The organism is Pseudoflavonifractor sp. 524-17 (assembly GCF_009935845.1).
GTDB lineage: Bacteria > Bacillota > Clostridia > Oscillospirales > Oscillospiraceae > Pseudoflavonifractor_A.
Window position 1 is genome coordinate 1 of the sequence record NZ_QWEK01000022.1, and the last position, 56,621, is coordinate 56,621.

At 61.6% G+C, this 56,621-nt stretch carries 54 protein-coding genes, 1 tRNA gene, 2 pseudogenes and 4 riboswitches (1 of these 61 running past the window's edge); of the genes and pseudogenes, 16 read left to right on the forward strand and 41 right to left on the reverse strand.

Annotation, left to right across the window (positions count from 1 at the left end; all coding sequences use genetic code 11):
* Positions 1-527: 527 nt before the first annotated feature.
* The 6 genes and pseudogenes from D1159_RS20015 to D1159_RS09535 all read left to right on the forward strand — a co-directional run.
* Positions 528-653, forward strand: coding sequence for a hypothetical protein (locus tag D1159_RS20015; RefSeq protein WP_279280024.1), 126 nt, complete (start codon positions 528-530; stop codon positions 651-653).
* A 48-nt stretch (positions 654-701) separates the two neighbouring features.
* Positions 702-1,781, forward strand: coding sequence for a DUF4234 domain-containing protein (locus tag D1159_RS19615; RefSeq protein WP_243152212.1), 1,080 nt, complete (start codon positions 702-704; stop codon positions 1,779-1,781).
* Between the two features lie 353 nt (positions 1,782-2,134).
* The gene (locus D1159_RS09520) at positions 2,135-2,695 is read left to right on the forward strand and encodes a recombinase family protein (protein ID WP_161845441.1); all 561 of its coding nucleotides are present in this window, start codon (positions 2,135-2,137) and stop codon (positions 2,693-2,695) included.
* 136 nt (positions 2,696-2,831) lie between these two features.
* A tRNA-Pro gene (locus D1159_RS09525) sits at positions 2,832-2,908 on the forward strand.
* 889 nt (positions 2,909-3,797) lie between these two features.
* The gene (locus tag D1159_RS09530) at positions 3,798-5,825 is read left to right on the forward strand and encodes a methyl-accepting chemotaxis protein (RefSeq protein ID WP_161845442.1); all 2,028 of its coding nucleotides are present in this window, start codon (positions 3,798-3,800) and stop codon (positions 5,823-5,825) included.
* A 211-nt stretch (positions 5,826-6,036) separates the two neighbouring features.
* Positions 6,037-6,288 (forward strand): annotated as a pseudogene (locus tag D1159_RS09535) (transposase); the annotation flags it as partial.
* 211 nt (positions 6,289-6,499) lie between these two features.
* Here the strand turns inward: D1159_RS09535 and D1159_RS09540 are convergent.
* The 14 genes and pseudogenes from D1159_RS09540 to D1159_RS09600 form a co-directional block, all read right to left on the reverse strand.
* A complete protein-coding gene (locus tag D1159_RS09540; protein WP_161845443.1) occupies positions 6,500-6,853 on the reverse strand; it encodes a TIGR03792 family protein in 354 nt (117 codons plus the stop codon).
* Positions 6,854-6,993: 140 nt separating this feature from the next.
* Positions 6,994-7,197 (reverse strand): oxaloacetate decarboxylase, encoded by a 204-nt coding sequence (locus tag D1159_RS09545; protein WP_202621021.1) that lies wholly within the window; start codon positions 7,195-7,197, stop codon positions 6,994-6,996.
* 118 nt (positions 7,198-7,315) lie between these two features.
* Entirely contained in the window at positions 7,316-8,239 is a 924-nt protein-coding gene (locus D1159_RS09550; RefSeq protein ID WP_161845444.1) for a pseudouridine-5'-phosphate glycosidase, read from the reverse strand.
* Between the two features lie 66 nt (positions 8,240-8,305).
* Positions 8,306-9,388 (reverse strand): PfkB family carbohydrate kinase, encoded by a 1,083-nt coding sequence (locus D1159_RS09555; RefSeq protein ID WP_161845445.1) that lies wholly within the window; start codon positions 9,386-9,388, stop codon positions 8,306-8,308.
* A gap of 192 nt (positions 9,389-9,580) precedes the next feature.
* Positions 9,581-10,639 (reverse strand): ATP-binding cassette domain-containing protein, encoded by a 1,059-nt coding sequence (locus tag D1159_RS09560; protein ID WP_161845446.1) that lies wholly within the window; start codon positions 10,637-10,639, stop codon positions 9,581-9,583.
* Positions 10,636-11,325, reverse strand: a complete 690-nt coding sequence (gene modB / locus D1159_RS09565; RefSeq protein WP_161845447.1) for a molybdate ABC transporter permease subunit — start codon at positions 11,323-11,325, stop codon at positions 10,636-10,638. Before modB ends, D1159_RS09560 begins: the two co-directional genes overlap by 4 nt.
* A 61-nt stretch (positions 11,326-11,386) precedes the next feature.
* A complete protein-coding gene (gene modA, locus D1159_RS09570; RefSeq protein WP_161845448.1) occupies positions 11,387-12,280 on the reverse strand; it encodes a molybdate ABC transporter substrate-binding protein in 894 nt (297 codons plus the stop codon).
* Positions 12,273-12,391, reverse strand: a riboswitch (molybdenum cofactor riboswitch). (Overlaps the previous gene by 8 nt.)
* Before the next feature lie 70 nt (positions 12,392-12,461).
* On the reverse strand, positions 12,462-13,379 hold the full coding sequence (locus tag D1159_RS09575; RefSeq protein ID WP_161845449.1) for an MOSC domain-containing protein: 918 nt from the start codon (positions 13,377-13,379) through the stop codon (positions 12,462-12,464).
* 51 nt (positions 13,380-13,430) lie between these two features.
* Positions 13,431-14,408: a GTP 3',8-cyclase MoaA gene (gene moaA / locus D1159_RS09580; protein ID WP_161845450.1), complete on the reverse strand. Its 978-nt coding sequence runs from the start codon at positions 14,406-14,408 to the stop codon at positions 13,431-13,433.
* Positions 14,405-14,887, reverse strand: a complete 483-nt coding sequence (gene mobB, locus D1159_RS19620) for a molybdopterin-guanine dinucleotide biosynthesis protein B (protein ID WP_347563668.1) — start codon at positions 14,885-14,887, stop codon at positions 14,405-14,407. Before mobB ends, moaA begins: the two co-directional genes overlap by 4 nt.
* Positions 14,888-14,908: 21 nt before the next feature.
* Positions 14,909-15,382: pseudogene (gene moaC / locus D1159_RS19625) on the reverse strand (cyclic pyranopterin monophosphate synthase MoaC); the annotation flags it as partial.
* 84 nt (positions 15,383-15,466) lie between these two features.
* On the reverse strand, positions 15,467-16,669 hold the full coding sequence (glp, locus tag D1159_RS09590) for a gephyrin-like molybdotransferase Glp (RefSeq protein WP_161845452.1): 1,203 nt from the start codon (positions 16,667-16,669) through the stop codon (positions 15,467-15,469).
* 2 nt (positions 16,670-16,671) lie between these two features.
* Positions 16,672-17,697 carry a molybdopterin-binding protein gene (locus tag D1159_RS09595; RefSeq protein WP_161845453.1) on the reverse strand — a complete coding sequence of 342 codons (1,026 nt, stop codon included), beginning with the start codon at positions 17,695-17,697 and terminating at the stop codon, positions 16,672-16,674.
* A gap of 98 nt (positions 17,698-17,795) precedes the next feature.
* Positions 17,796-17,912, reverse strand: a riboswitch (molybdenum cofactor riboswitch).
* Between the two features lie 86 nt (positions 17,913-17,998).
* Positions 17,999-18,511 (reverse strand): GNAT family N-acetyltransferase, encoded by a 513-nt coding sequence (locus D1159_RS09600; RefSeq protein WP_161845454.1) that lies wholly within the window; start codon positions 18,509-18,511, stop codon positions 17,999-18,001.
* A gap of 572 nt (positions 18,512-19,083) precedes the next feature.
* Between D1159_RS09600 and D1159_RS09605 the strand changes: the two genes are divergently transcribed.
* Positions 19,084-20,412, forward strand: a complete 1,329-nt coding sequence (locus D1159_RS09605) for an MATE family efflux transporter (RefSeq protein WP_161845455.1) — start codon at positions 19,084-19,086, stop codon at positions 20,410-20,412.
* A 52-nt stretch (positions 20,413-20,464) separates the two neighbouring features.
* On the opposite strand, the gene D1159_RS09610 is transcribed toward D1159_RS09605, so the two are convergent.
* The 10 genes from D1159_RS09610 to mltG all read right to left on the reverse strand — a co-directional run bounded on the left by D1159_RS09610 (position 20,465) and on the right by mltG (position 31,740).
* The gene (locus D1159_RS09610) at positions 20,465-20,803 is read right to left on the reverse strand and encodes a histidine triad nucleotide-binding protein (protein WP_161845456.1); all 339 of its coding nucleotides are present in this window, start codon (positions 20,801-20,803) and stop codon (positions 20,465-20,467) included.
* Between the two features lie 9 nt (positions 20,804-20,812).
* Positions 20,813-21,442, reverse strand: coding sequence for a hypothetical protein (locus D1159_RS09615; protein WP_161845457.1), 630 nt, complete (start codon positions 21,440-21,442; stop codon positions 20,813-20,815).
* Positions 21,443-21,445: 3 nt separating this feature from the next.
* Positions 21,446-24,094, reverse strand: a complete 2,649-nt coding sequence (gene alaS, locus D1159_RS09620; RefSeq protein ID WP_161845458.1) for an alanine--tRNA ligase — start codon at positions 24,092-24,094, stop codon at positions 21,446-21,448.
* A gap of 25 nt (positions 24,095-24,119) precedes the next feature.
* Positions 24,120-24,557 (reverse strand): GNAT family N-acetyltransferase, encoded by a 438-nt coding sequence (locus tag D1159_RS09625; protein ID WP_161845459.1) that lies wholly within the window; start codon positions 24,555-24,557, stop codon positions 24,120-24,122.
* A gap of 361 nt (positions 24,558-24,918) precedes the next feature.
* Entirely contained in the window at positions 24,919-26,223 is a 1,305-nt protein-coding gene (grdB, locus tag D1159_RS09630) for a glycine reductase complex selenoprotein B (protein WP_161845460.1), read from the reverse strand.
* A gap of 14 nt (positions 26,224-26,237) precedes the next feature.
* A complete protein-coding gene (locus D1159_RS09635; protein WP_161845461.1) occupies positions 26,238-27,518 on the reverse strand; it encodes a glycine/sarcosine/betaine reductase component B subunit in 1,281 nt (426 codons plus the stop codon).
* A gap of 4 nt (positions 27,519-27,522) precedes the next feature.
* Positions 27,523-27,900, reverse strand: a complete 378-nt coding sequence (locus D1159_RS09640) for a GrdX family protein (protein ID WP_347563669.1) — start codon at positions 27,898-27,900, stop codon at positions 27,523-27,525.
* A 156-nt stretch (positions 27,901-28,056) separates the two neighbouring features.
* Positions 28,057-28,167: riboswitch (glycine riboswitch) on the reverse strand.
* A 138-nt stretch (positions 28,168-28,305) separates the two neighbouring features.
* Entirely contained in the window at positions 28,306-29,253 is a 948-nt protein-coding gene (gluQRS, locus tag D1159_RS09645) for a tRNA glutamyl-Q(34) synthetase GluQRS (protein ID WP_161845463.1), read from the reverse strand.
* Positions 29,253-30,455, reverse strand: coding sequence for a U32 family peptidase (locus D1159_RS09650; protein ID WP_347563664.1), 1,203 nt, complete (start codon positions 30,453-30,455; stop codon positions 29,253-29,255). The genes gluQRS and D1159_RS09650 overlap by 1 nt, the downstream gene beginning before the upstream one ends.
* A gap of 121 nt (positions 30,456-30,576) precedes the next feature.
* Positions 30,577-31,740 (reverse strand): endolytic transglycosylase MltG, encoded by a 1,164-nt coding sequence (gene mltG, locus D1159_RS09655; protein ID WP_161845465.1) that lies wholly within the window; start codon positions 31,738-31,740, stop codon positions 30,577-30,579.
* A 144-nt stretch (positions 31,741-31,884) separates the two neighbouring features.
* Between mltG and D1159_RS19175 the strand changes: the two genes are divergently transcribed.
* Entirely contained in the window at positions 31,885-32,043 is a 159-nt protein-coding gene (locus D1159_RS19175; RefSeq protein WP_202621015.1) for a hypothetical protein, read from the forward strand.
* 47 nt (positions 32,044-32,090) lie between these two features.
* On the opposite strand, the gene D1159_RS09660 is transcribed toward D1159_RS19175, so the two are convergent.
* From D1159_RS09660 to D1159_RS09675, 4 genes are all read right to left on the reverse strand, one after another.
* On the reverse strand, positions 32,091-32,681 hold the full coding sequence (locus D1159_RS09660) for a 5-formyltetrahydrofolate cyclo-ligase (RefSeq protein WP_161845466.1): 591 nt from the start codon (positions 32,679-32,681) through the stop codon (positions 32,091-32,093).
* On the reverse strand, positions 32,659-33,204 hold the full coding sequence (locus D1159_RS09665) for a DJ-1 family glyoxalase III (protein WP_161845467.1): 546 nt from the start codon (positions 33,202-33,204) through the stop codon (positions 32,659-32,661). The genes D1159_RS09660 and D1159_RS09665 overlap by 23 nt, the downstream gene beginning before the upstream one ends.
* A 65-nt stretch (positions 33,205-33,269) precedes the next feature.
* The gene (locus D1159_RS09670; RefSeq protein ID WP_161845468.1) at positions 33,270-33,938 is read right to left on the reverse strand and encodes a deoxynucleoside kinase; all 669 of its coding nucleotides are present in this window, start codon (positions 33,936-33,938) and stop codon (positions 33,270-33,272) included.
* Between the two features lie 11 nt (positions 33,939-33,949).
* Positions 33,950-34,678, reverse strand: coding sequence for a WecB/TagA/CpsF family glycosyltransferase (locus D1159_RS09675; protein ID WP_347563670.1), 729 nt, complete (start codon positions 34,676-34,678; stop codon positions 33,950-33,952).
* Between the two features lie 296 nt (positions 34,679-34,974).
* Here D1159_RS09675 and D1159_RS09680 point away from each other — a divergent pair, with 296 nt between their 5' ends.
* The 5 genes from D1159_RS09680 to D1159_RS09700 all read left to right on the forward strand — a co-directional run bounded on the left by D1159_RS09680 (position 34,975) and on the right by D1159_RS09700 (position 40,125).
* On the forward strand, positions 34,975-35,706 hold the full coding sequence (locus D1159_RS09680) for a carbon-nitrogen hydrolase family protein (RefSeq protein WP_161845470.1): 732 nt from the start codon (positions 34,975-34,977) through the stop codon (positions 35,704-35,706).
* Positions 35,707-35,982: 276 nt separating this feature from the next.
* On the forward strand, positions 35,983-37,224 hold the full coding sequence (locus tag D1159_RS09685) for a hypothetical protein (protein WP_161845471.1): 1,242 nt from the start codon (positions 35,983-35,985) through the stop codon (positions 37,222-37,224).
* A gap of 49 nt (positions 37,225-37,273) precedes the next feature.
* Entirely contained in the window at positions 37,274-38,434 is a 1,161-nt protein-coding gene (locus D1159_RS09690) for an aminotransferase class V-fold PLP-dependent enzyme (protein WP_161845472.1), read from the forward strand.
* 3 nt (positions 38,435-38,437) lie between these two features.
* Positions 38,438-39,115 (forward strand): response regulator transcription factor, encoded by a 678-nt coding sequence (locus tag D1159_RS09695; protein WP_161845473.1) that lies wholly within the window; start codon positions 38,438-38,440, stop codon positions 39,113-39,115.
* The gene (locus tag D1159_RS09700) at positions 39,106-40,125 is read left to right on the forward strand and encodes a sensor histidine kinase (protein ID WP_161845474.1); all 1,020 of its coding nucleotides are present in this window, start codon (positions 39,106-39,108) and stop codon (positions 40,123-40,125) included. The genes D1159_RS09695 and D1159_RS09700 overlap by 10 nt, the downstream gene beginning before the upstream one ends.
* A 105-nt stretch (positions 40,126-40,230) precedes the next feature.
* On the opposite strand, the gene D1159_RS09705 is transcribed toward D1159_RS09700, so the two are convergent.
* From D1159_RS09705 to D1159_RS09760, 13 genes are all read right to left on the reverse strand, one after another.
* Positions 40,231-41,094, reverse strand: a complete 864-nt coding sequence (locus D1159_RS09705; RefSeq protein WP_161845475.1) for a CbrC family protein — start codon at positions 41,092-41,094, stop codon at positions 40,231-40,233.
* Positions 41,095-41,177: 83 nt separating this feature from the next.
* A complete protein-coding gene (locus D1159_RS09710) occupies positions 41,178-41,948 on the reverse strand; it encodes an ATP-binding cassette domain-containing protein (RefSeq protein ID WP_161845476.1) in 771 nt (256 codons plus the stop codon).
* On the reverse strand, positions 41,941-42,870 hold the full coding sequence (locus D1159_RS09715) for an ABC transporter ATP-binding protein (RefSeq protein ID WP_161845477.1): 930 nt from the start codon (positions 42,868-42,870) through the stop codon (positions 41,941-41,943). The genes D1159_RS09710 and D1159_RS09715 overlap by 8 nt, the downstream gene beginning before the upstream one ends.
* 13 nt (positions 42,871-42,883) lie before the next feature.
* Positions 42,884-43,702, reverse strand: coding sequence for an ABC transporter permease (locus D1159_RS09720; protein ID WP_161845478.1), 819 nt, complete (start codon positions 43,700-43,702; stop codon positions 42,884-42,886).
* A gap of 1 nt (position 43,703) precedes the next feature.
* Positions 43,704-44,648, reverse strand: a complete 945-nt coding sequence (locus tag D1159_RS09725; RefSeq protein WP_161845479.1) for an ABC transporter permease — start codon at positions 44,646-44,648, stop codon at positions 43,704-43,706.
* Positions 44,649-44,722: 74 nt separating this feature from the next.
* Positions 44,723-46,339: an ABC transporter substrate-binding protein gene (locus tag D1159_RS09730; protein WP_161845480.1), complete on the reverse strand. Its 1,617-nt coding sequence runs from the start codon at positions 46,337-46,339 to the stop codon at positions 44,723-44,725.
* 193 nt (positions 46,340-46,532) lie between these two features.
* Positions 46,533-46,727, reverse strand: a riboswitch (cobalamin riboswitch).
* Positions 46,728-46,899: 172 nt separating this feature from the next.
* Positions 46,900-47,610: a flavodoxin family protein gene (locus tag D1159_RS09735; protein ID WP_161845481.1), complete on the reverse strand. Its 711-nt coding sequence runs from the start codon at positions 47,608-47,610 to the stop codon at positions 46,900-46,902.
* Between the two features lie 18 nt (positions 47,611-47,628).
* Positions 47,629-48,573: an ABC transporter permease gene (locus D1159_RS09740; RefSeq protein ID WP_161845482.1), complete on the reverse strand. Its 945-nt coding sequence runs from the start codon at positions 48,571-48,573 to the stop codon at positions 47,629-47,631.
* The gene (locus D1159_RS09745) at positions 48,566-49,648 is read right to left on the reverse strand and encodes an ABC transporter permease (protein WP_161845483.1); all 1,083 of its coding nucleotides are present in this window, start codon (positions 49,646-49,648) and stop codon (positions 48,566-48,568) included. Before D1159_RS09745 ends, D1159_RS09740 begins: the two co-directional genes overlap by 8 nt.
* The gene (locus D1159_RS20205) at positions 49,645-49,962 is read right to left on the reverse strand and encodes a hypothetical protein (protein ID WP_347563665.1); all 318 of its coding nucleotides are present in this window, start codon (positions 49,960-49,962) and stop codon (positions 49,645-49,647) included. Before D1159_RS20205 ends, D1159_RS09745 begins: the two co-directional genes overlap by 4 nt.
* Before the next feature lie 97 nt (positions 49,963-50,059).
* A complete protein-coding gene (locus D1159_RS09750) occupies positions 50,060-51,040 on the reverse strand; it encodes an ATP-binding cassette domain-containing protein (RefSeq protein WP_347563666.1) in 981 nt (326 codons plus the stop codon).
* Between the two features lie 75 nt (positions 51,041-51,115).
* Positions 51,116-52,147, reverse strand: a complete 1,032-nt coding sequence (locus D1159_RS09755) for a BMP family protein (RefSeq protein WP_161845484.1) — start codon at positions 52,145-52,147, stop codon at positions 51,116-51,118.
* Positions 52,148-52,351: 204 nt separating this feature from the next.
* On the reverse strand, positions 52,352-53,278 hold the full coding sequence (locus tag D1159_RS09760) for a MurR/RpiR family transcriptional regulator (protein WP_161845485.1): 927 nt from the start codon (positions 53,276-53,278) through the stop codon (positions 52,352-52,354).
* 297 nt (positions 53,279-53,575) lie between these two features.
* Between D1159_RS09760 and D1159_RS09765 the strand changes: the two genes are divergently transcribed.
* The 3 genes from D1159_RS09765 to D1159_RS09775 form a co-directional block, all read left to right on the forward strand.
* Positions 53,576-54,670 (forward strand): glycosyltransferase, encoded by a 1,095-nt coding sequence (locus tag D1159_RS09765; RefSeq protein WP_161845486.1) that lies wholly within the window; start codon positions 53,576-53,578, stop codon positions 54,668-54,670.
* 99 nt (positions 54,671-54,769) lie between these two features.
* Positions 54,770-55,840 carry a lysylphosphatidylglycerol synthase transmembrane domain-containing protein gene (locus D1159_RS09770; protein WP_161845487.1) on the forward strand — a complete coding sequence of 357 codons (1,071 nt, stop codon included), beginning with the start codon at positions 54,770-54,772 and terminating at the stop codon, positions 55,838-55,840.
* A 45-nt stretch (positions 55,841-55,885) separates the two neighbouring features.
* Positions 55,886-56,621, forward strand: the 5' portion of a protein-coding gene (locus tag D1159_RS09775; protein WP_161845488.1) for an ROK family protein. Its footprint extends 236 nt past the window's final position; only the first 736 of its 972 coding nucleotides appear in the window; the start codon lies at positions 55,886-55,888; the stop codon falls past the right edge of the window.

Consider the following 56,621-nt stretch of genomic DNA (forward strand, 5'->3'; position numbering starts at 1 on the left):
TTGTCCACTCCTTATTCTCTTGATTATATACCCAATCCTTGAGAATGGGGTGTCAACTTTTTTTATACCACATCATTTTCCGGGGAATTTCTCGACCGCTGATAAATCACGGGGAACGCGGACGTTTACGGCGGAAACGGGAGAAATCCACCCGAAAACGGCGGCGCACTTGCAAAATCCAGTGAATTTCACTTGAAATCAAGAGAACTCCGGGCGTTACGCGCTGAAATCCTGCAAAATCGAGCGGGAGCGCGGCGAAATCGAGTGAAATTCAGTCGTTTTCATCTGGCGCGGCTCTGTTTTCTCTGTGTATCACCTGATTTTCGGCGGGAAACAAAAAAATTTGAGAAATTTTGCAAAAACACTTGACAATATATATATATATAATAGATTGGACGAAATGCTGTGTAATTTGCACAACATCGTACATTTTTTATTTGTAGGAGGAAAAATCTATGCGTCTCATTCTCGACACAGAAAAGGGCCGTATCATTCTGCCCAAAAACTTCTTTCCCTAGCTTGACAGGATGAACAAAGTCCTTGCTGATGGCGGCTCTGGAAAGAAATGGACAGCGGAGGATTATGTCCGCGAGCAGTTTGACAAGGCCATGAAAGAGACAATGCTCCGGGCGGAGGACAAGGTGGTGAAGTGAAGTATACTTTTCAATTTCAGATCAACAGGAGGTAGCAGTCAACATAAAATGGAAACAACTGAAAAGAAGAAAAGCCCGCTGGGAGTTGCTGCAGCGGTTCCTTTCGCCATTCTCTGGGTACAGCAACTTAGTATTTATTATGAGGATGTTTTGTCCTTCGCTTTTTTTAGGGTACCCGCATTATTTCCAGCCTTATTGTCGTTTCTGATTCCTTTGGTCATATCCGTTTTATTGGCTTTGCGGGTTCACAACGTCGCTTTGCCGGTTGCGTTTGCGGGCTTTGCTCTATTGAAGTTGCGCAATTTAATTATGTTTGGAATGTCAGCCGGTAGAGTGGACTATATGACTTTGTTTTCGGTGCTGACTGCGGTCATTCTTTGCACCATTATGTTCCTTAACCTAACGGAAAAAGCAAAGAAACTCTGGTTTATCCCCGGAATTATCATCTCGCTTTATGCGGTGGTAACGGTGCTGCCTGAACTTCCGCATGTCGGGATTGTTATTAGTTATTATGACCCAGAGTATTGGCCCATTTGGTTGTGGTACGAAATTTGCCACCCAATAGTTTTTGCCCTTGGCGTATGGCTGGCAGGCAGATGGTTTGCGTACCCCAACTCCCCTGATACTGCTTACCGGAGTATGCTCCCCCATATTTTACTCCTGCTGTTTACGTTTGGTATCTATTACCTATATTGGATTTACAAGTCAACAGACTACTTGAACTGCGTAGAGGGAGAGGAACCCCGTAATCCCACCACCAAGTTGTTGCTATGTATATTCGTCCCCTTCTACTCATTTTACTGGATTTATAAAAGTGCTCAACGGATAGACCGCTTGGCCTCGGCAAAAGGGATTTCATCCAACCTGACTACACTCTGCTTAATTCTGGCTATTTTTGTGGGCGTTATACCGCCTATGTTGATGCAGGATAAAATTAATGCTATTATTACGGCAGAGAATGAATCGGGTCAATATCAACCTACAACTTCCCACCAATCTGCGTCTAGCCATCCGTCCGGTCGTCTGGGTGTAGCAAATGAGTTGAAAACCTTTAAAGAATTATTGGACAGCGGCGTTATCACGCAGGAAGAATTTGACGAGAAGAAAAAACAGTTGTTGGGGCTGTAATGCGTACATAGCAACGGGGCGGGAGCAATCCCGCCCCGATTATTTTACAGATTGAACGCCGCCGCTAATTTCTCCGTGGCCTCCTGCATTTGCCGCAGGTCAGTCCTGATATAGAAATTCAGTGTCGTGCTTGCGTTGACGTGGCCCAAAATCTCTTGGACGCCCTTAATGTCCGCCCCGCATTGTTTTTGTCAATAGGCTATACCCTAATGACACATTGAAGCGGGCCATGTTTCCGTGTCACACAAGTTTGCTTTTTTCTTTTGAAATATTTCAAAAATAAATAATACTCTATTGATATATTCCGCCCTTTGTGGTAGAATAATGACAGATAAAGCAAGGGGGCGCGGCTCATGCGGGTTGGCTATGTACGATGTTCCACCATCGAACAGAATGAAGCGCGGCAACTGAAAATGATGGAGGAACAACAGGCCGAAAAGCTGTTTATTGACAAGGCCAGCGGCAAGAACACAGACCGCGCCGCATTCAAAGAAATGATGGGCTTTGTCCGGGCGGGGGACATTGTGGTGGTGGAGAGCATTTCCCGTATTGCCTGGAATACCCGCGACCTCCTTTCCATCGTGTCAGACCTGACGGCGCGGCAAGTGGAGTTTGTCAGCTTGAAAGAGAACATCGACACCACTACCCCACAAGGGCGGTTCATGCTCACAGTGTTCGGCGCGTTGGCAGAATTGGAGCGGGAGAACATTTTGGAACGCCAGCGGGAGGGTATAGAGATAGCAAAAGGCGCGGGCAAGTACAAGGGCCGCAAGCCGTTGGACGTGGACGAAACGCAATTCAAGGAGGTTTGCGCCAGATGGAGGGCGGGAGAGATAACCGCCACCGCCGCCATGCAGGAGGTTGGGCTAAAGCCCAATACATTCTATCGGCGGGTCAAGGACATGAGCTTGTGAGGGCATAGAAAAGGGGCCGAAAAAGTTGACTTTTCCGCCCTCTGGTGATATACTGAAAAAGTAAAAATCAAGCGCGTTACACTTGAAAAAATCAAGAGTGAACCGCTTAAAAATCCAGTGTTTTCAATGGTTTTATCCGGGTGTGGCGAAGTTTGGTATCGCGCTTGAATGGGGTTCAAGAGGCCGCTGGTTCAAGTCCAGTCACTCGGACCAAGAATTTGGCTTGAAATCGAAAGATTTCAGGCCATTTTCTTTTACAACATTTTGGAGCGCTTCATGTTTTAGCTGTTTCGGATTCAGAACACTTTCCAGAACAAAATACAGACTCTCTGAGAATGGAGTCCATAACCCCGGACGTAGCTTTGCGGCCTTCATCCTGTACATGGGTGTAAACGTTAAGCGTTGTTATAATATCCTTATGCCCTAAAAATTCCTGCATCTGCTTTGGCGTGGCCTGCTTTGTTGCAGCTAAAAACGAAGCCGCCGTGTGCCCTTACGGTATAATAAGGACAAATCAGAAAACCCCTGCGGTGCAACGTGTTAACTGGTTTGTCCTTATTCTTTTTCCACCAATTCCCCCGCAAAAAGCAGGCATAACAAGGGTTGCCAAAAAGCGAGGTGTACTATTAAACAAAGAGAATGCATACTATCCGGCTGGGGCACCGGCGCCCCGGGTAGGATAGCTACAGAGGTCTAGGAGCGGCTTATTTGCTTTCCAGCTTCAGCAACAGCGCCAATTTGGGCACTGCCGAGGAAATAGCTTCTAGGGAGTTGCCATTCAGAACTGCTGCTGTGTTCATATCGTTGGCAGTTGCACTGCTGCGTTCACTTTCTCCCTGCTGGTCATGCGAAGCGTGCAGCCACCCGTCAGGTGTATTTGAGCAGGCGCAGAGCGGACGGTACGGGGCGTGGGGGAACCCCAACAAGACGCATCGGGAAATCCAAAAGGATATCCCGATGCCTTGCTTGCCTGCGAGATGAAAATCAGCCTCTGCAAGATTTTGCATAGCGCAAAAACTATTGATATCTTGGAAAGTATCGGATATACTTATGACCAGCGGGCTGCTGGCCCTGGAACTTTTTCCGATGGAGGGAAACTTTTATGCGATTTATAGAGAGCAAAAAACTTGCCACGCGGATCGGGGTCATTACATCTGTGATCACTCTGATCGGAATGACGTTGCTCTGGCTGGTGGTATCCACCAACGCCGCTTCCATGGTGAAAAACGATATTACCAACCAGATGACCGACGCTGTGGAATCCAGGGCCGCAATCATTAACGAATATGTGCTTTCCGCGGAGGAATATATGTCCGCCTTTGCCTTGGGCAGCGAGGTTCGGGATCTGCTTCTGAACCCGGATGACCCGGAACTGTTGGCCCAGGCTCAGAGCTATACAGAGGATTTTGCCGCCGTCAAGGGGGTGTTTGAAGGGCTATACATTGCCACCCCGGCCACCCATGTCCTGACGCATACCTCCCAGAGCGCTATCGGCATGACCACCCGGTCGGGGGACTCCCTGAAAACCTTCCAGGATACCATTCTCTCCCGGCGGGAGCTGACGAACCTAGGGATCATGAAGTCCCCCGGCACCGGCAGCATGATTTTGTCCATGTACTGCCCCATCTTTGAGGGCCAGCAGTGTATCGGCTATGTAGGGGCCGGCGTCTATGCCAGCCATCTGATGGACTCGCTGCTGAATCTGGACATCAAGGGCCTGCCCAACAGCGAATACGTGTTTCTGAATGTGGATACGGGCGTCTATCTCTACCATGAGGACGACGCGCTTTTGAATACCAAAACCACCGATGCGGCTTATCTGGAAATCATCCAGCGCATTGGGGCGGATGGCAGCACCCAGGCCAATACATATTCCTACCGGGATGAGAACGGAATCAGACAGCTGGTGGTCTACAAGTACCTGAAGGACCGCGGCTGGGTCTTTATGGTACGGGACAACGCTGCGGAGGTCTATGCCGCCGTAACGACTGTGCGTATTTTGGTGGGCGTACTGTGCGCGGCCATGGCTGCCGCCGTCATCCTGATTACGCTTTTGATTCTGCGCCGCGAGGGCAGGGATCTGATGGCGGTGGAGCGGGCCATAGACCGCTTGGGGGAGCTGAATCTCTCCGCGGACCAGGAGCTGGAGCCTTTCTATGGCCGGTCGGATGAGATCGGCATGATTGCACAGACCACTCACCGGGTCTGCAGCTGCCTGCGCAAGACTATCGACGATGTAGGCCGCATCTTGGGTGAGATGGCCAATGGAAATCTCACTGTCGACGTCACAGCGAACGAATCTTATTACATCGGCGATTTCAAAGCCCTGTCCGCAAGCCTGCAATCCATCCACGCCAATCTGGTGCGTGTCATCCGGGACATTTCCCAAGTGGCCGGCCAAGTGGACGCCAGCGCAGAGCGGGTATCCTCGGGCGCCCAGGCACTAGCCCAAGGCACGACGGAGCAGGCCGCCTCTGTTGAAGGACTTATGACGAATGTGACTGCCATTACCGAGCAAATCCAGACCAACACCGTGCGTTGCGGCAGCGCCAGCGAGTTGGTGGGTCGGGCCAACGGCTATGCTGTCGAGACGGACACAAAAATGGAACAGCTGACCGCCGCTACCAGGAACATCAATCAGTCCTCAGCCCAGATCAGTACCATTATCAAAACCATTGAAGATATCGCATTCCAGACCAACATTCTGGCCCTGAACGCCGCCGTGGAGGCTGCCCGGGCAGGAAGTGCGGGGAAGGGCTTCTCTGTAGTGGCGGACGAGGTTCGCAGCCTGGCCGCCAAATCCACCGAGGCCGCGCAGAATACCAACGCTCTTATCAGCCAGTCTGTTCAGAACGCCAAGAGCGGAACCGAGTCTACGGACCAAGCCGTCTCCGCCATGCGAGTCATCAACGACTGCATCCAATCCATTAAGTCGTTGATGGATGAGATTGCCTCCGCCAGTGTCCAGCAGTCAGAGATGATTTCTCTAGTTGAAAGCGGGATTAAGGGGATTTCAGCAGTGGTTCAGGACAATTCCATGGCTGCTGAAAAGAGCGCGTCGGTTTCCAAGGAGTTGTCCCAACAGGCGCGGACGCTGAACAGCCTTATCAGCCGCTTCCGCATCCGGTAATCTTCCTTGCCTCACAGAAAAGCCGCCAATCTCAGAACGAAATATGTAGTCGGGACGGACGCTCCCGGCCATCCAACCATACAACAACTTTATCCAAATCAAGCCTGTTTTGCTCCTGTGTTCGCTTCAGTTGCTTCAGATAGGGAACTGTGCTTTCTATCACAGGAATTGTCCGGCGGCTCTTTTGGGTCTTTGTTCGCTCTGCTTCAATCAGGAGACGTTGACTTACTGCGACTTTCCCAGCGAACACTGGACTCGTATCCGAACCAACAATGTCATTGAACGGCTCAACCGGGAGATCCGCCGCCGTACAAGGGTAGTGGGCTGCTTCCCGGACGGTAATTCTGCTCTGATGCTGGTCTGTGCCAGGCTCCGCCATGTAGCTGCTACCCAGTGGCGCAGCAAGAAGTACATGAATATGAAGCATTTAGAGGCGATCCAGGGTGACACCTCTATCGCTGGCCGATCTCTTTCAGCCAGCGTCTGCAAACTAATTTGCGCATTTTTTGACAGTACCCTTCTCACCCTCATCGGGCGCAGGCTTTCTGCTAGGGCCAAAAACCTGTATTTACAACCGTTAAACGCTGTCCGGCCGGAATTTTCCCCTCTGCGGCGGCAACATCCCATGGCAACCCAGCATTTTTCGGTAATGAATACAGGTTCTCAGTTATGGATTACAGCTCATAGCACTTAAACTTCTGGTTCTCCTTGAACTTAAACTCCATGCTCAGCAGATGACCCTCCATCCGCTGCTCCATCTGCTGGTCCAGCTCCAGGCACCAGCCGGATTTGTCGTGGGCCTGCCAGATGTCGTAGTCGGCCCAGTATATGACCACGTTGATCTCCCCAGGCACGTCCCGGCTCAGCCAGATCTCCTTGCCCAAAAAGCCCTCGGACACCTTCAGCCGTGTGGTCCACACCTCATCGTCCAGCTCAACCCAGCGGTCCACCCAGTCGGGTGAGACCAAAACGCGGATTTCCTCCACAGCGATGGGCTTTTCCAGTTTGCGGATGTTCTTCAGTTCCATAGAAGCACGACCCCTTTTTTAACGCGGATGGACCGCGTTTATTTGTAGTACTATCCTACTAACAGTATAGCAGGCCGCAGCCCGTCTGCCAAGAGCCTGTTTTAAAACCGGCAATATGCCCAACTGCGAGGGGTTCTTTGCTAACGTCTGTTCTTTCGCGCAATCATAAAAATACCGGCGGCAAGGAAGACAAGCCCTATAATCACCCCTATCATTGCAGAAAGGCCGCCAATTCTGCCGCCGGCGAATATGGCCGTGGGGCCGTCCGCCCCTCCGATGACGCCCACCGGCGGCATCAGAGAGACCGCCGCCGCAATTCCCGCCAGGATTAAAACAATTCCCACGATTTTCTTTATGCCCGTACCTCCAAAAAATTCCCGCTGGTTGGGTTCCCTATTATTATAAAAGCGCACCCGCTGAAAAGCAACTGCTTCCCAGCGGGTGTTCTCTTTTTCCTCTGTTTTACTGGAGGGCGGACAGGGCGCAGGCCGTCTGAGCGGCTACCTTGGCGTTGTTGAAGACCAGCTGGATGTTGGCGTCCAGGCTGGTGCCCTTGGTAATCTCCTTGATCTTGGCCAGCAGGAAGGGGGTGGTCTCCTTGCCGTGGATACCGGTATTCTTGGCCTCCTCCACCGCGTCGGCGATGGCCTTGTTGATCACACCGGCGTCCATGGAGTAGGCCTCGGGGATGGGATTGGCCACCAGCATTCCGGCGGGGAAGCCCAGCTCCAGGCTGGTGTGGAAGGCGGCGGCCAGCTCCTGGGGGGTGTCCAGGCGGTAGTCAATGGCAAAGCCGCTTTTGCGGGTGTAGAACGCAGGCAGCTCATCGGTGCCGTAGCCAATGACCGGCACGCCGTGGGTCTCCAGGTACTCCAGGGTAAGGCCCAGGTCCAAAATGGACTTGGCGCCGGCGCAGACCACCATCACCGGGGTGTGGGCCAGCTCCTCCAGGTCCGCGGAGATGTCCATGGTGGTCTCGGCCCCCCGGTGTACGCCGCCGATGCCGCCGGTAGCGAAGATCTTGATCCCCGCCATGTGGGCGATAATCATGGTAGTGGTCACAGTGGTGGCGCCGTCCGCCCCTTTGGACACCAGCACCGCCAGATCCCGGCGGCTGGCCTTGTTGACTTCATGGCCCTTCTTGCCCAAATACTCGATCTCCTCTTTGGTAAGGCCGGCCTTCAGCCGGCCGTTGATGACGGCAATGGTGGCGGGAATGGCACCGTTCTCCCGGATAATCTCCTCCACCTTCAGGGCAGTTTCCACATTCTGGGGATAGGGCATTCCGTGGGAGATAATGGTGGACTCCAAGGCGACCACGGGCTTGCCGGCGGCGACGGCCTGGGCGACTTCGGGCGCAACATCCAGATACTTGTTCAGATTCATGGTGATGACCTCCGTTATATCATAAATAAATTGAAAATGGACAGCGTTTTTCTTGGACCGCAGGGCCTATCGCCCCTCCATCCGGGCCTGCAGGGCGGAGACGCTCATCAGCGGGTTGATGGTCTCGGCGCTCTCCATGGCGATGGCACCGGCGGCCAGGGCGGCCTTTGTGGTATTGCGCAGATCCGTACCCTCCAGATAGGACCAGGCGGTGGCGGCCATGGAGGCGTCCCCGCAGCCGGTGGTGTTCACCATCCGGCCGGGATAGCAGGGCACATGGCAGCGCTCGTTGTGGTCTGCGGCGAAGATGCCCTCCCCCCCCAGGGAGATGAGTACCCGGCGCAGGCCAGTGTCCAGCAGAGCGTCCGCCGCCCGGTTCAGGCTGGCCTCGTCGGTGATGGCCACGCCGGACAGCAGCTCCGCCTCCATCCGGTTGGGCTTTAGGGTGTGGATCTTCCCCAGCACCGGCCGCAGCTTCTCCGCCTTGGCGGTGGACACCGGGTCAGAGAACACCGGCACCTTAGCGTGCTCCGCCAGCCACTGGATGGACTCGGCGGGGATATTGGTGTCCACCACAATGAGCTGGGCATCGTCCAGCAGGCCCTGCTGGGAGGCCAGATACCCCGGGGTTACATGGTCGTAAATCTCCATGTCGGACACCGCCAGCTCCATGTCCCCCCGCTCGTCGGCGATAAACAGGTAAGTGGAAGTGGCCGCGCCGGTGATTTGCAGCGCGTGGGAGATGTCAATGCCCAGCTCCCCGCAGGAGGCGGCCAGCTTCTGGGCGTACAGGTCGTCCCCGAAGGCGGTGAGCATCCGCACATCCGCCCCCAGCAGCACCAGATTGTGAGCGATGTTCCGCCCTACGCCCCCCAGGCTCAGACGCACCCGGCCGGGATTGGAGTCGTGCCCCACCAAGGCCCGGCTGGGCCGGCCGCCGATGTCCATGTTGACGCCGCCAATCACCACCGCGTAGGGAGCGGTGTGAATAATATAGCCCTTGCCCACGATATAACCCTTTTTCATCAGGTTGGAGATGTGGACCGCCACGGAGGACCGGGTGATCCCCGCTTTCTCCGCCAGCTCCTGCTGGGAGATGAGGGGATCTTCCTCAATCCACCGGAGCAGCTGCCGCTCCCGCTGGGTCATGGCGCTCACTCCTAAGCAAAAATTTATTATTTAATCTTATGTTTAAATAATAGCAGAGACGGACCCTGATGTCAAGGCCCGCCCCTCACAAAAAGCATAAAAATTTCTTCCAAATTTATCTATATTTCGTTTGCTAAATGGCATAATGCCCCACGGCGAGAGATTTTTTATCAGACAAGGCCGAAAGCCTGGTCAGCCATCTTGGAGGAGGAGGACATCCTTAGGCGCCACCTGGAGCCAGAGGGCGTCCCTGCCGGCCAGGGGGGCCCAGGCGTCCTTATCCAGCTCCACCCGCAGGCGGGAGAAGCCCCGCTCCCCCCCCGGGGTGGCCAGCATCACCACCGCAGAAAACACATTGTCAATCACCCGCAGCACCCGGCAGGGAATGGCATTAGACTCCCCCTCCGCCGCGGGGCGGAGAAAGTGGGCCCGTATGCCCACATGGGTGAGCCCGCCGGGCACCGCCCTTGCGCAGTCCAGGGTAATCCCCCAGTCCAGGCACTCTACCAGTGTACCTCCGGCGGGCCGGGCCCGGGAGACGTTTTTGCATCCGGACAGCAGGCAGGCAGACAGGGTGGCCGGCGCGTCAAAGAGAGCGTTTACCGGCTCCTTGGGCTGGGAGCGCCCCTGGTCCAGCACACAGACCGAGGCGCAGAAGTGGGACACCTCATCCCGGCTGTGGGTGACAAACACAGTGGGCCCCTGAAAGTGGTCCAGCAGCTCCATGAGCTCCAGCTCCACCTGCCACTTGAGGTAGCTGTCCAGGGCGGAGAAGGGTTCATCCAGCAGCAGCGCCTCCGGTTCACTGGCCAGAATGCGGGCCAGTGCCACCCGCTGCTGCTGCCCGCCGGACAGCTGCCGGGGATACTTATCCCCCATGCCATCCAGATAGAGGGCGCGCAGCAGCCGGTCCACCTGGGCCTTCCGGCTGGAGCGGTCCCGGCGGCGCAGGCCGGCGGCGATATTTTGAGCTACAGTAAAATTGGGAAAGAGGGCGTAGTGCTGAAAGAGGTACCCCACCCGCCGCCGCTGGGGGGGGAGGTTGATCCGCTTCCCGGCGTCAAAGAGCACCCGGCCATCCAGTTCAATATGCCCCGCATCGGGGGAAATCATACCGGCGATGCACTTTAAGGTCATGCTCTTGCCGCAGCCCGACGCCCCCAGCAGGCCCATTACCTCCCCCTCTGTCTCAAAGCTGGCCTGGAGGTGAAAGGGGCCTAGTTTTTTGGAGATATCCACAATCAAACTCACCGCAGCGCCGCCTCCCCTCGGGCCGGGCCGGCGCCGGCCCGCTTTTCCAATAGATTGATCGCCAGCAGCACCGCGAAAGAGATGGCCAGATTCACCGCCACCCAGCGGTAGGCCAGCCCGTCGTTATTCTCCCGCCACAGCTGGTACACCGTGGTGGAGATGGTGGCGGTCCGGCCGGGGGTATAGCCCGACACCATACTGGTGGCGCCGTATTCCCCCAGCCCCCGGGCGAAGGCCAATACAGTACCGGCCATCAGCCCCTGCCTGCACCCAGGCAGCAGCACCCGCCAGAAAATCCAGGTATTGGAGCGGCCCAAGGTCCGCCCGGCGTGGATGAGATCCGGGTCAAAGGCCTCAAAGGCCCCCCGCACCGTGCGGTACATCAGGGGGAACGTGACCACAATGACGGCGAATACCGAGGCATACCAGGTCATGGTCAGCCGGACGCTCCACACCGACAGTACCCACCGGCCAACCAGCCCCTTTGGTCCCATGAGTTTTAACAGAAAGAAGCCCACCACCGTGGGGGGGAGCACCAGAGGGAGGGTAAAGAACACATCCAGCACCCCTTTGACGGCCCGGGGCAGCTTGGCTGCGTAGTAAGCCGCCGCAATGCCCAGGAAAAAGGTGAAAAAGGTGGCAATCAGGGCAATACGCAGGGAATTATAGAGGGGAAACCAGTCCATGGAACACCTGCCTTTCATCAAACACAACAGGGCGGGGATTCCCCGCCCTGAGCGCGTCCTTTTATTGGGGAATGGAGAAGCCCACGGATTCAAAGACGGGGGTGCAGGCGCTGCTGCGCAGGTAATCCAAAAAGGCCTGGGCTTCGTCTGGGTACTTCGCGTCCTTGAGCACGGCGGCGGGATAGATCACCGGGGCGTGGGAGCCCTCCGGGGCCTGCGCTACCACCTCTATGGCGTCCCCGGCGGCGATGGCGGAGGCGGCGTCGGTGGCGTAGATGACGCCGCAGTCCACGCTGCCTGCGGCTACCTGGGAGGTGACCTCCTTCACATTGGTTCCGAAGGTGATCTTCTGCCCCTCATTGAGCTGCTCCCACAGGCCCAGATAGGTAAAGATTTCCTCAGAGTACTGTCCCACAGGGACGTCGGAGTTCCCCAGGGCCATGAGCTGGACTTTGCCAGTGGCCGCGTCCTCAAAGGAGGTCACCCCGGCGGGGTTGCCCTGGGGGGCCACCAGCACCACCTTGTTCTCCAACAAGTTCACCCGGCTGTCGGAGCGGATATAGTCCAGGCCCTCGGTATTGCCCCCTTCCGCGTCCTTGGCGGCGTCCAGCTGGTTCATCTGCTTCTGGGCGGCGGAGATAAAGAGGTCGCACTCCGCCCCCTCCTGAATTTGGGTCTTCAGCGTGCCGGAGGAATCGAAATTGAAGACCAGCGTCACATGGGGGGCCACGGTCTTGTAGTCCTGGGCGATCTCGTTCAGGGTCTCCGTCATAGACGCGGCAGCGAAAACGATGATCTCCACTTCCTCCTGGCCGGGCGCCTCAGAGGGCTGGGCAGAGGATGTCTGACTGGGCTGGGCGTCCGGGTCAGGGGTGGGAGCGGCGGCGCCGCTGGAACAGGCCGGCACAGCGGCGGCCAGGATAAGCGCCAGCAGACAGGACAGTACTTTTTTCATGGTAGTAACTCCTTTACAAAATGGTAGGCCAGCCTGTTTCCGGGATGACCCATTGGTCCGCCGCCTTAGCCAAAGGGCCGTAGGCGGCAGGACTCGAAGTGCGTACCTTTATAGAAGCGGCAGTCTGCGCCAAATTTTTGAGAAAATCCTCCTCTCTATTCCAAAATTCCTCTTTCATGAGTTATCGGGCGCAGTTGCCGTCGGTACCTTTTAGAATAGCCAGGCCGTGGGACAGGGCGGGGAGGATATATTCCAGGCACTCCTTCACCGCCTTGGGACTGCCGGGGAGATTGACCACCAGCGTCCCCTTGCGGATGCCGGCGGCGGCCCGGGAGAGCATGGCCCGGGGGGTAATGGACAGGGACAGGGCCCGCATGGCCTCAGGGATGCCGGGCACGTCCCGGTCAGAGATATCCCTGGTGGCCTCCGGGGTCCAGTCCCGAGGGGAGAAGCCGGTGCCCCCGGTGGTAAGGACCAGGTCGGCCTCATCTTCATCGGCCAGCCGGGCCAGCTCGCGGGCGATCTGATCCCGCTCGTCGGGGAGGAGGGCGGTATGCACCACAGGGTAGCCGTTTTTCTCCAGAATGTCCCGGATCACCGGGCCGCTCAGGTCAGCCCGCTTCCCCGCTGCGCCGGAGTCGCTGACGGTGATCACCGCCGCCCGGAAGGGGAGCTCCACCTGAAAGTCGTCCCCGGCCTGGATATCTCCGCCGCGGAGGACCCGGGTGAACACCCCCTGCTTGGGCATGATGCACTCCCCCATCTTTTTGAAAATCTCGCAGCCGTTGTGGCACTCCTTGCCGATCTGGGTCAGCTCCAGAACCACATCGTTGCAGTAAAACTTGGTACCCAGGGGAAGGGCGGCGAAGTCGATGCCCTCTACGATGATATTTTCCCCAAAGGCGCCGTCGGCCACCTCCGCCCCCCGGGCCCGGAAAGCCTCAATCTTGTCATGGGAGAGCAGAGAGACCTGCCGGTGCCATTTGCCGGCGTGGGCGTCGTTCTCAATGCCCCAGTCCTCCACCAGATGGACGCAGGCGACGGCTTTCTTCTGAGTTCCCTTCTTTTCACTGGTACACACAGCAATCACTTTGCTCATCAACTACACCTCGTATTCAAATTCAATGGGGACGCCTGTTGTTTCATCCGTTTACCCGCCAATCTGGTGCATATTGTGCCGCTCGTCCCCCTGCCGGCCGGTCTGGTCGTTGAAGTGGTGGCGGGAGGGCTTTTGGCGGATGGCAGTCCGGATGGTCTCCAGCAGCACCTCATCTTTGGAGCCGTCCCGGAGGAGGATCCGCAGGTCGGCCCCGGTCTCATACTGAAGGCAGGTTTTGAGAAAGCCGGTGGCGGTGAGGCGCACCCGGTTGCACCCGTCGCAGAACTGGTGGGTCATGGCGCTGATAAAGCCGATCTTTCCCTGGAAGCCGGGAAGGGTGAAATAGTGTCCCGGCCCCGCGCCGAAAACGCCGCCGCAGGGGGTCATGGGACCCAGGGCGGACTCCAGAATAGTCCGCACCTCCGCCTCGGTGCGGCGGGGCAGCTCTCCCCCCAGGCCGATGGGCATCAGCTCGATAAAGCGCACCGCCAGATTCTGTTCCCGGGCCAGCCCTGCCAGGGGGACCAGCTGGCCGTCGTTGTCCCCCATGGGGACGCAGTTCAGCTTCACCCGCAGGCCGGGGGCGTCCAGGGCGGCATACAATCCCTCCAGGGCCTGGGGCAGCACGTCTTGCCGGGTGATAGCGGCGTACTGCGCCCGGTCCAACGTGTCCAGGCTGAGGTTGACGGCGGTGAGCCCCGCCGCCAGCAGGCCGGGGAGCTGCTCCTTGAGGAGGACGCCGTTGGTGGTTAGCGCCACGCTGTCCATACCGGGGATGGCCCGGATGCCCGCCACCAGCCGGTGGAGATCCCGCCGGGCCAGGGGCTCTCCCCCGGTGAGACGCACCCGCCGGATGCCAACCTGGGCAAAGCAGCGGCACAGGCGGATGATCTCCTCATAGGAGAGCATATCCCCGTGTTCTATCCACTCTACCCCCTGGGGCGGCATACAGTAAACGCAGCGCAGATTGCACCGGTCGGTGACAGAAATGCGCAGATAGTCAATGGCGCGGCCGAATCCGTCTATCATAGGCGCCCCTCTTTTCTCAGGTAGTCCAGGATCACCTGGGCGGCGGCGGCGCCCTCCAGGGGGACGGAGGGCACGCCGGGAAGGCTCAGCTCCGTGTCCGTAACCAGGGCCAGCAGGGTGGCCGGGTCGCACACCGGCTGGGTGGAGTTGCCCGCCCGGACCAGCTCCAGCTTGGGCCAGGCGGAGTGCTTGAATCCCTCCAGCAGCACCAGATCCGCGTCGGAGAATTTTTCAATCAGCGCCCGCTCGTCCACCGGATCCTGCCGGACGATTTTATACTTCTCCCGGTCGAAGATGGCGGTACCCCAGGCCCCGGCGGCCATGTGCTTCCCCGTGTCGGTCCCCTCCGGGTCGGAGGTAAAGGAGTGGCCGTCATGCTTCACTGTGGCCGCCTTCAGCCCGGCGGCCTTCAGGTGGGGGAGCATGGCGGTGATGAGGCTGGTCTTGCCGGAGTTTTTCACCCCGCTGACCGCCACCACCGCGGGGCCCCTGCGGCCGGGGTTTGTAAAGGTTCCCGACTTGCCGCCCTCTTTGTATACCAAGTGGATGTCCCCGATCTCCATGGATTTGTCGATGGCCTTGCACATATCATAAATGGTGAGCAGGGCCACGGATACCCCAGTGAGGGCCTCCATTTCCACCCCGGTCTTGGCGTCCAGCTTGGCCGCGCACTCCGCCTGGATGGCGCACTCCTCAGGCAGAATAGTAAACTCAACGGTGCAGTTTGACAGCGCCAGGGGATGGCACAGGGGAATCAGCTCCGCGGTGCGCTTGGCGGCCAGAATCCCTGCCACCCGGGCCACCCCCAGCACATCGCCTTTGGCTGCGGTGTGGCCGGTAACGGCGTCCAGCACCGGACGGGAGACCTTGATCGTCCCTTGGGCCACGGCCAGGCGGCGGGTGGGGGTTTTGGCGGAGACATCCACCATGATGGCGTTCCCCTGGTCGTCGAAATGGTTGAATTTGGGTTCCATAGAGAACCTCCCATACGTCAGATTACAATGATGCCGCTATTATATACCTATTGTTTTCTACAAACCTGTATCATTCGCCCGATCCTACCGCCAGATCGCCGCTATCTGCCCGTCCTCCACCGGCGGGGAGCCGGCGGGGAGGTCCACCAGACAGTTGCAGCCGATGAGGGAGGACAGCAGGCCGGACTCATGTTTTCTGGGGAGCGTAACCACGCCCCCCTCGTACCGGCCCCGGAGGAACCGCCGGCCCTTGCTGGCCTTGGGGAAGGCGCCGGAGACTCTGGCGCGATCCGGCCGGAGACACAGGCCGGGCTCTCCGGCGCAGGCGGCCAAAAGGGGCCGGGCCAGCAGCTCAAAGGTGGCGGCGGCGGCAAAGGGGTTGCCGGACAGGCAGAGAAGGGGTTTCCCCTCATACAGGGCGTACATCACCGGGGTGCCGGGCTTCAGATTGACCCGCCAGAACAGGCGCTCCGCCCCCATCAAGGGGAGGACCTGGTGGAAAATGTCCTTGTCTCCCACCGAGACGCCCCCAGTGGTGATGACCGCGTCGCAGGTCTGGAAAAGCCGCTGAACGGCTTGGGCCACCGCCTCCGAGTCATCCCCCGCAAGCGGGGCATTCTCGCCCACCATCCCCAGCTCCTCCAGCCGGGCGGACAGCAGCACCTGGTTGGATCCGTAGATCTTCCCCGGCGGCAGGGGATGCACATCGGGACTGACCACCTCATCCCCGGTGGACAGCAGGCCCACCCGGGGCCGGCGGCGCACCGGGACCATGTGGCAGCCCATACTGGCCAGCACCCCTACAGCGGCGGCGTCCACCCGGGCGCCGGCGGAGATCAGCCGCTCCCCGGCCCGGTAGTCCTCCCCCCGGAGGCAGTAGTTGGCGCAGGGGGAAAGCGGCTGATAGACCTGAACCGTGTCCATCCCGTTGTCCGTATCCTCGTGGCGGATGACGCAGTCGCACCCCTGGGGGAGCTGGGCCCCGGTCATAATGCGGACGGCCTGTCCCGGGGCTAGCGCGCAGGCCGGCACATCCCCGGCGTAGACGGTCTCCACCACCTGGAGCACGGCGGGATGCTCCCGGTCCGCTCCAGCCAGATCGGCGGAGCGCAGGGCGTAGCCGTCCAGGGGGGAGCGATCAAACGGGGGCTGGTCGATGGCGGCGCGGATGTCCTGGGCCAGCGCGCGGCCCAGGGCCTTGTCCAGGGGGACCTCCTCCATACCCAGAGGGACAATGCTGTCCCGGATAAGAGAGAGGGCCTCCTCCAGTTCAATCCCCATACGCATGGTCAGCCCTCCTTGCCGAAGGGGCAGATGGGATAGTGGCAGGTCTTGCACCCCAGGCACAGCCCCCCATGGCCCAGCCTGGCCAGATCGGTCCGGCTGACGGGGAGATTGCACAGCACCCGGGGGAGGATCAGGTCAAAGATGGTGGCCTTGGCGTACATGACGCAGCCGGGCAGGCCCATCACCGGCGTACCGCCGGGGAAATACCCCAGCAGGAACATGGCGCCGGGGAGAACTGGGGCGCCGTAGGCTGTCACCTCCGCCCCGGCGGCTTTGATGGCCCCTGGGGTCTGGTCGTCTGGATCCACGCTCATGCCCCCGGTACACAGGATCAGCTCCGCGCCGCTGTCTCGGGCGGTCTGAATGGCGGAAACGATCTGTTCCCGGTCGTCCGGGACCTTCACATGGGACGCCACCTCCACCCCAAAGGCGGCCAGTTTGGCCAGGAGGACGGGGGTAAACTTGTCCTCAATGCGGCCCAGATAGACCTCGGTGCCGGTGGTGATGACGGCGGCGGTCTTCCGGGCGAAGGGGTGCAGGGTGAGCAGGGGGATCTTCCCTGCGGCCTCCTCCGCGGCCCGCACCCGCTCCTCGGAGACCACCAGGGGGATGACCCGCATCCCCGCCAGCTTGTCCCCAGGCTGGACCACGGTGTTGGTATGGCGGGTGGCAATCATCACCTCTTCCACGCAGTTGACGGCAAACAGGCGCTCCACATCCACCTGGAACAGGCCGTGGATGGCGGCGGTTAGCTCGATTTTGCCCTCTTTTACATCAGAGGCGTCCATATGCTGGTTTTTGGCCAGGGCACACAGCCGCTGGGCGGCCTCGTCCTCGTGGAGCATTCCCTCGGTCTTCTCCCAGACGTAGAGATGGTCCTTGCCCATGGACAGGAGCACGGGGATGTCCTCCTGAGTGACAATGTGGCCCTTGCGGAAGGCGGCGTCCTTCATCACCCCGGGGACAATGCGGGTCAGGTCGTGGCAGAGCACGTGGCCCACCGCCTGGGTGGTATCAATGAGCTTCATAGGATGGTTCCCCCTGATTCTAATTTGTAAAAACTGGGAGCGCCGCACAACAAGGCGGCGCTCCCAGTTTGAACCCGGAACAAAAAATAATACATTCCGTCCCATGGAAAGCGGCCCCTTTTCAAAAGGAAGGCTGAGCCGTTTCCACCCCAGCCCGGCGGCGCGGCGTCATAGGCACAGCCCTTAGACGCCTTTGCTCGGAGCACAATTCAGTTTTTGCTATTATACTATACCGTCTGATAAAATGCAAGCCGCCGGCGGACGGAAAAGCAGGTAGCCGCTGCCGGATTCTCCGCTGGCCTCAGCCCTGCTCCAGCTCTGGGATGAGGTTTTTCTCATAATAGGCCAAGGCGCCCACGGTACCTGCGTGCCGGTAGCCGGCGGACTGGAAGAAGGCCCGGGCGGCCTGGTTCTCCCCGCACACGGACAGGCGGACCACACTCCGGCCCTTTCCCGCCGCCAGTCCCTCGGCAAAGGCCATCATGCTCCGGCCAGTGCCCCGCCGCCACAGGACAGGGTGAACCGCCAGGTCCTGGACGGTGAGCACCTCTCCCCGCTTGGCGCTCTCAGACCAGTCCACCCCGGCAAAGCCCTCCGGCTGGCCGGGGATGAGCACCGCGGCGCAGGCCACGTCGCCCCCCTGGATACAGACATAGAGCGTACCGGCCTTCCCGGCGGCCCGGGCGGTGTCCCGGTTGGGACCGCCCTCCCCCTCCCAGCCGGTACGGACCCGGCCCTGGGACTCCCAGCGGAGCACAGCGTTATACAGCTCCGCAACACCATCCAGATCTTGGGGTGCCGCACGACGAATCATAGTACACAACTCCTCCCTGTGATAAATTGATCTCAGACGCTGTGCCAACCGCCAAGACCTGCCGATTTGCGAGACAGCCTTGCCGGCGGCAAGGCAAAAAATCGCAGGAATCCTGGGTGAATTTCAAAATTTTTAACCCAGCCAGGGGCAGTTTTGGCCGCAAAGATTTCCTTTTTTCGCTGCCTTTATTATAATGGCTGTGCGGCCGGTTGACAAGGGGGGAATCTGTTCTCTCATTCCTTTCCATGTCAAATAAGCGCAAAAAATGATTGACAATCCATATATTGCATGGTATCCTGTCAGATACGGTCTGAGATTGGAACGACGCCTGCGTGTGTATGCAGAGAATATGCAGGCAGGGTTGTACTTAGTTTCCCCGTCGAATGCAAGCGGTCTCCGCACCGCGGCAGGTACCTTTCTTTCCTTTATTGTCATGTAGGCGGCTGTCCTCTGGATAGGACAGCGCCTGCTTTTTATTAGATGGGTTTTCCCTGATGGACACGCCGCCGGAGAAAGCGGGGCTTTTTCCACAGACCGGAATGATATATGATCTAATTCAGGAGGAGAATTCCATGGAACAACAGCTTGCGCAGGAGTTCCGCTTTCCGGAGCTGCTGCGCTTCGCGCTGCCCTCTATCATTATGATGATGTTTACCTCTCTCTACACCGTGGTGGACGGGTATTTCGTGTCCAACTACGTGGGGGCGGAGGCCATGGCGGCGCTGAATCTGATCTATCCCGTCCAGAGCACGGCCATGGGGCTGAGCTTTATGTTTTCCACCGGCGGCGGCGCCATTGTGGCCATCCGCATGGGCCAGGGCCGTATGGAGGAGGCCAACCGGGCCTTTACGCTGGTGATGCTGGCGGCGGCGGTAGTGGCTGGGACAGTGACGGCCTTGACCCTGTGGCAGCTGGAGCCTCTGTGCCGCTGGCTGGGGGCGGAGGGCGCCACTTTACAGCCCAGCCGGGTCTATCTGGGAACCCTCATCTGCTTCAACGCCGCGGCCGCCCTGCAATACCAGTTTCAGAGCTTTCTCATCACCGCCGGCCGGCCAAAGCTGGGCCTGGGTATGAGCATGGCCGCGGGCGGCTTCAACATGGTCTTTGACTATCTGCTCATCGTGCCGGGAAAGCTTGGGGTGGCGGGGGCAGCCCTGGCCACCGGCGGCGGTTACTGCATCGCCGCCGCTGGCGGCCTGATCTTCTTTTTCTGGAACCGGAAGGGCCTGCACTTCGTCCGCCCCCGGTGGGAGGGGCGGATGCTGCTGCGCACCTGCGCCAACGGATCGTCGGAGATGGTGACCAATCTGTCCGCGGCTGTGACCACTCTGCTGTTTAACTTCTACACGCTGCGCTTCGCTGGAACAGACGGTGTAGCCGCCATTACCGCCATGTTCTACTGCCAGTTTCTCATGACCTCCCTTTTCTTCGGATTTACTATGGGGGCGGGGCCGGTGATTTCCTACCACTTCGGGGCGGAGCACCGGGACTACCTCCGCCGGGTGCTCCGGCAGTGCCTGTGGTTTGTGCTGGGGGCGTCTGTGCTGATTTTCGGCGTTTCCATTTTGGGGGCGGAACAGATTGTGGGGGCCTTTTTCCAGCCGGGCAGCAGCGTATACGCCATGGCGGTGGAGGGCTTCCGCCTGTTCGCCCTGTCCTTCCTCTTCTCGGGGCTGAACATCTCCGCCTCCGCACTCTTTACTGCCCTGGGAGACGGAACCACCTCCGCCCAGATTTCCTTCGCCCGGACGCTGGTGCTGGAGATCGCCGCTGTGGCGGCCATGGCCTATTTCTGGCAGCTTACCGGTGTCTGGCTGGCCATCCCCGTGTCCGAGCTGCTCACCGTGGCCCTGGTGCTCCCCCTCCTCCGCCGCCTGCACACCCGATTTCATATCTTTTAACGCAAAAAAGCGCCTCCGCCCCCACAGTAAGGGACGGAGGCACTTTTTGTGTTTAGCCCGGAGGCCAGGTCATATCCCGGCCGGCCAGGACATGGAAGTGCAGGTGGGCCACGCTCTGGCCCGCCTGGGCCCCGCAGTTGGACACCACCCGGAAGTCGGTGATCCCCAGCTCTTTGGTGACCTTGGAAATCACCTCGAAGATATGGGCCACCACGGCGGAGTTCTCCGCCGTCACCGCCCCGCAGGAGGGGATGTGGGTCTTTGGAATCACCAGAAAATGGGTGGGCGCCTGGGGGTCAATGTCGTGAAACGCCAGGCACTGATCGTCCTCGTAGACCTTGTTGGACGGGATCCCTCCCGCCGCGATGTTACAGAACAGACAGTCAGACATAGAAACCTCCTAATCACAGGATGAAATGGGACTCCACACCACCGTCCGCCGGGGCTGGAGATTTTGAATAAACAGGTCTGTATAGGTCTGTGCGTCCACCTCCCGGCCGTTGTAGGACCAGGACAGAGGGGTACCGGGCGGCTCGCTGCTGTAGCGGTGGGCCCAGGACTCCAGGGGCTGCTCCCCCCGGCCGGTTTCGTCCATGGTGTAGACGCTGTGGGAGAGGACGCCGCCGTAGTCATACATGACCAGAATTTTGCCGTCGGTGAGGGGCTCCACCACGTAATTCATCTCGTGGTCCTGCCAGTACCAGCACTGGACGGCGCCCTCCGCCTCGTGAAAGATCCGGGAGATAGCGGGGGTGTCCGCCAGGCGGAGGAAGAGCTCCGGCGCCCCGTCCCCGTCCAGGTCGGTAAGGGCGTATTCCCACGCCCAGTCCTCCCGGTCCAGGTCCGCGGCCAGCCGCGCCCCCCAATCCTCATCCGCCGGGGCAGAGATCTCTCCCGCCAGCAGGGCGGCGTAGGCCGGGGGCAGTTCCCCCGCCCCGGCGGGCGGGGCGGGCTGGGACAGGCCGGACAGCGCCAGGACAGAGGGCAGCGCCAGATCCAGAACGCAGCGCAGGATGGGAACAGAGAGCATACGCTACACCCCCAGCTTCTCCGCCACGAAGCCGTCCACCATGGCCAGGGCGTCATCCAGCTTGAGCACATCGGTACCGCCCCCCATGGCGGAGTCGGGCTTGCCGCCCCCCTTGCCGCCGCAGACCGGGGCGATGGTTTTGATGATATCCCCGGCTTTGACGCCCTTGCCCACGGCCTCCTTGCCGCAGACGGCCTGGAAGGTGATCTTGCCCTCGTTGACAGTGGCCAGCACCGCCACCACCCAGGGATCCTTGTCCCGCAGGAAATCACCCATTTTGCGCAGGCGGCTGGCGTCGGCATCGCTGAGGGCGGCGGTCAGCACCTTCAGGCCCCCCACATCCTTGGCGCCCATGAGGAAGCGGCCTGCCTCGCCCACGGCCTCCTTGGACTTGAAGTGCTCCACCAGACGGCGCAGCTCCTTGAGCTCCTCTGTGTTCTGAATGGCCTTCTCCCGCAGCTCGCCCGGGCGGGTCTTCAGCACCGCCGCCGCCTCAAAGAGCAGCTTCTGGTTGCGGTTCATAATCTCCAGGGACAGGGCGCCGGTGGTGGCCTCAATGCGGCGCACGCCGGAGGCCACGGAGAACTCGCTGTCGATGTGGAACACCCCGGCCTTGGCGGTGTTGTCCAGATGGGTGCCGCCGCAGAACTCCATGGAGAACTCCCCCATCTCCACCACACGGACGATGTCCCCGTACTTCTCGCCAAAAACGGCCACGGCCCCCTTCTGCTTGGCCTGCTCAATGGGCAGCTCCTCGGTCACCACGGGGATGCCCTCCAGAATTTTGCTGTTCACCAGCCCGTCCACCTGGGCCAGCTGCTCGGGGGTGACGGCCTCAAAGTGGGTGAAGTCGAAGCGCAGCCGGTCTGGCTCCACCAGCGAACCCGCCTGATGGACGTGATCCCCCAGCACCTGGCGCAGGGCGGCGTCCAGCATGTGGGTGGCGGAGTGGGCCCGCATGATGGCCTTACGGCGCTCGCTGTCGATGGATACGGTGGCCACATCCCCCACCTTCAGGGAGCCGGACTTCACCACGCCGTAGTGCATATACTTGCCGCCCTTGTTCTTCTGCACATCGGCGACCTCAAACACCCCGCCGGGGCCCTCAATTCGGCCGTGGTCCGCCACCTGGCCGCCCATCTCGGCGTACATGGTGGTCTGGTCCAGCACCAGAATGGCCTGGGTCCCCGCCACGATCTGGTCCCGCAGCTCCTCCTCGGCCACAATGGCCAGGATTTTGCCCTGGGTGACGTGGCTGTCATAGCCCATAAACCGGGTCTCCGGCAGCTCCTTGCCGAACTCCACCCCGGCCCAGCCCAGGTCGCCCAGGGCCTCTCTGGCCTTCCGGGCCCGGGTCTTCTGCTCCTGCATCAGGGCGCGGAACCCCTCCTCGTCCACGGTGAGGCCCTGCTCCCCGGCCATCTCCGTGGTCAGATCCACGGGGAAGCCGTAGGTGTCGTAGAGCTTAAAGGCGTCGGCCCCAGAGAACACCTTTTCCCCCTTGGCCTTGTGGCTGGAGAGCATATCGTCAAAGATGCGCATACCGCCGTCGATGGTCCGGGCGAAGTTCTCCTCCTCCACCCGGATAACTTTTGTAAGATAGGCCTGCCGCTCCCGCAGCTCGGGGTAATGGCCCTCGTTCTCCCCGATGACCGCGGCGCACACCTCGTACAGGAAGGGGTCGTTGACTCCCAGCAGCTTGCCGTGGCGGGCCGCCCGGCGAAGCAGCCGGCGCAGCACATAGCCCCGGCCCTCGTTGGATGGGAGCACTCCGTCGCAGATCATAAAAGCAGCGGAGCGGATGTGGTCGGTGATAATGCGCAGGGACACGTCGGTCTTGGCGCTTTCGCCATAGTGGGCGTGGGTGATCTCGGACACCTTGTTGGTGATGTTCATCACCGTATCCACGTCAAAGAGCGAGGGCACATCCTGACACACCACTGCCAGCCGCTCCAGGCCCATGCCAGTGTCAATATTCTTCTGGGCCAGGTCGGTGTAGTGCCCCTCCCCGTCGTTGTTGAACTGGGAGAAGACGTTGTTCCAGACCTCCATATACCGGTCGCAGTCGCAGCCCACGGTGCAGCCCCCTTTGCCGCAGCCGTACTGCTCTCCCCGGTCGTAGTAGACCTCGGAACAGGGGCCGCAGGGGCCGGAGCCGTGCTCCCAGAAGTTATCCTCCTTGCCGAAGCGGAAAATCCGCTCGGCGGGAATACCGATGTCCTTGTTCCAGATTGCGAAGGCCTCGTCATCGTCCTGATAGACGGAGGGATAGAGGCGCTCCGGGTCCAGGCCCACCCACTCTGGGGAGGTGAGGAACTCCCAGCACCAGGCAATGGCCTCCTTTTTGAAGTAGTCACCGAAGGAGAAGTTGCCCAGCATCTCAAAATAGGTGCCGTGGCGGGCGGTTTTGCCGATGTTGTCAATGTCACCGGTGCGGATGCACTTCTGGCAGGTACAGACGCGGTTGCGGGGGGGCTCTTTCTCGCCGGTAAAGTAGGGCTTCATAGGCGCCATGCCGGAGTTAATCAGCAGCAGAGACGCGTCGTTCTGGGGCACCAGGGAAAAGCTGGGGAGACGGAGATGGCCCTTGGTCTCAAAAAATTTCAGGAACATCTCCCGGAGCTCGTTCACTCCATAGGGTTTGTTTGGCATTGGTCGTTACCTCCATCTTGTTTCGTTAAATCCACTGGATAAAAGCGGTTTTGTCCTGGCTGTTATAGCCGGCGTTCCGGTAAAAGCGCAGGGTATTTTCCTCTCTGCTCCCAGTCAGCAGCATTATTTTATAGCAATGACATTCCTGCGCAATCTGCTTCGCAAAGGCGAGGCAGGCAGCTGCCAGTCCCTGCCTTCTGTGTCTGGCGTCTGTGATTACATTTTCAATCAGTGCGTAGGGCCGCTGTCCGTGGGTCAGATTTGGAATAACAGTGAGAACACAGGAGGAAACAATCTGTCCTCCCCTTTCCGCCACGATAATGTGGTGATTCCTATCTTGAAGGATATCCGCCCACAGTGCAGACAATGCCTGACTCTCCTCCGGCATGGGATTATTGTGGAGCTGTGTATACAGCGTGAGCAAGCCATATAGATCCTGCCTCCGGACCTCCCTGACTGTCATGTCTCCCCCCTGTCAATCCTTCCAAACGAAAAACCGCCCCCGGCGTCGGCCAGGGGCGGAAAAATCCACGGTACCACCCTGATTATCCCAAACAGGGACGTCTCAAACCGCCCAATAACGGGGGCGAAGCGGTCCGCTCGTCACGAACAGCTCAGGCGTGGCATACGGACCGCGGGCCGAGGGCTCTCACCAATTCCCTCTCGCTTGGGGCCTGGCCGGTTCCGCTTCGTTCCTTCAACGCCGGTCTCGGTATCAAAACTACGCAGTTATTGTATCACACTTTCCGCCGTTGTCAACGGCGAAATTACCCCAAAAACCGCCCCGCCGTCCATCTGGACAGCGGGGCGGAGGAAATCTTTGCTTAGTCGAAGACGGTCTGGTCGTCCACGGGGGTCTCCAGGGCCTTGAGGGCCTTCTCCACCATCTTGTAGCGCAGGTCGAACTCCTCCTCATGGGTGAGGGCGGGGTTGCCCAGGGGATGGGGGATGGCGATGGCGGGAACAATCCGGTTCGCGCCAACGGTCAGGGAGATGGGGGTGACGGTGCAGATATGCACCACGGGGATACCAGCGCGCTCAATCTCTTTTACCATCGTTGCACCGCAACGTGTGCAGGTGCCTCACGTAGAGGTGAGGATGGCGGCCTGTACGCCGGCATCCAGAAGATCCTGAGCAATCGCGGCGCCGTACTTCTTGGCGCTGGCCACGGCGGTGCCGTTGCCTACGGTGGTGTAGTAGAACTCGTGCAGAGAGCCGATCTTGCCCTCTTTCTCCATCTTGCGCAGGGCGTCCACAGGGAGCACGCGGTCGGAGTCCTCGTTGGCGTAGACCGGGTCGTAGCCGCCGTGGGCGGTCTCGGAGTTCTCAGCGGTCAGATCCTCCACGCCGGCGATGCTGTACTTGCCGAACTTGGAAGCGGAGGAGGACTCAATGTGATCCGGGTTGCCCTTGGGCACAGTACCGCCGGAGGTAACCAGCGCCACTTTCATCTTGGAGATGTCGGCCACAGCGGGATTGGGGGCCACACGGTCAAAGGAGGGCATGGGGAACTCCGTGGTGAAGGGCTTGTCCGCCAGCTTGGCCAGCAGCATCTTCACGGCGCGGGTGGAACCCCGCTCAGCCTCGAAGAAGTTGACGCGCAGGCCGTTGGGCATATAGCCCTCCTCGGCGGAGGCGCCGATCTTCTCGCCCTTGCCCAGCTTGATGGCCAGAGCGGCCATTTTGGGAGCGGCCTGGCGCATACCGGCGGCGTTGTTCTTGGTGGCGATGATATACACCTTGTTCTTGAACATGTCGGCGCCGGGGTTCTCCTCATACATGCCGGTGACCACAGGCAGCTTCAGCTCGTCCTTAACGGCGGCGGCCACGGTGCCGCAGGCCACGCCGTAACGGCCGGCGTTGAAGGCGGGACCGCAGATGACCACGTCGGGCTTGGCGTCGGAGATCATCTTGAGCACAGTGGCCTTGGCGGTGTCCAGGTTCTCGTTGAAATAGGAGTCGCCGCAGATCACGGTGCCCACGATTTCAGCCTCGCCCTTGAACGCGGTGTTGAGGGCCAGGCCGGGGCCCACGGCACCTTCACGGTACTCGGGGGGATAATCAGCCTTCTCCTCGCCGCCGATCTGAGCGAAGAACTGGTTGATATAGTGAACGACTTTCAAACTCATTACAGCTCTCCTCCTTATCTGGCGCTGAGCTTGTTGAAGCCCATCTCATTGGTGGCGCCGGTAATGACCTGGAGCTCGGCGGTGATGGAGCCGTCAGCCTCCAGGGAACCGTCAAAGCCGCCGGCGATGATGTTGGCAGCCTCGGGATGGCCGATCACCTTGTCCATCTTGGGCAGGTGGATGACCATGTTGGCGTTGCCGCCGGTAACCACCGCGTTGGCGGCGGGGTCGGCGTCCGCAAGGGACTGGGAAGCGCCGTCCTGGCCGGCGTACTCGTCGGTGATGATGACGGTCTTGATCCCCGCGGCCTCCAGCTTCTTGCAGTTCATGATCAGGTCGGTATCCGGGTTGCCGAAGCCCTCCTGGCTGACCAGGGCGCCGTCCAGCTCCAGGAAGGAGGCCAGCTTGGTGGACCAGTCAGAGGAACGCTCCTTGTCCATCAGGTAGACGTTCTCATTGGTGATGATGACGCCCACAAAGTTGATGGTCTTGCCGTGCTGCTCCAGCAGATCGTGAATCACCGGGTTGTTCAGGTGGTGATAGGTGGTGTTCTTGTCGCAGGCGGACACGCAGTTGCCGCTCAGAATCGCGCCGTCCATGGTCTCGGTGGGGTTGAGGATGGTGGGCATGGAGCGCTTCATGTCAACGCCGTAGACGTAAGTGTCGTGGAGCAGGCCCTGGCTCTGGAGCATCAGGACATAGCCCACGCGGGGCAGGTCGGGGTACTTCTCCTTGCCGCTCATGACGCCGGAGGTCTCGTACACCTTGGTCTCGTCGGGCGTCAGGGTGCGGGCCAGCTCGCCCAGGTAGGTGGCGGCCTTCAGGCCGGCCATCCGGATGGCGTGCTCGTGCTGGTGCTGCTTGATGCCCTCCTTGGGCTCGCAGATCATGACCAGGTTGTGGAGCTTGGAGAAGGGGGTGTAGTCGGCGCCGGGGCCGGTCATGTCGATGATGCCCTCCTGGAAGCCCACCACCTTGCCGGTGGTGACCACGGCGCAGCCCTTGAGAACATGGGTCTTGCCGCTGCCCACAGTGCCCACCTTGGAGATGACGCCGGGGAACACGCCGCCGGGGCCCTCTACCTTGACGCGGGGCTCGATAACATCCTTAACGGGGATGACGCGGACAGACTCGCCGGGATGAACCACGTCGAATTCGACGCTGGCAAGATCCTCGTCCTCCAGCAGCAGAGCACGCAGCTCCTCTACATTGACGTAGAGGGTGCCGCTGTCCACCTTGGAGCAGTCGCCGAGCTTAATGTCGCTGATGTGAATTTCGCCTAATTCCAGCCGCATAGTCTCACTCTCCTTTTTGTAAATGAGGGGCCAGCGCCCCGTGGATAAGCCGATAGTCGATTTCCGCAAAGTCTTCGCGCATACTCTCCGGCGCGTCCTCCCCCCGCTGGAAGCGGGGCTTGAACTGCCGGCAGACCGCGAGGGCGGACTCAATCAGGGTGAGAGAGTCCATGTCCAGCCCCCCGGTCTCCCTGGTCAGCGCCACGGAACGGAAGGGTGTCTCGTTGGGCTTGACGCTGCCTGCCAGGGGATGGGTGAGCAGCTTGTGGCCCTGGTGGATCAGGTCGCGCACGGCGCACAGCACGTCGGTGTGTCCACCCTCCACAAACTGAAGGGTACACAGCCCGCCGTAGGCCTGACGGACTTTCTCGTTGTTTGTCACCAGAATCAAAGCCTTCTCTCCTTTGTGAAAACGGGGCGCAGGGTAGACCGGTTACGTACTGCCCTGCACCCTGTTAAAAACCTGAGAGATTCCCCCCGTAAACGGGGGTTGCCCCTTCGGCGCCACAATACGGAGATTATGGTCTTTTCAGAGTCCTGTCCGGCTGCGGTACCGTTACCTGAGAAGTTCGCGGCCCACTCGGCCATGGCCCGCTTATACCTTCGGTGGCCGTCCCAGTCTGATCCGGCGCTCTCCCGCAGTCATCATCCAGCTATATTGATTTTGTCGATGACCGTATTATAACATATCGGCTTTTTTAATACAATACCATTTAAACAATAAACATTATTCACAAGGCCCTATCTTTCCACGAATTACACAGTTTATATACTGATAGGTTTAAATTCAGAACAGTCCAGTCTTTAAAATAATGTCGTTTTTTGTAATTTTCCCCCAGGAAAAGGCGGGGATCAGCATCTGGGGGACACAGGGCCGGGGGGCGGGCTGAAGTCCGGCCAAAAAGGCCAGCCGGCCCACGATCTCCGGGGCGGAAAACCGCCGGCCCAGAGCGGACAAGTCCAGATCTCCGTCCCGCTTGGACAGCCGCCGTCCGTCCTCCGCCAGGAGGAGGGGCACATGGAAAAACTTCGGCTCCGGCAGGCCCAGAAGCCGGTAAAGCCAGCATTGCCGCGGGGTGGAGTCCAACAAATCACGCCCCCGGACCACCTGGTTGATCTGCATCGCTCCGTCGTCCGCCACCACCGCCAGCTGGTAGGCGTATACTCCGTCGGACCGGCGGACAATGAAGTCTCCGCAGTCCTGGTCCAAGCGCTGCGCAAAGGGGCCCAGATGTCCGTCCACAACAGACACCCGCTCCTCCGGCACCATCACCCGCCAGGCCGGCCGCCGGGTGCGGGCCAGTGCTTCCCGCCCTTCGGGGGAGAGGCTTCTGCACCGGCCATTGTAGACGGTCTGTCCGTCGGATTGGTGGGGGGCGGCGGCGGCGAGCCGCTCCGCCCGGGTGCAGTAGCAGGGGTAGATCAGCCCCTTTTCCTCCAGGGCGGCGAAGGCGGCGGCGTAGCAGGACGTGCGCGCACTCTGGAGGTAAGGTCCGTAGGGCCCCCCCTTCTCGTAGCCCTCGTCCCAGTCCAGGCCCAGCCAGCGCAGATCCTCCGCCACCTGCCGGGCGTATGCGCTCCGGCACCGGTCCGGGTCCAGATCCTCCATCCGCAGCACCATTGTGCCCCCGGCGGCGCGGACGGACAGCCAGGCCAGCAGAGCGGTAAATACATTCCCCAGGTGCATCCGGCCGCTGGGACTGGGGGCGAAGCGGCCCCTCACCGGCCCGTCCACTATAACCCCTCCGCCCGGCGGCGCAGCACAGACAGGGGCGGCACCGCCCGAGGCAGGTGGAGGGTGAATTTCATCTGGGGGGTGCGGGGCTCCGCCAGAGGACAGCCCTCCTCGTCCTCCATCAATGGGATTTTCAGGGAGAAGGGCGCCACATCGGGTCCCACCAGCTCCAGCGTATCTCCCGCCCGGAACTTGTTGCGCAGCGAGCACCAGGCCTGTCCGTCAGGGGTGCAGGACTCCACCACGGCGCACACCTGATAATCCCGGATGTAGCGGGCGTCGGCTGTGTACTGGCCGGGCTGGCCGAACCAGAAGCCGGTGGAGTAGTGCCGGTGGCTCACCTTCTCCACCTCGTCCCGCCACAGGGGGGACAGGGGCTGGCCGGACAGCGCGGCGTCCACCCCGTGGCGGTAGGCCCCGGTAATCACCCCGGCGTAGTAGGCGCTCTTGGCCCTGCCCTCAATTTTCAGGGAGTCCACCCCCGCCTCCAGCAGGGCGGGGATGTGATCAATCATGCACATATCCCGGCTGTTGAGAATAAAGGTCTCCCCGTTTTCCTCAAAGACAGGGAAGTACTCCCCGGGGCGCTTCTCCTCCATCAGGGCGTACTGATACCGGCAGGGCTGGGCGCAGGCCCCCCGCTGGGCGTCCCGGCCGGTCATGTAGTTGGACAGCACGCACCGGCCGGAGTAGCTCACACACATGGCCCCATGGACAAAGGCCTCAATCTCCAGGGTCTTGGGGGTCTTGGCTCTCAGCTGGGCCACCTCGTCCAGAGAGAGCTCCCGTGCGAGAATTACCCGGTCCGCCCCCAGGTCGTGCCACGCCCGGGCGGCGGCGTAGTTGGTGATCCCCGCCTGGGTGGAGATGTGCCGCTTGAGCCTGGGGGCGTACTTCCCCGCCAGCTGAAAGGCCCCCAGGTCCGCCAGAATGACGCCGTCGGCCCCGGCGGCGTCTATCACCTCCAGCCAGGCGGGGAGGCGGTCCATCTCCCCGTTGCGGGGCATGGTGTTGCAGGTGACGTAGACCTTGACTCCATGGGCACGGCAGTGGGCCGCCGCGTCCGTCAGGGCGTCAGGGGAGAAATTCCCCGCGAAGGCCCGCATTCCGAAGCTGTTTCCCGCCAGATAGACCGCGTCCGCCCCATAGGCCACGGCCATGTTCAGCCGCTCTCTGTCCCCCGCCGGGGAAAGAAGTTCCATGCTCATCATCCTTCCTGACAATACGGCGGGCGCGGTCAGCCGCGCCCGCCGTATTGCTCAGCCCCTTTTTTCACAACCGTCCTGCCAGGGCCTCCCGGCTGTGACTACAGGCTTTTATTGTTTAATTCTGAGTTTGGGTTTGATACCGCTCCTGGGTGGCGATAAAGTCCTGCTGTCCCTTCAGCGTACGGAAGAAGGAGTGGGTGCCGTCGTCCCCCAGGGCGTAGTAATAGTACTCAGTATCCGCCGGGTACAAAGCGGCCCGGATGGCCACAAGGCCCGGGTTGGAGATGGCCGTGGGGGGCAGGCCGGGGTGTATGCGGGTGTTGTAGGGGGTGTCCGCGTTTACGTCCACCACCGTGCCGCCGGTGACGTAGAGGATGGTGGCATCGATGCCCAGAGTGCTGCCGGTCTCGCTGTTGGGCCGCTCCAGGCGGTTGTAGATCACCGAGGCGATGTTGGTCTGGTCGCTGCCGTCGGTCTCCTTCTCAATCATAGAGGCGATGTTGACGATCTGGGCCACGGTATAGCCCCGGTCTGCAGCCACTTGGCGCAGATCATCGGTAAACACCTCGTCAAAGCGGAGGATCATCTTGTTGAGGATCTGCAGGGGGTCCCCGCCCATATAGAAGTGATAGGTGTCGGGGAAGAGATAGCCCTCCAGCCGGTGGTAGTCCCCAGTGGGCAGATCCTTCAGGAAGGAGTACTTAAACTGGTGGTTTGCGGCCACATCCCGGAGCTTTTCCACCGTGGAAACCTCATTCTGCTCCAGCAGGGCGAAGATCTGATCCAGCGTCATGCCCTCGGTAATGGTGATCTCCACCTCCTTGCGGCTGGCGGAGCCCTTGCCCATGCTGTCAATCAGGGCCCGGTAGTCCATATCCGTGTCCAGATCATAGGTGCCGGCGGTGATCTTGCTGCGCTCCTCTACCTTGGTGAGGGCCGCGAAGAGCTTGAACACAAATTTGTACTCAATCAGGCCGTTCTCCTCCAAAATATCGGCCACCTCGTCTACCGTGGCCCCCTCCCGGATGGCAATTGTGGCGGTATGGGGCGCCTTGTTCAGGGCCAGCATATCGCTGGCGGCCATCCAGCCCACCTTGGCCAGAAGGGCGGAAATGCCGATGACAAACACCACATAGAGCAGGGCGAAGAGGGGCCCCAGCCTGCGCCGGCGGCGCTTGCGGGGCGGGCGCTGGGGCTCCTCCTCCTGGCGGGCACGCCGTCCGCTCTCCCGGCCCCCCTGGGCCCGGCGGCCGGAGGCGCGATCGTATTCCTGTGACATGGACTCAACTCCTAACTGTGGGCCCGGGACGCGGCCCGGGATAGATAAAAAAGGTGGTGCACCAATTCCGCCGCCGGCGCATAGCATAAGTCAGTTCGGGAGGGAGCGGCGCTCTCTTCCAGAAAGATATGAGGTGAACTGTTTATGTGCTTTGGTAACAACGGTTGGGGCAACGGCGGTCTTTGGATTGTGGTCATCATCATCCTGCTGGTATGCTGCGGCTGCGGCGGCAGCTGCGGAAACAACAGCTGTGGCTGCGGCGGCAACAACTGCGGCTGCGGCGGCGGTGAGGTATGCTGCTGAGGCAGTCAGACCGCTACATGACAAGGCGGGGCGCAAGCCCCGCCTTTTTACTGGGCTTTTGGGGCGGAGAACATCCCGCTCTGGGTGATCACCAGGTCCACCGGCCGGTCATGCCCCTCCCGGGGGACGGCGTCCAGCAGGAAGCAGTCCCGGCACAGGGCCGCGGTAACGGCGGCAGTGCGGGGGAGATAACGGTCATAGTATCCCCCGCCCTGGCCCAGCCGATAACAAAAACGGTCAAAGGCCAGCCCGGGGATCAAAATCAGATCAAAGGCTTCCGGGGCAATTACCGGGCTGTCCTCCGGCGGTTCCAGCATCCCATACCGATGGCGCACCAGGGGCACGGCCCCGTCATAAAGGCGGGCCTCCATCTCTCCCGGAACGCCGGTACACCGGGGCAGGGCCACGGTCTTGCCCATCCGGAGCAGGGGCTGGAAGAGCTGGGCGGTGTCCAGCTCCGCCCCCATGCCGCAGTAGAGCAGGATGGTTCCCGCATCGCGCAGGGCGTCCAGATCCAAAAAGCGGCGGAAGAGCTGCCTGTCCCCGTCCTGGCGCTCCTGCAGGGTAAGGGCCTTCATCCGGGCCCGGATCTCCCGGCGCAGGGCCGCCTTTTCCTCAGTGATGGAAGTGTATGGCATCTCTGACCTCCTGGGCGGCCTGGGCCCCCTGGAGGACCTCTACCAGCTTCAGGCCGAATTCAAACACGGATCCGGCGGCCTCGGCGGTGACGATATGGCCGCTGTGGACCACGGGCGTCCCCTTCTCCACCACAGCGGAGCCCATCTCCTCCTCCATGCCGGGGTAGCACACGGCGCCCTTCCGGTCCAGTATCCCCAGATTCGCCAGAATGGTGGGGGCGGCGCAGATGGCCGCCAGATAGATCCCCCGGTCGTAGGCCCCCTGGATGAGGGACTGGGCGGGCAGGCTGCTCTGGATGGCGTACACGCCCCCCAGCCCGCCGGGCAGCACCACCATATCGGCCTGATCCGCGGACACATCCCGCAGCAGGCAGTCCGCCAGGACGGTGATGCCGTGGCCCCCGGTGACCTGGAGGGAGTCCACCCCCACCAGAAGCACCTCCAGGCCGGCCCGGCGGAGCAGGTCCGCCGGAACCAGCGCCTCCGCCTCCTCAAATCCCTGACCGAGCAGGATAAAAATCATTGTGATTTCCTCCAATCGTGATAATCATCTCAAAGGGGAGTTTCCGAATGAGCGCGGGAAATAATCTATAGTTCCCGGGAAAGCTGGGCCCAGATTTCATCGTGAAGCGCTGAGATAGGGCGCACCCGGCCTTCTCCATCTGTGCAGGAAACCGTCCGCCACCCCAGGCGGGCGGCGGCGGAGTGGGCGGTCCGGCGGCACAGGGCCAGGTAGTCCAGATCGGTCTCGTGGATGTCGCCGCTGGTGTGGGTGTCCCGCTCTCTGGCCCGGAGGAGCTCCGCCGCCTGCCGGGTGGGCATGTCCAGATAGATCACAATGTCTGGCCGGGGCAGGCCCAGCCGGGCGTGCTCAAAGTCGTCCAGCCAGTCAAAGAAGGCATCCCACTCCTCCGGGGGCAGCTTGCAGGCCTGGTGGACGGCATTGGAGGTGGTATACCGGTCCGACAGCACCAGCCCGCCGGTCTGATACCACGCCCCCCACACCTTTTTCCACGCGGCGTACCGGTCCACCGCGTAGAAGGCGGAGGCGGCGTAGGCGTTCACATCCCCGGGGCAGGCGCCAAATTCCCCCCGGAGATACATCTGAATCAGCGCGGAGGACGGCTCTTGATACTGGGGGAAGACCAGCTTCTGAAAGGGGCGCCCCTCCGCCTCCAGCCTCTGGCAGAGCAGACGGAACTGGGTTGACTTCCCCGATCCATCCGTCCCCTCAAAGACAATCACTTTACCGGACAATAAAATCCCCCCTATTTGCCCCGGACGCGCTGGCCCGCAGCCTGAACCAGCACCAGGGGGAGCTTAGCCATGCGGCTGATCCGCTTGGGGTCGTGAATCAGGCGGTAGCACCACTCCATCCCCATCTTCTGCCACCGCTCCGGCGCCCGCTGGGTGACCCCGGCGAACACATCCAGGGCGCCCCCCAGGCCGATCATAAATTTCGCGCCGGTGGCCGGGCCGTTCTGCGCCATCCACAGCTCCTGCTTGGGCGCCCCCAGGCCCACCAGCACCACATCCGCCTGAGCCTCCTGAATGGCGGAGACGACGGGGGCGTCCTCCTTAAAATAACCGTCGTGGGTGCCGCACACGGTCAGGCCGGGGTACTGCCCCCGCAGGGAGGCCGCCGCCAGCTCCGCTATGCCGGGCTTTGACCCCAGGAGGAACAGCCGCCTGCCAGTCCGGGCCGCCCAGGCGATAAGGCCGCTGGCAAAGTCAATCCCCGGCACCCGGCCTTTCAGGGGCCGGCCCAGAATGCGGGAGGCGTAGATCACGCCGATCCCGTCCGGCATGGACAGGTCCGCCTGGTTGAGCACCTCGCGGAAGGCCTCATTATCCCGGGCGGAGAGAATAAATTCAGGGTTGGGCGTCACCGCATAGTGAAAGCCGCCCGCCTCAATGAGAGAGGCGGCGGTGTGGACCATCTCCTCCAAAGAGAGATCGTCAAAGCGCACGCCCAGTACTTCGGTTTTCAAATCCACAGACCTCCGGATCAGAATATCATGTCCCATAGATTTTCCCATTTTAACACAAGGCGGCGGAAAAGTAAACCTGCCGCGATCATTGTCAGCCTGTGGAAAATGTTTTCGCCGGACTGAGCGCAGTGTTCAGCACTTCAAATTGGGGGAACCCTGACGGATCCCTTCCTCCAAAACCCTCAGATTTTGCTTTTTGACAATCTGCATGGTATCCCTATTTCACGAAAACAGATTGAGCCGGATCAGATCCCATGCTATAATCAAAGCGATCAACTGTCTGCAGGAGGAGAGAGGCCGCCATGAAAATCGCTTTATTGCAGATAGCTGCGGGACATACGCTGGACAGCACCCTTGACAAGGGGATTTCCTTTTGCCGCAGGGCAAAGGAGCTGAATCTGGCGATTGGAATCACGCTGCTCGAAGCGTGGGAGACCGGACCGAAAAACACGCTGATCCTATTTGACCGCTTTGGAAGACGGGTCCTTCAATTCTCTAAGGTACATACCTGTGATTTCGATGTGGAGCGGAATCTGACCCCCGGTGACGGTTTTTATGTCTCAGATCTGGATACAGCGTCTGGAATCGTAAAGGTTGGCGCCATGATATGCTTTGACCGCGAATTTCCTGAAAGCGCAAGAATCCTGATGCTGAAAGGCGCCGAGATCATACTTGTGCCAAACGCCTGCCCAATGGAGATCAACCGTCTGTCCCAGCTTCGGGCCAGGGCATACGAAAACATGCTTGCAATCGCAACCTGCAACTACCCCGCAGGGGTTCCCAACTGCAACGGCCGCTCAAGCGCCTTCGACGGCGTGGCGTATCTGCCTGACTGCCCCGGCTCCAGAGATACCTGCATTGTGGAGGCGGACGAGTCAGAGGGAATATGGATCGCCGCTTTTGACATGGAGATGATCCGGAAATACTGCCGCGAAGAGATTCACGGGAACGCCTACAGGCGCCCGCGCAAATATAAGCTCCTCTGCACAGAAAAAATAGACGTTCCATTTGTGCGGGCGGACCATCGGGAATAGAGGAGTCGCGTTATGGACGGTATCATGGAATTTTCCAGCCGGGAGAAGCGCAGGTGGTCGGAGAAAAACAAGGCGCTGCATTTATGGTGCGCACAGGGAAGAACTGCCGGCGCGCACCCGCTAAAACAAATTGAACCCGGCAGATCCCTGTGGTATAATCAGTATTGCCTCCGATGTGGTGATTCCCCATGTCCTTCAGGACTTTGCCGGCCACTACCAGCGGCCGGAGATCTTCGCGCCCCTCTTCGCGCAATATGTTCAGGAGAAGTCTGAATCATGTCAGGAAAAAGAAAATGGACCGTACGCCCGCCGGGGATGAGGCCCAGGGCCGGTCTGCCGCTGCTGCTCGCGGCGCTGATCCTGCTGGCGGTCTTTCCGCTGGCCGCCGCCACCACAGACGTGCAGGTCTACCATCTGGCGGTAAACGACACCCTCATCGACGTGGACACCGGTCTTACCGCCGCCAACATGCCCATCGCGGTGGGCGGCACTATCTATGTCCCCTACACCATTTTTGACAAAAACCTCTCCAAGGTGGACCTGGGCATCTCATGCAGCCAGGTCCACGAGGGGGGGATCCACACGCTTACCCTCTACAGCCTCAGCGGCACCCTGAAATTTGACATCAATGCCCAGACCTGCGAGTCCACCAACGGCCCTATGGATATGCGGGCGGTGGTGCGCAACGGCCGGGTCTACCTCCCCGCCAACGGCGTGTGCCAGTTTTTCGGCCTCCAGTACAGCTACCGCCCCACCCGTTCCGCAGGCGTGCTTATCCGCATTAAAAACAGCTACGCCGTCCTGGATGACACCCGCTTCATGCGCTCCGCCGCCTCCCTGATGCAGCAGCGGTATGACCAGTATGTTCAGCGTCTGACGGTCACCCCCACCCCTGTGTCCACTCCCGCCGCCACGCCGGCGCCTCCCCAGCCCTCCCCGGCGCCCCAGCCGACGCAGGCTCCGGAGGACCCAGAGGACCCAGACCGCCCGGAGATCCACACCCGCCTGGCTTTCGCCTGCACCGGCGGGCAGGGCCTGTCCGCCATTCTGGACGCCCTGTCCCGTCAGGGCCTGCGCACCGTCTTTTTCTTCCGGCCGGAGCAGCTGGTTCAGCAGGAAGCCCAGGTGCGCGCCGTCCTGGCCGCCGGACACCAGGTAGGCCTGCTTGTGGACGGCGGCGATGCCGCCGCAGGCGCCCTGTCGGAGGGCAGCCGGATGCTGGAGCGCATCGCCTGGACCCGCACCCACATTGCATGTCTCGACGGCGGCGGCAGGGCGCTGCGTACCACACTGGGCCAGGAGGGCTGGCGGTTTTGGACCACCCAGGTGGACGGCCGTACCGACGGCAGCGCCTTCCATGTGGGACAGCTGATATCCCAGGTACTGGCCGGCCGGGATACCGTCCACATCCTGCTGGACGACAGCAGCGTCACCGCCGCCGCCCTGGAGCAGCTCTTCCGCCGCATGGAGGGGGAGGAATGTCTCCCCTACTCGGTTTTGGAGACTGATTTGCCCTAGAGTCTGTTTGAACCCCTGCAAAACACCCAAAGGAAAGGGAGAAAACCCTATGAGAAGCGTATATATGGACAACGGCGCCACCTCTTACCCCAAGGCCCCCGGCGTGGGGGAGGCCATGGCGGACTATATTGTCAATGTGGGCTGTAACATTGGCCGGGGGGGCTATCAGTCCGCCTACGACGCCGCCTCTCTGGCCCTGGACACGCGGGACCAGCTCTGCCGGCTGGTCAGCGGCCCCGGCCCCCGCAATGTGATCTTCACCCCCGGGGCCACCTATGGGCTGAATATTCTCCTCAAGGGGCTGCTCAAGCCGGGGGACCGGGTGCTCACCTCCCCTATGGAGCATAACGCCGTGCTGCGCCCCCTCACCCAGCTCCAGGCCCAGGGGGTGCAGGTGGACTTTTTCCCCTGCAACGACAGGGGGGAGCTCCTCCTCTCCCAGGCGGAGGCCCTTATTACCCCCCAAGTGCGGGCGGTGATTCTCACCCACGCCTCCAACGTGTGCGGCACGGTGATGCCTGTCCAGGCGGTGGGGCGGCTGTGCCGGGAGCGGGGGGTGCTCTTTTTGGTGGACGCCGCCCAGACCGCAGGCGTCCTGCCCATCGACATGAAGGCCATGGGCATTGACGCCGTCGCCTTTCCCGGGCACAAGGGGCTTCTGGGGCCCCAAGGCATCGGCGCTCTGGTGCTCACCGACGCCTTGGCCGCCCAGATCGATCCTCTGGTGGCCGGCGGCACGGGAAGCGTCTCTCACGAGCTGGACATGCCCTCCTTCCTCCCCGACCGCTTTGAGCCGGGCACCCTCAACCTCCCCGGCATCTACGGCCTCCACGCCGCCCTTGCCTTCCTGGAGGCCCAAGGAGAGGAGCTCCGGGCCAAGGAGCGCGCGCTGGCCCGCCGCCTGTGGACCCGGCTGAGGGAGCTGGAGGGGGACGGCCTCCGGGTGACGGGGGCGGAGGACCCGGACCGCCGCACCGGCGTAGTCTCCGTGGACTTTCTCCAGGGGGACAACGGGGAGATGGCCTTCCGGCTGGAGCAGGGGTACGGCATCGCCACCCGCTGCGGCCTCCACTGCGCCCCTGCCGCCCACCAGACGCTAAATACCTACCCCCAGGGGACGGTCCGCTTTTCTGTGGGCCCCTTCCTGTCCGCTGAGGATGTGGACTATGTCCACGGGGCGGTGGAAGCCCTCCTCCGGGAGGGGCGGTAGCCTATGGCACACCGCATCTTCATTGTGGAGGACGACCCCTCCATCCGCCAGGCGCTGTCCGCCCTGCTGGAGCGATACGGCTACACCTGCCTTACCACCGGGGACTTTCACGATGTGGCCGGACAGATCCTCTCCTCCGGGGCCCATCTGGTACTGCTGGATCTGAACCTCCCCTACCAGGACGGCTGCCACATCTGCCAGCAGGTCCGCGCCGCCTCTTCCCTGCCCATTATCGTGGTCACCAGCCGGGACACCGAGCTGGACGAGGTGATGAGCATGAGCCTGGGGGCGGACGACTTTCTCACCAAGCCCTACCACACCCAGGTCCTGCTGGCCCGGATCGCCCGGCTGCTCCAGCGGGCCTACCCCGCCCAGGACGCCGCCCCCACCCTGCGATACGGGCCCCTCACCCTGGATCTGGGCCGGGGCGCCGCCTGCGTCAACGGCCAATCGGCGCAGCTCACCCGAAACGAAACCCGTATTCTCCAGCGCCTTATGGCCCAGCCAGGGGAGATTGTCTCCCGCTGCGCTCTGATGGAGGCCCTGTGGCACTCGGACGCCTTCGTGGACGACAACACCCTCACCGTCAACGTCACCCGCCTGCGCCGCCGGCTGGAGGAGCTGGGCTTGGGCGGCGCCCTCACCACCCGCCGGGGACAGGGGTACTGCCTATGCCTCTGAGCGCCTTTTTTAAGGAAAAGCTGGCTCTTCTGGGGGGACTGGCTTTGGGCTGCGCCTTCCTCAGCGCCCTGCTCCGGGCTCTGGGGCTGGGGGGACAGGTTATCGCATTTCTCTGTCTGGTGATGGCCCTGTGCGTCCTCCTCCCCTTGGGGGCGGAGTATGTCAAGCGGCGTGCCTTCTACCAGCACACCGCCCTCCTTCTGGATGAGCTGGAGGAGTCCTATCTCCTCCCCAGCCTCCTCTCTTCCCCCACGTTCTGGGAGGGGGAGTTCCTTCGCGACACCGCCGTCCGGCTGGCCCGGGACATGAACAATCAAGTGGCCGCTGCCCGCCGGGAGAGCCGGGACTATCGGGAGTATGTGGAGACCTGGGTCCACGAGATCAAGACCCCCATCGCCGCCGCCAATCTGCTGCTGGAGAACCACCCCGGCCCCCTGGCCCAGGGGGTGGGGGAGAGCCTGTTCCAGGTGGAGGAGTACGTGGAGCAGGCCCTGTTCTACGCCCGCAGCGGCGCGATGGAGCGGGACTATCTGGTGCGCAGTATGCCCTTGGAAGCATCGGTGCGCTCCGCAGTGCGGCGGTACGCCCGCCCCCTCATCGCCAACCGCTTCCAGCTGGATCTGGGGGAGTGGACCGCCCAGGTGGCCGCCGACCCCAAGTGGGTGGAGTTCATTTTGGGCCAGCTCATCTCCAACGCGGTAAAGTACCGGGGCCAAAATCCCCTGCTCCGCTTCGACTTCCAGTCCGAGCGGGACGCCGTCCGCCTCACTGTGGCGGACAACGGCATTGGCATCCCCGCCGCCGACCTGCCCCGGATTTTTGACAAGGGCTTCACCGGCGCCAACGGCCGGAGCTGCTCCGCCCGCTCCACCGGCATGGGCCTCTATCTCTGCCGCAAGCTGTGCCTGGGCCTGGGCTTGAATCTCACCGCCGCCTCCCGTCCCGGGGAGGGTACCCAGATTACCATCACCTTCCCCAAGGGCCGCCTGCACACCCTGTCAGAGTCATAACCCCCGCCTCTCCTTTGTTCCCAGGCGGGGCCGGTTCCTTTCCCAAATCTTGCCTTCCCAGCAAAAGGGCGGCTGGTGCTTGCGCACCAGCCGCCCTTTGACCTGTTAATCACAATCCACCCACAGGAGATGCTTCCCGCAGTGCAGGCACTGGAAGAGATAGCCCTGCACGCTGCCTGCGTTTTCCACGCTGCGCAGCACCTTCTCCGGCGCTTCGCCCCACTGCGCCCACATCGGGTCGTCTAAAACCTCCTCCACAAGGCCCATCTGCCTCAACTCCCGGTAGCCCACATAGCCCAAAAAGGCGCACCAGTCCCCGCAGTGGGCCCGCCAGTATTCCTGCTGCCAGCCGCGGTAGCCGGGTGTGCGGTGGATCAGCTCGTCCAGCGCTTCCGGGCAGTCCGCCCCCTCCTCTAGGGAGCAGTCGTCCTGAAACGCGCCGTCAAATTTCTGGGCCGCCCGCCCGCTGGCAATACACGCCGGACAGAGGGCCGTCACCTCCTCCACCGCATAAAAGGGGCCCTCGTAACAGACGCCGGCTGGTTTTCCGCAGCAATCACAGGTCACAGGGGGCTCCGCCACGCGGAAGGCCTGGGTCCGGAAGGGGTTGGGGTGGTAGCGGAACCGGGGCAGCTGCGCCAGAAGGGCCGCCTGCCGCGCCTCCTCCTTCCCGCCCCGGGGGCGGGGCAGGGCAAAGGCGTCCCCCCGCCCCTGGAGCCCAAGAAGCCGCCCCAGCCGCTTCTGCCCCTTTTTGTCCCCCCGGGTCACCAGGGGGCGCAGGGCGTCATAGGCGGTTTTGTATAGCTCCAAAGTCTCGCACACGTCCACCAGCACCCATTGGGCCTCCGGCGCGGACTGCTCCTCCAGCGCGTCCTTGTACTCATAGAGCGCCTGGACGCTGGCGGCGTCCCCTTCTGACGCCTCATAGTCCCGTTTCAGCGCGATATACCGCGCCCGATAGTCCTCCATTGCGCACTCCCCCTCGGCTTCCGCAGTCTTTATGGGATACCGCAGCCCCGCCTGTCTTAATAGATCACAGTGAAAGAAGTATATCACAGCTCCTTCATCCGGTCAAAGCTGCGGATGAGCTTTTGGGTATAGGGCTGCCTGGGATCTTCAAAGAGGGCCTCCGCCGCGCCCTGCTCAATGAGCTTTCCCCGGTGCATAATGCCCATATATCCGCTGGCCCGGCGGAGCAGGTCCAGGTCGTGAGAGATGAGCAGGTAGGACACGCCGGTCTCGGCCTGTACCGCCCCCAGCAGCTCCATTATCTGGGCCTGAACCGACACGTCCAGCATGGAGGTGGGCTCGTCCAGCACGATAAACTCCGGCCGGAGGAGCATGATCCGGGCCAGGGCCACCCGCTGGATCTGGCCGCCGCTGACCTGGCTGGCCCGGCGCTCCAGCAGCTCGGGCTGGATGCCGTAGTGCTTGATATGCTCCCGGATGATGTCGTCCCTCTCCCCCCGTTCCGCCAGCGGGTGGATCAAAAAGGGCTCCCGCAGGCTGTCCAGCACCGTCATGCGGGGGTTGAGGGCGGTGTCCGGGTGCTGAAAGAGGATCTGCATCCGCCGCCGGTAGGGCTTCAGCGCCCGGCCCCGGATTGTTAAGAGATCCACCCCGTCAAACCGCACCTTTCCCCCGTCCGCCGGCAGCAGCCGGGTGATCAGCCGGCCCAGGGTGGACTTTCCGCACCCAGACTCCCCCATGAGGCCGTAGGTCTGTCCCGGACCCACGGTGAGGGACACCCCGTCCACCGCCCGGCAGGGCCGGCCCGCCAGCCCGGAGCGAAAGGTTTTGGACAGGTTTTCCACTTCAAGCACAGCGATGACAGCACACGCTCCCTTCTCCGGCGGCGGTCAACTCCGGCGCTTCCCGCCGGCAGCGCTCCTCCGCGTAGGGACAGCGGGGGTGGAAGACGCAGCCGGAGGGCTGATCGGTAAAGGCGGGGGAAAAGCCGGGCATGGGCTTCATCCCCAGATGGGGCAGCGAGGCGATCAGTCCCTGGGTGTAGGGGTGCCGCGGGGCGGCGAAGAGGGCCGGGGCGGGGCCGGTCTCCACCACCCGGCCGCAGTACATGACCACAATCCGGTCACACAGCTTCCGGGCCAGGAGCAGATCGTGGGTGATGACCAGAAGGCCCCACCGCCCCTCCCGGCGGGACAGCCTCAGGGTGTCGTACACCTGCTCCCGCACCACCGCGTCCAGGCCCTTGGTGGGCTCGTCGGCGATGATCCACCGGGGCTGCGCCGCCGCCGCAATGGCAGTCAACACCCGCTGCCGCATCCCCCCGGACAGCTCAAAGGGGTAGCGCCGGGCGGTCTCCTCCGGGCGGGAAAAGCCCATCCGCTCCAGCAGCGCCAGGGTACGGGCCCTGGCCTCCCGCCGGCCCGCGCCGGTCAGGCGGAAGACCTCCTCAATCTGCCTGCCCGCCCGGAGGCTGGGATTTAACGACGTGCCTGGATTCTGGGCCACCAGGGCGATCTCCCGCCCCCGGATTTGGCACATCTCCCGTTCGCCCAGGGCGGTCAGCTCCCGCTTATCCAAAAAGATCCGGCCGGACACAGCGGCGGCGGGGAGCAGGCCCAGAATGGACAGTCCCAGCACCGACTTGCCGCTGCCGGTCTCGCCGATGATCCCCGTGGCCTCCTCCTGGCGGAAGGAGACCGTCGCATGGTTCACCGCCAAAACCTCCCCTGAGGGGGTGGCGAAGCGGACGCACAGGTCGTTCAGGCTCAGCCCCATACTTTTCCCCTCCTCACAGCATATGGGCCCCATCGCCCTCCCCATCCAGGCGGTCCCGGAGCTCGTCGGCGATGAGATGAATGCTCAGACAGAACAGCGTCAGGCAGGCGGCGGGGGCCAGAAGCACCTTGAGGTCCTTGATGTAGTACAGCTTCGCGTCGCTGATCATAATCCCCCAGTCTGCCGCCGGAGCCCGCAGGCCCAGGCCCAGAAAGCTCATGGCGGCCACCGTCAGCACTGTGGAGCCAACGCGGGCGGCGGCGAGTACCAGCAGGGGCAGCATGATATTGGGCAGGACGTGCCGGCACAGGATAGAGAAGCTGCCGGCCCCCAGGGCCCTGGCCCCCTCGATGTAGTGCAGCTCCCGGACGGCCAGCACTTGGTTGCGCACCACCCGGGAGAACCCCGCCCAGGAGCTGGCCGCCACCGCGATCAGCAGGCTTCGGATCCCCGGCCCCAGCAGACCCAGCACCGCCGCCACAAAGGCCGTACTGGGGATGCCCTGGAACAGATTCACCACGCCCTGGAGCAGCTGGTCCAGCCAGCCCCCCGCCCAGCCGGAGACAAGCCCAATCAGGCTCCCCGCCATCAGCGTGCAGCCTGTGGCGAAAAAGGCCAAAAATACCGACGAACGGCTGCCGTAGATCAGCCGGCTGAGCAGATCCCGCCCCAAGTGGTCGGTACCCAGCCAGTGGGCGGAGGATGGGGCGGCCAGGGGGTTGGCCAGATCCACGGCGTTGGGGTCGCAGGGGGCCAGGACCTCCGCGAAGATCCCCGCCGTTATAAACACAGCCAGCACCGCCAGGGCGGCGTAAAACAGGGCCTTTTTCATGTTACTCCCCCAATCGGATCTGCGGATTCAGCCAGGCGCACAGCAGGTCGCAGCCCAGGCACACCAGGACAAAGACCAGCCCTGTAAAGAGCACATAGCCCCGAAGGGCGGTATAGTCCCGGTTCTGGATGGCGGCCAGCGCATAGCTCCCAATCCCTGGCACAGAGAAAATCTGCTCCGTAATCATAGAGCCCCCCAGAAGACCGCCGAAGGCGCTGGCTATGTGCGTCACTGTGGGGGGCAGGGCGTTGCGCAGGGCGTGGCGGAGGAGCAGCCTGCCCCGCCCCAGGCCCTTAGCCCGGGCGGTGAGAATGTAGTTCCGCCCCAGCTCCCCCAGCAAAGAGGCCCGCAGCAGCCGGGCCGCCGCGCAGGCGGAGGCGGCGGACACCGCCAGACAGGGCAGGACAAAGTGCAGCGGCCCCTCCGCCCCGCTGCTGGGCAGAACCCGCAGCTTTTGGGCAAAGAGCCAGATGAGAAAGTAGGCCAGGCAGAACCCGGGGACGGACATCACCGTCACCAGCACAGCCCGGCCCGCCGCGTCCACAAACCGGCCGTGAAACAGGGCCAGCAGGACGCCCCCAAAAATCCCCGCCGCCGCAATCACCGCCAGGGCCATGCCGCTGAGGATCAGCGTGTTGGGCAGCAGGCGGAGCATCTCCCCCAGCACCGGCTTGTCATCCATAAGCGAACGCCCCAGGTCCCCCCGGAGCACGCCCGCCATCCACCGGCCGTACTGCACCGGCGCCGGGACGGTGAGGCCCAGCGCCTCCCGCAGGGCCTGGATTTCCTCCCGGGTTGGGACGTAGTCCGGGTCCACGCTGGCCCGGTTGACGGCCGGGTCCCCCCGGGCCGCCAGCCCCAGGCCGAAGGCCAGCAAGGTGATGCCCAGGAGGATGGGGACCGTCCACAGCAGCTTCTTTCCAGTGTAGCGCAGGATATGGCCCAAAGGTTCTGCCCCCTCCCTATTGACAGCCAAATCTTGGAACGCAAAAAGCATTCCCCGCTGCAAATTGCAGCTTCTTACACCCCGCCCACCCAGGCCAGATGGGACAGGTCCACATGGTCGGTAAAGTCCTCATAGCCGGTGATCTGCTCCCGGTTATAGATCAGGTTGCTGGTGTCGTAAAACAGGGGGATCACCGGCAGCTGTGTGTTGGCAATCTCCTGGAGCTCCACCGCCAGCGCGTGGAAGCGGCCGTCGTCCAAGGTGCCCCTCATCTCCGTTAGCAGCCCGTCCGCGTACTCATTGTGATAGGCCAGGTGCTGGGACTGGTTATAGGATCCCTCGCTGCCCAGGTACATGTTCAGGAAGAGATAGGCGTTCAGGTTGGCCATGCCGTGGGTCATGAAATTGGCCCCCAGCTCCCCGTTTTCGGACATCTCGGAGTAAGTGGAGGAGTCGATGATGTTCACCGTGGCGTCAATGCCGATCTGGGCCAGCTGGGACTGGATATACTCCATCATCTCTTTATAAGGCCCCCGGTCCAGATACAGGGAACGGGTATACATGTCCACCTGGATCCGCTGCTCCCCCAGCACCTCCCGGGCCAGCTCCTTTGCCCTGTCCATATCATACTCCACCGGCAGCTCCACCCAGTCGGGGCACATCCGGTTGATCAGGTTCTGGGTGGGCTTGGCGTAGCCGCCCCAGAGCTGGTCCACAATGAGCTGGCGGTCAATGGCCAGACTCACCGCCTGACGCAGGCGCACATCGGAGAAAGGGGTGCCCTCCCCCTTGAGGAGCATAAAGTGGGTGATATTGGAGGTGTGTACCGCCATGGCAAAGCGGCTGTCCTTCAGCAGCTCGTCCCCCAAGGCGGCGGGCATGGCCCCCAGGTCCAGCACCCCCATCACCTCCTCGCTGTCCAAAGCGGCGTACCGGGCCTGGGGATCGCTGATGACCCGCACCCGGATGTTTTCCGTTTTGGCCGGCTCTCCCCAGTAGCCGTCAAAGGCCTTCAGCACAGCGTACTCGTCCTCCTTCACCTCGGTGATGACGTAGGGCCCGGTACCCACCGGCTGTTCCGTAAAGCAGCCGGTCTCCGGATCCCAGGAGCCGGGGCAGAAGATACAGCTGGCGTAGTCCTTCATGTTGAAGAGCAGCCGGGGGACGGGCTGTTCAAAGCGGACGGTGACGGTATAATCGTCCACCTTCTCGCAGCCAATGAGACCCGGGTAGAGGTCCGCCACCCTGAAGCTGGTATACCGGGAGTACCCGTTCTCCAGCAGCTGGTAGCGCTTGAAGTTCTCCACCACAATGTCCGCGTTGAACGCCTCCCCGTTCTGGAACCTGACCCCCTGCCGGAGATAAAAGGTCCAGGCAGTGGCGTCCTCATTGCGCTGCCACCTCTCGGCCAGCACCCCCACGGGGCTGCCTGTCTCGTCTGCGGAGATCAGCGGCTCCCACGCCCCCAGCAGCTTGTGGGAGAAGTATACGTCCTCCACCCCCGGGGCCAGCGTGCGGGCGCCGGCCAGGACGATTACGTCCTCTTTGCCGTGTGCCGCCGGGGTACTCGCGGCAGGGGCGGAGGGAGCCGGACTGGCGGTGTCCGGCGCGGCAGGACCACCGCAGGCCGCCAGGCACAGGGACACAGCCCCAGCCAGCAGGCTGCCAAGCAGGCGCTTTCTTGGATTCATAACGATCCTTCCTTTCTGCCCGTTCTGTCCGCCGCGGCCCATAACAAAAAAAGCGGACTGTCACTACAGTCCGCGCAGGCACCACCCTGATATGGCTTTTTCGGGTACAACACCCCAAGCCCCTAACCTCTGCGGCTGCAAAAATCGGGGCGCTCTCCATCTGATAAGGCTGTTGAGCGGCTTTGACCGGAAGCGTCAACATCCCCTTTCAAGCAGGTTTCCTGGCTGACAGATCTCCGCAGCCCCCCGCCTTCTCATACCCTGGGTACAATGGCGTTATGGGGGGCCGCTCCCTGCTCACAGTGACCGGATCGCTCGGGATTTCCACCCGATTCCCTCTTCGCGGCCCCGGAAAAACCGGAACCGCGCACTTGAAAGGAACATTCAGTTGTCCCCGCTATTATATCAGCAACCGGTGAAATGTCAACCGGCGGGCGGCAAGAAGTTTAAAAACCAGTTTTACCGCCGTCCGCAGCGGCTCAAAAAACGGAGGGGCGCAGCCGCGCCCCTCTGGCTGCCGGAAAGCCGGCCATCAGCGCTTCCCTCTTGTGTCCGGCCGGCTATCCCAGTCCGCGGACACGGTATCCCTCCGCCAGCGCCTGTGTGTCCTCAAAACCCAAAAAGTTGGCGCTGGCGACGCTCTCCCCGGCGGCGCGGAGCCCCTGGCGGACGATTTTGCACATATAGGCCACTTTTTTTCCCAGCGCCTCCGCCTCCGCCATGCCGATCTCGTCCTTCAGCTCGCTGCCGTTGCCGGAGCACACCGATGCGCCGTTATAAAACGGCACGCCGCCGCCCACAATGTTTGTCCCCGTCGCCTGCAGCATATTGTTGAGCACCGACAGGCAGAAATCCTGCCCTCCGTTTCTCATTCCGCCCACCGCAATGCTTCCGCCCATACGGCTTCCAAACGCCCCCTGGCGCGCGTCCCGGCTGAAGGGCCTCATGCGGCTCATGAAGTTTTGCAGCAGTCCGGTGGCCGTCATATAGTACAGGGGCGTGGCCAGGATGATTCCATCGCACTTTCTGTACAGCTCATAGTACTCCCGGCACATATCGTCCCGGATCACCGGGCAGTAGCCGCACTGGAGCTTTAGGCAGACGCCGCAGTTGCGGCAGCACTGTATGTTTTTTCCGTGCAGATAAATGCCATATACCTCCACGCCGCCCACAGACTCCGCCGCGTTCAGCGCCGCCGCCAGCGCCTGCTTTGTCACGCTGTCCCGGGGACTGCCGCAGATCCCCAGCAGTTTCACTCGGTCCGTTGTCATATCGCCTCAAATCCCGTTTTAAACGGATTGGCCTCCCTTCTGAAAGAATGTTCCGTGCCCCTCCGGCTGATTGCCGCTCCCCGACACAAACATAACCGCCAGGGTAAAGAGATAGGGCAGCATCAGCATGAACTGATAGGGCACGTCAACCCCGATGGCCTGGAGATTGAGCTGCAGCGCGTCCGCAAATCCATACAGCAGACAGCCTAAAAAGGCTCCAATCGGGTGATATTTTCCCAAAATAATAATCGCAAACGCGGCGTAGCCCTTTTCCGCCGACATGCCCTCCACGAAGCTGCCGGAGGCCGCCACCGACAGACACGCCCCCGCCACACCGGCAATGGCCCCTGTGAGCAATACGCTGGCAAACCGGTACCGGCGCACGGCCAGCCCCAGTGTATCCGCGGCGTAGGGATTCTCCCCCATAGCCCGGCACTGAAGTCCCAGGGCCGTCTTGGAGAAGAAGAACCAGGTGGCCAGCACCAGAAGGAAGGACAGGTACACCAGCACATTTTGCCGGAACAGAATCTCTCCTACCAAAGGGAGAGCCCCCAGCAGCGGCACCTTCCAGTCCCCAAAGGGCGTGATGGAGGGGAACTCCACCGAGACCCCGAACAGGCTGCGGAAATAGAAGCTGGTCAGCCCGCTGGCCAGCAGCACCACCGCCGTGCCCACCAGGGCGGATTTACTCCCTAAAAACACCACCATATAGCCGTAGACCGCCGCCAGCAGCACGCCGGATACCGCCGCCGCCAGCAGGCCCAGCCACAGGCTTCCCGAGAAGCTGGCGGCGGTAAAGCCGCTGAACGCCCCCAGCAGCAGAATGCCCTCCAGCTCAATGCTGCTCACCCCCGCCTTGTCGGAGTAAATCCCGCCGATGGCCGCCAGCGTATAGGGGGTGGCCATTCGAACAGTGGCCTGCAAAAGAGACAGCAGAACCGCCGGAGTAAACCCATTACCCATTCTGTGCCCCCCCTTTCTTTCGGACAAAGAGCGACTTTTGCTCGAAAATCGAAAATCCCACCACAAACAGGAGCACCAGCGCCTGCAAAATCGCCGCCAGCGTACTGGGAATCCCGGCGCTGCGCGCCATCTGGTTGGAGCCGGTATTCAGCATCCCGAAAAGCAGCGCGCTGAAGATAATCCCAATGGGGTGCAGCCGGCCCAGCAGCGCCACGGCAATGGCGTTGTAGCCATATCCCGGCGATAGGCCGGGGTACAGCTTCCACGCCGTGCCCAGCACCTCAATGCCGCCGGCCAGGCCGGCGATCCCTCCGCTGAGAGCCATGGTGGACACCGTCACCATCCCCACGTTGATTCCGCCGTATTTCGCCGCGCCCGCATTGCGCCCGGTAGCCTTGATTTTATAGCCCCAGGTGGTCCGCTCCAAAAAGAGATAGATCAAAACTGCCGCCGCAAGCGCAATCAGAAATCCCAGGTGGAGGCGGGTACCTGAGAGCAGGTAGGGCAGCCGCGCCCCCTGGGCGATCTCCTGGGTTTCCGGATAGATCCCCCGGGGCTCGGCAATGGGACCGCCGATTCCCACCAGATATTTCACCAGCAGCACCATCACCGACGAGAGCATCACGGATGCCACCACCTCCGAGGCCCCTCTCGCCGCCTTGAAGTAACCGGGGATTGCCCCCCAAATCCCACCGAAGAGGAAGGCGCTGAGCAGGCACGCGGTTATCATCAGCCAAGAGGGCAGGGGCGCGTTATGCAGGGCCATCTCACACAGGACGCAGCCCAGGGTGCCGGCGTAGAACTGCCCCTCCGCGCCGATGTTGAAGGAAGAACCCTTGAAGGCCACCGCCACGCCTACGCCAATGAGCAGCAGCGGCGTCGCCTTGGTCAGGGTCTGGGTAATAGCCGTCTTGCTGCCAAAGGCCCCCGCCAGAATGCCGGCGTACGCCTCCAGCGGATGGAACCCCGCCAGCAGCAGAAACACGGCCCCCGCCAGCAGCGAGCAGACAATGGCGCATAAAATCAATCCCAAAGATTTTGCGCTCTTTTTTCCCATGCGCTTCAGGCCGGTCATACACTCACATCCTCTCTGGGCCCCTGGGCCATTTTCCCGCTCTTCTCCCCCGCCATCATTAATCCCAGCTCCTGGGTTGTCACCTCATCCGGATAGACGATACCGGTAATCTCTCCGCCGTGGAGCACCATAATCCGGTCGCTGAGGGTCATAATCTCCTCCAGCTCCGCGGAAATCAGCAGCACTCCCTTGCCCTGATCCCGCTGCTCCAGCAGGCAGGTGTGGATATACTCCACCGCTCCCACATCCAGCCCCCGGGTGGGCTTCACCGCCACCACCAGCTCCGGCTGGGCGGCCAGCTCTCTGGCTATCACTACCTTTTGCTGGTTGCCGCCAGTGTAAACTCCATAATCAGGCCGTGTTTGCGCCGGTCCTCCGGAATATGGGCCAGACCGGCGTTGCGTATGGTCCTCACACTGGCGTTACAGATCTCTTTGCCGTCCAAAGTAACGCTGCCGCGCCCTGGGCTTTCCGCAGGCCGGTGATGGCCTCCGCCAGCTCCTTTTGTCCGTTTCCGTCCACTCCCGCCACACCCAGGATCTCGTTGGAGTACACGCAAAAGCTCAGGCCCTTCACCGCCTCTTTTTTGTCATCCCTGACGGTGAGATCCTTTACCTCCAGCACCTTTCGCCTTGGCTGGGCGGGGTCCGTCCCCTTCTTCTCCAGTACGGCCAGATCCCGGCCTATCATCATCCGCGCCATGGCGCCGGCGTCCGCGTCCTTGGTGTCCACAATGCCGCTCACCCGGCCCAGCCGGAGGACCATCACCCGCTGGCTGATCTCCTTTACCTCGTCCAGCTTGTGGCTGATAAAGAGGACGGATTTCCCCTCCTTTTGCAGCTGCCGGATGATGGCAAACAGGGACTGGGTCTCCTGGGGGGTCAGCACTGCCGTAGGCTCGTCCAGCACCAAAATCTCCGCGCCCCGGAAGAGGGCCTTCATAATCTCCACCCGCCGCTGGAGGCCCACCGGCAGGTCCTTTACCCTGGCGTCCGCCGGCACGTCAAACTGATAGCGCTGGAAAAACTCGCTGATGGCCCGGTTGATGGCCCGGCGGTTGAGGAGCTTTCCCGTAAACTTCTGCATCCCCAGCACCAGGTTTTCCGCTACGGTAAACTGGTTCATCAGCATAAAGTGCTGGTGTACCATGCCAATGCCCAGCCGGATGGCATCCTTGGGTGTGGCCACATGCGCCGCCTGGCCCCGGATGTAAATCTCCCCCCGGCCCGGCGGGTCCATGCCGTAAATTCCCCGCATCAGCGTCGTCTTTCCCGCGCCGTTCTCCCCTAAAATTGCCAGTACTTCCCCCTGGTCCAGGGTAAACGAGATGTTATCATTTGCCACCAGCGTTCCAAAGGTCTTTGTAACCCCCTGAATCTCCAACGCATACATCTGGTCACCGCTCCTTTATTGACGGCCCGCTCCCGGGGAAAGGGGGCGGGCCCGGTTTCTGTCATGCCGCTGTGCTTAATATTCGCCGATATCAATGGTAATGCTGTCCGTCCGGAAGCCCTCCAGCGCCGCGTTGTAAACCTCCATCACCTCGTCAGGCACGGGGAGCTTTTCGTTGAAGAACACATTTGCGCCGCCGTTGAAGATATCCGCGAAATACTGCGCTCCGGGGGTAAAGGTGCCGTCCTTGATCTTCTCCGCCATCTCCACAAATACGGGCTCATAGTCGGAGATCATGTCCGCAATGAAGCAGTTGGGATAGGTCTGGGTAATATGGCCGTAGCTGCCAAAGCCCAGAACCCCCTGGCCCTTGCACTCGTCCACCGCCTGGAATACCCCCTGGGCCGCGGCGTTGGCGTTGCCGAAGATGATATCGCAGCCGTTGTTGACCAGGGCCAGCGTGGCCTCCCGGGCCTTGCCCACGTCGGTGGAGGTACCCAGATAGGTAATGACCACTTCCACTGTGGCGTCCGTGTCCTTCACGCCCTGCTCAAAGCCCTTCATGGTCTTCGTAATGGCCGACAGCTCCTCACTGCCCACCAGACCCACCTTTTTGGTCTTGGTCATCTTTGCCGCCAGCACCCCCAGCATATAGCTGGCCTGCTCGGACTTGACATAGATGGGGGTGACGTTCTCCGTCATAATGGTGCCCCCCGAGGTGATGAACTGGGTATTTGGATAGTCTGGGGCCACCTTGGCGCAGGCGTCCTGATAGTCGTAGCTGTGACAGAACACCATAGTAAAGCCCCGCTCGCCGTAGTCCGTCAGGGCGTCAACGGCGTCCTGGGGCGATTTGGTCTCTGTGTAGCTGAACTCCGCGCCGATGGTCTCCGCCGCCTTTTTGGCCGCCTCATAGCCTGTGGTGCTCCAGCCGCCGTCGTTGATGGAACCGGGCAGCAGCACCGCTACCTTGTATTCGCCGGCTGCCGGTCTGCTCTCCTGGGGCTTGTCTGCCTGCGTTCCAGTTCCCCCCCTGCCGGCACAGGCCGCCAGCCCCAGGGCCAGTGTCATGGCAAGGATACTTCCCAGTAAACGCTGCTTTTTCATCCGTTCCATCCTCCAAACATTATTTTTTCAACAAACCGGCCGTATGCTGTATACTCAGTATAGCATTATGAATCTAAAATTGCAACAGTTAAATTATTTTTGCAATAAAATTGCATACCAGGCGGTAACGACAGAGGCGGCATCCCGGCCCATTTCCTTGGGCTGGGGCACCGCCTCTGTCAAGCACGATTTGAACTCAAACTGTCAGGGGTGATTGATGAACCGGTCAATGATATCATCCGTCACCTCAATGCTGCGGGCGCTGTCAATTCCCTCCCGCCGGGACAGCTTATACAGCAGCGTGTCAATGACGTGCATGGTGGGCACAAAGGAGAGAAACGCCGACCCGCTGCGCACCGGGATCACCAGGTCGCTGATCCCCGCAATGGAATTTCGGTAGCCGTCGCAGATGGAGATAATCCGGCACCCCCGCTCCTTTCCATAGGAAAGCAGATCATAGGTAAAATTTTTGTACTTCATGAAGGAGAACGCAATCAGCAAATCCCCCTCCCCCCACCAGCGGATGCTGTCAAACGTGGTATCCATTCCAGGCAGAAAGAGCTGGCAGTCGGGAATAAGCTGATTCATCAGAATTTGCAGTGTCAGGGCCGGGGCCACCGCCACACGGGTGCCCACAACGCCAATCCGCCGGGCCCCGCAGATGAGATCCAGGGCCTGCTCATAAATGTGCTCCGGAAGCCCCTGCACCGTCTCGTTAATATTCCGCATGGTCTGGTTATACACCCGCTTTGACTCGGATACCTCCGGCGACTCCGGCTCCATCGCGCTCATAAACAGCTCTGCGATGGACTTTCCCGCCTCCGCCTCCCGCTGCATGTCCCGCTGCATGTCCCGGTATCCCTGGTACCCCAGAAACGCCGCGAAGCGGACCACCGCTGACTCGCTGACCCCGGCCCTCTGGGCCATCTGCTTGGCGTTGAAATAGACCGCCTCGTTAAGATGCTCTGTAATATAATCCGCGATCTTCCGCTGGCCCGGGGAAAGCTCCGAATACTTTTTTTCCATTTGGTTGAGTATCATCTCTTCTACCTCCCTTTGCCGATTGCGCGCCGTCCCCCGTATGGCAAAGGCAGCGGCCTCCGCGGAGACCGCCGCCTGCTTTCGGATCATGTCATATGCCTCTAAGTGCTGAATTGGTACGAATTTGATTCCCCAGATCCATATATATGTTTCAGCTTCATTTTACTATAGCCGCCCCCCAGATTTCAAGCGCGTTTTCCTCCATTTTTCATTTCCCCCCTGGCGAAGTCCGCCCAATACCTTACAGGGCAACGGGTTTTGTTTTTATAAAATCTTAAGCCAATTTTAAACCCTGGATCGGTAGTTTCTAAAGATTCTCCGTCTATACTAATAGCATCCAAACAGAATTGGCAGATGCTTCTGCCCCATCGGAAAGGGGGAGGCTGGATGAATATCCTGATTCTCACCGGTAAATTTGGCATGGGCCATTGGTCCGCGTCTCAGTCCCTGGACCAGCAGCTGGCCCGGGCGTTTCCCAACGCCCGGACCCAGGTGGTTGACTTTTTCGCCTACGCCATGCCCAACGCCTCGGAGGCCCTGTATAAAGCCTTTCACCTGCTGGTCACCTACGGATACGGCCTGTTCAACACCTACTACCGCCTGACCAGCCATCTCCCGGCGGACACCCGCTCCCCGCTGGACGCGCCCCTGCTGGACAAGCTGGACCAGCTTCTTCTAGAGACCCGGCCCGACGCGGTAATTGCCACCCACCCGGTCTGCGCCGGGCTGGTGTCCCGGCACAAGACGCTTTGGGACAGCGCTCTGCCCCTCATTACCTGCGTCACCGACCTGTCCACCCACAACGAGTGGCTTCACGCCAACACCGACTGCTATCTGGTGGGCAGCCCCGAGATCCGGGACCGCCTGCGGGCCAAGGGCGTGGACGGCGGACGCGTCCTTGTCACCGGCATTCCGGTCAAAGAGGAATTCCGCCGCCTGGCCAGGCGGCAGGGCGGCGAGAAGCGCCGCCTGCTCATCATGGGGGGCGGCCTGGGCCTGCTGCCCCGGAAGGACAGCTTTTACGAGGCCCTTGACGCCCTTCCCGGCGCCGAGACCACCATCCTCACCGGCAGCAACCAGCGGCTGTACCGCCGTCTCTTGGGAAAATATCCCCATATCGAGGTGGTGGGCTTCACCGACCGGGTGTGGGACTATATGGCTCAGGCAGATCTCATGCTCTCCAAGCCCGGCGGCATCACGGTGTTTGAGAGTATTTTCGCCGAGCTGCCCATGCTTTTGTGGGAGCCCTTCCTTCAGCAGGAGAAAAACAACGCCCGCTTTCTTCTTCAGGCCGGTCTGGCCCGGGCGGCGGACAAGGACCCACAGGCCTGCGTGGCCGCCGTCCGGGCGCTCCTTTACGACGACGGCGCGCTGGCCCGCATGTCCGCCCAAATGCGGGCCAGAAAGGCCGAGCTGGAGGCGGAGAGCCTCCAGCGTCTCCTGCCGGTTCTCGCCGGCGGAAGGGGGGTGTATGTGAAGTGAAACGGTATTGGATTCTGGGCGCCGCCTTCGGGGCGCTGATGGCGGCGGGGGCCGCGGTCCTCCGGCTGAGCCGGAGCCACAGAAAGTAGGGGAATGGTTATGGAAAAAAAGAAACAGCTTGCGGGCGCCGCCCTTCTGCTGGCGCTGATGGCTCTCACCGGCTTTTTGCTGCTGCGCAATCAGCCCATCTCCGCCCTCTGGGGGATTCTGCGGCAGGTAAAGCCCGGCTGGATCCTGGCCGGACTGGGTCTGATGCTGGCCTTTGTGGGGTGTGAGGCCATGTGTACCCGCCTGATTCTGGGCCGTCTGGGTCATGCCGCGCCCTACCGCCGCTGCCTGGGCTACTCCTTTGTGGGCTTTTATGTCAGCTCCATCACCCCCTCCGCTACCGGGGGACAGCCCGCCCAGATCTACTCCATGTCCCGGGACGGCATCCCAGCCGCCCACGGGGCCCTCAATATGATGCTCATCGCCGTGTGCTACCAGATCGCCGTGCTGGGGTACGGCCTGTGGGCCTGGCTGGCCCTGCCCCAGGTCCGCACCGCCCTGGGGGGCGGCATGGGCCTGCTCCTCCTGTACGGCGGCGGAGTAATGGTCCTTCTCACCGCCGGGATGCTCTGCCTGATGTTCCTCCCCCGGCTGGCCGGCAGCATTGCCGGGCGGGGGTTAAATTTGCTGTGCCGGCTGCGCCTGCTGCGGGATCCCGCCGCCGCACAGCAGGCCCTGGACCGGCAGATGGCGTCTTACGCCCAGGGGGCCCGCTGCCTGGCAGGCAGCCCAGGGCTTTTCCCCGCCCTGCTGGCCCTGTGCGTCCTCCAGCTCACCGCACTGTTCGCCGTACCCTTCGTGGTCGCGTTGGCCTTTGGCCTGAATGAGACCCCTGTGTGGGTTTTCCTGGGCACCCAGGCGCTGCTCACCCTGGCGGTGTCCTCCCTCCCCCTCCCCGGGGCGGTAGGCCCCGCCGAGGGCGGCTTTGTCCAGGCCTTCGCCCCCCTCTTCGGCGCGGCGCTGGTTACCCCCGCCATGCTGGTCAGCCGGGGGATCAGCTTTTACGCCTTCCTCCTCCTCAGCGCAGGGGTCACGCTGCTGGTCCACCTCCGGGGCCGCCCTTCTTCCCCATATAATCTTTTGCCAACACGCCCCAACTGTGGTACAATAGAGATCATCTAGGCCGCGCCCCTGCCGGGTTTGTGGCCGCGAAAAGGGGTTGTGCCTATGTATTATCTGGGAATCGACCTGGGCGGCACCAATATCGCCGCCGCCGCAGTGGATGAGGCCGGGACCATTCTGGGCCGCGGCAGCCTCCCTACGCCGAAAACTGGCGCGGACCTCCCCGGCTGTGTGGCGGACGCCATGGCCCAGGCCGCCCGGGACGCGGTGCGCAGTGCCGCCCTCTCTCTGGAGCAGATCCACTCCCTGGGGGTGGGCTCCCCCGGCACCGTGGATCCGGAACGGGGCGTCATCCAATACTGGAGCAATCTGAACTTTCACAATGTCCCCCTGGTGGCGCTGCTGCGGGAGCGCCTGTCCAACGTCCTGCCCATCTATCTGGAGAACGACGCCAACGCCGCCGCCCTGGGGGAGTACGCCGCCGGCGCGGGAAAGGGCAGCGTGTCCATGCTGGCCATCACGTTAGGCACCGGCGTGGGGGGCGGGGCCGTCTTTGACGGACGGCTCTACACCGGCTTCAATTACTCCGGCATGGAGATCGGCCATTTTGTCCTCCAGCAGGGCGGGCGGCCCTGTACCTGCGGGCGCAGGGGCTGCTTTGAGACCTACTGCTCCGCCACCGCCCTGATCAAGTGTACCCGGGAGGCCATGCAGTCCGCCCCTGACTCCCTGCTGTGGAAGCTGACCGAGGGGGATTTGGACCATGTGGACGGCCGCACCCCCTTCGAGGCCGCCGCCCTGGGGGATCCCGCCGCCAGCCGGGTAGTGGACGAGTACGTGG

Excerpts from the sequence above, each read along its gene's own strand:
- D1159_RS09680 (WP_161845470.1), top strand. The coding sequence starts at position 34,975 with ATGAAAATCGCTTTATTGCAGATAGCTGCGGGACATACGCTGGACAGC.
- D1159_RS09665 (WP_161845467.1), bottom strand. The coding sequence starts at position 33,204 with ATGATTTTTATCCTGCTCGGTCAGGGATTTGAGGAGGCGGAGGCGCTG.
- D1159_RS09770 (WP_161845487.1), top strand. The coding sequence starts at position 54,770 with ATGGAAAAAAAGAAACAGCTTGCGGGCGCCGCCCTTCTGCTGGCGCTG.
- modB (WP_161845447.1), bottom strand. The coding sequence starts at position 11,325 with ATGGACTGGTTTCCCCTCTATAATTCCCTGCGTATTGCCCTGATTGCC.
- D1159_RS09700 (WP_161845474.1), top strand. The coding sequence starts at position 39,106 with ATGCCTCTGAGCGCCTTTTTTAAGGAAAAGCTGGCTCTTCTGGGGGGA.
- D1159_RS09595 (WP_161845453.1), bottom strand. The coding sequence starts at position 17,697 with ATGAAGCTCATTGATACCACCCAGGCGGTGGGCCACGTGCTCTGCCAC.
- D1159_RS09610 (WP_161845456.1), bottom strand. The coding sequence starts at position 20,803 with ATGTCTGACTGTCTGTTCTGTAACATCGCGGCGGGAGGGATCCCGTCC.
- D1159_RS09760 (WP_161845485.1), bottom strand. The coding sequence starts at position 53,278 with ATGATCCGAAAGCAGGCGGCGGTCTCCGCGGAGGCCGCTGCCTTTGCC.
- modA (WP_161845448.1), bottom strand. The coding sequence starts at position 12,280 with ATGAAAAAAGTACTGTCCTGTCTGCTGGCGCTTATCCTGGCCGCCGCT.
- D1159_RS09705 (WP_161845475.1), bottom strand. The coding sequence starts at position 41,094 with ATGGAGGACTATCGGGCGCGGTATATCGCGCTGAAACGGGACTATGAG.
- D1159_RS09615 (WP_161845457.1), bottom strand. The coding sequence starts at position 21,442 with ATGCTCTCTGTTCCCATCCTGCGCTGCGTTCTGGATCTGGCGCTGCCC.
- D1159_RS09660 (WP_161845466.1), bottom strand. The coding sequence starts at position 32,681 with ATGCCATACACTTCCATCACTGAGGAAAAGGCGGCCCTGCGCCGGGAG.
- moaA (WP_161845450.1), bottom strand. The coding sequence starts at position 14,408 with ATGATAGACGGATTCGGCCGCGCCATTGACTATCTGCGCATTTCTGTC.
- D1159_RS09600 (WP_161845454.1), bottom strand. The coding sequence starts at position 18,511 with ATGATTCGTCGTGCGGCACCCCAAGATCTGGATGGTGTTGCGGAGCTG.
- D1159_RS09735 (WP_161845481.1), bottom strand. The coding sequence starts at position 47,610 with ATGACAACGGACCGAGTGAAACTGCTGGGGATCTGCGGCAGTCCCCGG.
- D1159_RS09520 (WP_161845441.1), top strand. The coding sequence starts at position 2,135 with ATGCGGGTTGGCTATGTACGATGTTCCACCATCGAACAGAATGAAGCG.
- D1159_RS09550 (WP_161845444.1), bottom strand. The coding sequence starts at position 8,239 with ATGAATCTGAACAAGTATCTGGATGTTGCGCCCGAAGTCGCCCAGGCC.
- D1159_RS09685 (WP_161845471.1), top strand. The coding sequence starts at position 35,983 with ATGTCAGGAAAAAGAAAATGGACCGTACGCCCGCCGGGGATGAGGCCC.
- D1159_RS19175 (WP_202621015.1), top strand. The coding sequence starts at position 31,885 with ATGTGCTTTGGTAACAACGGTTGGGGCAACGGCGGTCTTTGGATTGTG.
- glp (WP_161845452.1), bottom strand. The coding sequence starts at position 16,669 with ATGCGTATGGGGATTGAACTGGAGGAGGCCCTCTCTCTTATCCGGGAC.
- D1159_RS09540 (WP_161845443.1), bottom strand. The coding sequence starts at position 6,853 with ATGGAACTGAAGAACATCCGCAAACTGGAAAAGCCCATCGCTGTGGAG.
- D1159_RS09695 (WP_161845473.1), top strand. The coding sequence starts at position 38,438 with ATGGCACACCGCATCTTCATTGTGGAGGACGACCCCTCCATCCGCCAG.
- D1159_RS09750 (WP_347563666.1), bottom strand. The coding sequence starts at position 51,040 with ATGTATGCGTTGGAGATTCAGGGGGTTACAAAGACCTTTGGAACGCTG.
- D1159_RS20015 (WP_279280024.1), top strand. The coding sequence starts at position 528 with ATGAACAAAGTCCTTGCTGATGGCGGCTCTGGAAAGAAATGGACAGCG.
- D1159_RS09720 (WP_161845478.1), bottom strand. The coding sequence starts at position 43,702 with ATGAAAAAGGCCCTGTTTTACGCCGCCCTGGCGGTGCTGGCTGTGTTT.
- D1159_RS09740 (WP_161845482.1), bottom strand. The coding sequence starts at position 48,573 with ATGGGTAATGGGTTTACTCCGGCGGTTCTGCTGTCTCTTTTGCAGGCC.
- D1159_RS09555 (WP_161845445.1), bottom strand. The coding sequence starts at position 9,388 with ATGACCCAGCGGGAGCGGCAGCTGCTCCGGTGGATTGAGGAAGATCCC.
- D1159_RS09625 (WP_161845459.1), bottom strand. The coding sequence starts at position 24,557 with ATGACAGTCAGGGAGGTCCGGAGGCAGGATCTATATGGCTTGCTCACG.
- D1159_RS09575 (WP_161845449.1), bottom strand. The coding sequence starts at position 13,379 with ATGAGCAAAGTGATTGCTGTGTGTACCAGTGAAAAGAAGGGAACTCAG.
- D1159_RS09755 (WP_161845484.1), bottom strand. The coding sequence starts at position 52,147 with ATGAAAAAGCAGCGTTTACTGGGAAGTATCCTTGCCATGACACTGGCC.
- D1159_RS09605 (WP_161845455.1), top strand. The coding sequence starts at position 19,084 with ATGGAACAACAGCTTGCGCAGGAGTTCCGCTTTCCGGAGCTGCTGCGC.
- D1159_RS09690 (WP_161845472.1), top strand. The coding sequence starts at position 37,274 with ATGAGAAGCGTATATATGGACAACGGCGCCACCTCTTACCCCAAGGCC.
- D1159_RS09745 (WP_161845483.1), bottom strand. The coding sequence starts at position 49,648 with ATGACCGGCCTGAAGCGCATGGGAAAAAAGAGCGCAAAATCTTTGGGA.
- D1159_RS09650 (WP_347563664.1), bottom strand. The coding sequence starts at position 30,455 with ATGGAACTTCTTTCCCCGGCGGGGGACAGAGAGCGGCTGAACATGGCC.
- D1159_RS19615 (WP_243152212.1), top strand. The coding sequence starts at position 702 with ATGGAAACAACTGAAAAGAAGAAAAGCCCGCTGGGAGTTGCTGCAGCG.
- alaS (WP_161845458.1), bottom strand. The coding sequence starts at position 24,094 with ATGCCAAACAAACCCTATGGAGTGAACGAGCTCCGGGAGATGTTCCTG.
- D1159_RS09530 (WP_161845442.1), top strand. The coding sequence starts at position 3,798 with ATGCGATTTATAGAGAGCAAAAAACTTGCCACGCGGATCGGGGTCATT.
- D1159_RS09635 (WP_161845461.1), bottom strand. The coding sequence starts at position 27,518 with ATGCGGCTGGAATTAGGCGAAATTCACATCAGCGACATTAAGCTCGGC.
- D1159_RS09765 (WP_161845486.1), top strand. The coding sequence starts at position 53,576 with ATGAATATCCTGATTCTCACCGGTAAATTTGGCATGGGCCATTGGTCC.
- D1159_RS09715 (WP_161845477.1), bottom strand. The coding sequence starts at position 42,870 with ATGGGGCTGAGCCTGAACGACCTGTGCGTCCGCTTCGCCACCCCCTCA.
- mltG (WP_161845465.1), bottom strand. The coding sequence starts at position 31,740 with ATGTCACAGGAATACGATCGCGCCTCCGGCCGCCGGGCCCAGGGGGGC.
- D1159_RS09730 (WP_161845480.1), bottom strand. The coding sequence starts at position 46,339 with ATGAATCCAAGAAAGCGCCTGCTTGGCAGCCTGCTGGCTGGGGCTGTG.